The organism is Methylotenera oryzisoli, from assembly GCF_004661485.1.
Classification (GTDB): domain Bacteria; phylum Pseudomonadota; class Gammaproteobacteria; order Burkholderiales; family Methylophilaceae; genus Methylotenera; species Methylotenera oryzisoli.
The window spans coordinates 1-56638 of sequence record NZ_PQVH01000009.1; the positions used below are offsets into that span (position 1 = coordinate 1).

General features: G+C 45.3%; 60 protein-coding genes and 1 tRNA gene (1 of these 61 cut by a window edge). 25 read left to right on the forward strand and 36 right to left on the reverse strand.

Features of this window, described 5'->3' with window-relative positions; translation table 11 throughout:
• Window positions 1-48 precede the first annotated feature (48 nt).
• Both C3Y98_RS07425 and C3Y98_RS12940 read left to right on the forward strand, forming a co-directional pair.
• Window positions 49-405 carry a hypothetical protein gene (locus tag C3Y98_RS07425; RefSeq protein ID WP_135277790.1) on the forward strand — a complete coding sequence of 119 codons (357 nt, stop codon included), beginning with the start codon at window positions 49-51 and terminating at the stop codon, window positions 403-405.
• Window positions 406-528: 123 nt separating this feature from the next.
• On the forward strand, window positions 529-933 hold the full coding sequence (locus tag C3Y98_RS12940; protein WP_135277792.1) for a GFA family protein: 405 nt from the start codon (window positions 529-531) through the stop codon (window positions 931-933).
• 274 nt (window positions 934-1207) lie between these two features.
• Here the strand turns inward: C3Y98_RS12940 and C3Y98_RS07435 are convergent, their stop codons facing one another.
• Window positions 1208-1417 carry an MbcA/ParS/Xre antitoxin family protein gene (locus tag C3Y98_RS07435; RefSeq protein ID WP_135277794.1) on the reverse strand — a complete coding sequence of 70 codons (210 nt, stop codon included), beginning with the start codon at window positions 1415-1417 and terminating at the stop codon, window positions 1208-1210.
• A gap of 1012 nt (window positions 1418-2429) precedes the next feature.
• Between C3Y98_RS07435 and C3Y98_RS07440 the strand changes: the two genes are divergently transcribed.
• Together C3Y98_RS07440 and C3Y98_RS07445 are read left to right on the forward strand one after the other, a co-directional pair.
• Window positions 2430-4634 (forward strand): OsmC domain/YcaO domain-containing protein, encoded by a 2205-nt coding sequence (locus C3Y98_RS07440; protein WP_135278003.1) that lies wholly within the window; start codon window positions 2430-2432, stop codon window positions 4632-4634.
• A 31-nt stretch (window positions 4635-4665) separates the two neighbouring features.
• Complete coding sequence (locus C3Y98_RS07445; RefSeq protein WP_135277796.1) at window positions 4666-4989, forward strand: nucleoside triphosphate pyrophosphohydrolase family protein; 324 nt, start codon at window positions 4666-4668, stop codon at window positions 4987-4989.
• Window positions 4990-5292: 303 nt separating this feature from the next.
• Here C3Y98_RS07445 and C3Y98_RS07450 read toward each other — a convergent pair whose 3' ends face one another.
• Complete coding sequence (locus tag C3Y98_RS07450) at window positions 5293-5916, reverse strand: TetR/AcrR family transcriptional regulator (RefSeq protein WP_135277798.1); 624 nt, start codon at window positions 5914-5916, stop codon at window positions 5293-5295.
• A gap of 136 nt (window positions 5917-6052) precedes the next feature.
• On the opposite strand from C3Y98_RS07450, the gene C3Y98_RS07455 reads away from it, so the two are divergent.
• Window positions 6053-6850: an SDR family NAD(P)-dependent oxidoreductase gene (locus C3Y98_RS07455; protein ID WP_135277800.1), complete on the forward strand. Its 798-nt coding sequence runs from the start codon at window positions 6053-6055 to the stop codon at window positions 6848-6850.
• Between the two features lie 112 nt (window positions 6851-6962).
• Here the strand turns inward: C3Y98_RS07455 and C3Y98_RS07460 are convergent, their stop codons facing one another.
• Window positions 6963-8177 (reverse strand): MFS transporter, encoded by a 1215-nt coding sequence (locus C3Y98_RS07460; RefSeq protein WP_135277802.1) that lies wholly within the window; start codon window positions 8175-8177, stop codon window positions 6963-6965.
• 353 nt (window positions 8178-8530) lie between these two features.
• Complete coding sequence (locus C3Y98_RS07465; protein ID WP_135277804.1) at window positions 8531-9052, reverse strand: SRPBCC family protein; 522 nt, start codon at window positions 9050-9052, stop codon at window positions 8531-8533.
• 389 nt (window positions 9053-9441) lie between these two features.
• Between C3Y98_RS07465 and C3Y98_RS07470 the strand changes: the two genes are divergently transcribed.
• The 3 genes from C3Y98_RS07470 to C3Y98_RS07480 are packed head-to-tail and all read left to right on the forward strand — an operon-like array spanning window position 9442 to window position 12195.
• Window positions 9442-10029: a BLUF domain-containing protein gene (locus C3Y98_RS07470; RefSeq protein WP_135277806.1), complete on the forward strand. Its 588-nt coding sequence runs from the start codon at window positions 9442-9444 to the stop codon at window positions 10027-10029.
• Between the two features lie 41 nt (window positions 10030-10070).
• Complete coding sequence (locus C3Y98_RS07475) at window positions 10071-10838, forward strand: EAL domain-containing protein (protein WP_135277808.1); 768 nt, start codon at window positions 10071-10073, stop codon at window positions 10836-10838.
• Window positions 10839-10890: 52 nt separating this feature from the next.
• Window positions 10891-12195, forward strand: coding sequence for a sensor domain-containing diguanylate cyclase (locus tag C3Y98_RS07480; RefSeq protein WP_135277810.1), 1305 nt, complete (start codon window positions 10891-10893; stop codon window positions 12193-12195).
• A gap of 260 nt (window positions 12196-12455) precedes the next feature.
• Here C3Y98_RS07480 and C3Y98_RS07485 read toward each other — a convergent pair whose 3' ends face one another.
• From C3Y98_RS07485 to C3Y98_RS07495, 3 genes are read right to left on the reverse strand one after another with little or no spacing between them, the layout of a single operon-like run.
• Complete coding sequence (locus C3Y98_RS07485) at window positions 12456-13355, reverse strand: TorF family putative porin (RefSeq protein WP_135277812.1); 900 nt, start codon at window positions 13353-13355, stop codon at window positions 12456-12458.
• A 44-nt stretch (window positions 13356-13399) separates the two neighbouring features.
• A complete protein-coding gene (locus tag C3Y98_RS07490) occupies window positions 13400-14923 on the reverse strand; it encodes a hypothetical protein (protein ID WP_209308769.1) in 1524 nt (507 codons plus the stop codon).
• A gap of 53 nt (window positions 14924-14976) precedes the next feature.
• A complete protein-coding gene (locus C3Y98_RS07495; RefSeq protein ID WP_135277814.1) occupies window positions 14977-15423 on the reverse strand; it encodes a cupin domain-containing protein in 447 nt (148 codons plus the stop codon).
• A gap of 247 nt (window positions 15424-15670) precedes the next feature.
• Here C3Y98_RS07495 and C3Y98_RS07500 point away from each other — a divergent pair, with 247 nt between their 5' ends.
• Complete coding sequence (locus tag C3Y98_RS07500) at window positions 15671-16465, forward strand: sigma factor-like helix-turn-helix DNA-binding protein (RefSeq protein ID WP_135277816.1); 795 nt, start codon at window positions 15671-15673, stop codon at window positions 16463-16465.
• Here the strand turns inward: C3Y98_RS07500 and C3Y98_RS07505 are convergent.
• Window positions 16462-17361, reverse strand: a complete 900-nt coding sequence (locus C3Y98_RS07505) for a LysR family transcriptional regulator (protein WP_135277818.1) — start codon at window positions 17359-17361, stop codon at window positions 16462-16464. The two genes, C3Y98_RS07500 and C3Y98_RS07505, sit on opposite strands and share 4 nt — an antisense overlap.
• A 113-nt stretch (window positions 17362-17474) precedes the next feature.
• Between C3Y98_RS07505 and C3Y98_RS07510 the strand changes: the two genes are divergently transcribed.
• The 6 genes from C3Y98_RS07510 (at window position 17475) to C3Y98_RS07535 (ending at window position 21250) form a co-directional block, all read left to right on the forward strand.
• Window positions 17475-18338 (forward strand): pirin family protein, encoded by an 864-nt coding sequence (locus tag C3Y98_RS07510; protein ID WP_135277820.1) that lies wholly within the window; start codon window positions 17475-17477, stop codon window positions 18336-18338.
• 48 nt (window positions 18339-18386) lie between these two features.
• Entirely contained in the window at window positions 18387-19013 is a 627-nt protein-coding gene (ycaC, locus tag C3Y98_RS07515; protein WP_135277822.1) for an isochorismate family cysteine hydrolase YcaC, read from the forward strand.
• A gap of 76 nt (window positions 19014-19089) precedes the next feature.
• Entirely contained in the window at window positions 19090-19656 is a 567-nt protein-coding gene (locus C3Y98_RS07520; protein WP_135277824.1) for a putative antibiotic biosynthesis monooxygenase, read from the forward strand.
• Window positions 19657-19689: 33 nt separating this feature from the next.
• Entirely contained in the window at window positions 19690-20022 is a 333-nt protein-coding gene (locus C3Y98_RS07525) for a DUF4144 family protein (protein ID WP_135277826.1), read from the forward strand.
• A gap of 144 nt (window positions 20023-20166) precedes the next feature.
• Window positions 20167-20784, forward strand: a complete 618-nt coding sequence (locus C3Y98_RS07530; RefSeq protein ID WP_135277828.1) for a LexA family protein — start codon at window positions 20167-20169, stop codon at window positions 20782-20784.
• Between the two features lie 157 nt (window positions 20785-20941).
• Window positions 20942-21250: a thioredoxin family protein gene (locus C3Y98_RS07535; RefSeq protein ID WP_135277830.1), complete on the forward strand. Its 309-nt coding sequence runs from the start codon at window positions 20942-20944 to the stop codon at window positions 21248-21250.
• A 98-nt stretch (window positions 21251-21348) separates the two neighbouring features.
• Here the strand turns inward: C3Y98_RS07535 and C3Y98_RS12770 are convergent, their stop codons facing one another.
• The 3 genes from C3Y98_RS12770 to C3Y98_RS07545 all read right to left on the reverse strand — a co-directional run bounded on the left by C3Y98_RS12770 (window position 21349) and on the right by C3Y98_RS07545 (window position 22144).
• Window positions 21349-21495, reverse strand: coding sequence for a hypothetical protein (locus C3Y98_RS12770; protein WP_167759920.1), 147 nt, complete (start codon window positions 21493-21495; stop codon window positions 21349-21351).
• 187 nt (window positions 21496-21682) lie between these two features.
• Window positions 21683-21754, reverse strand: coding sequence for a pyrroloquinoline quinone precursor peptide PqqA (pqqA, locus tag C3Y98_RS12910; protein ID WP_012777389.1), 72 nt, complete (start codon window positions 21752-21754; stop codon window positions 21683-21685).
• 305 nt (window positions 21755-22059) lie between these two features.
• Window positions 22060-22144 (reverse strand) — tRNA-Leu (locus C3Y98_RS07545).
• 62 nt (window positions 22145-22206) lie between these two features.
• On the opposite strand from C3Y98_RS07545, the gene queA reads away from it, so the two are divergent.
• Window positions 22207-23241, forward strand: coding sequence for a tRNA preQ1(34) S-adenosylmethionine ribosyltransferase-isomerase QueA (gene queA / locus C3Y98_RS07550; RefSeq protein WP_135277832.1), 1035 nt, complete (start codon window positions 22207-22209; stop codon window positions 23239-23241).
• A gap of 94 nt (window positions 23242-23335) precedes the next feature.
• Window positions 23336-24205 (forward strand): hypothetical protein, encoded by an 870-nt coding sequence (locus C3Y98_RS07555; RefSeq protein WP_135277834.1) that lies wholly within the window; start codon window positions 23336-23338, stop codon window positions 24203-24205.
• 125 nt (window positions 24206-24330) lie between these two features.
• Here the strand turns inward: C3Y98_RS07555 and C3Y98_RS07560 are convergent, their stop codons facing one another.
• The 12 genes from C3Y98_RS07560 to yoaA form a co-directional block, all read right to left on the reverse strand.
• Window positions 24331-24930, reverse strand: coding sequence for a lytic transglycosylase domain-containing protein (locus C3Y98_RS07560; protein ID WP_135278005.1), 600 nt, complete (start codon window positions 24928-24930; stop codon window positions 24331-24333).
• 67 nt (window positions 24931-24997) lie between these two features.
• On the reverse strand, window positions 24998-26719 hold the full coding sequence (locus C3Y98_RS07565; protein ID WP_135277836.1) for a proline--tRNA ligase: 1722 nt from the start codon (window positions 26717-26719) through the stop codon (window positions 24998-25000).
• 95 nt (window positions 26720-26814) lie between these two features.
• Window positions 26815-27471, reverse strand: coding sequence for a hypothetical protein (locus C3Y98_RS07570; RefSeq protein ID WP_135277838.1), 657 nt, complete (start codon window positions 27469-27471; stop codon window positions 26815-26817).
• Complete coding sequence (locus C3Y98_RS07575) at window positions 27440-27946, reverse strand: TPM domain-containing protein (protein WP_135277840.1); 507 nt, start codon at window positions 27944-27946, stop codon at window positions 27440-27442. Before C3Y98_RS07575 ends, C3Y98_RS07570 begins: the two co-directional genes overlap by 32 nt.
• Window positions 27946-28746: a TPM domain-containing protein gene (locus C3Y98_RS07580; RefSeq protein ID WP_425339465.1), complete on the reverse strand. Its 801-nt coding sequence runs from the start codon at window positions 28744-28746 to the stop codon at window positions 27946-27948. Before C3Y98_RS07580 ends, C3Y98_RS07575 begins: the two co-directional genes overlap by 1 nt.
• A 68-nt stretch (window positions 28747-28814) precedes the next feature.
• Window positions 28815-29411, reverse strand: a complete 597-nt coding sequence (locus C3Y98_RS07585; RefSeq protein ID WP_135277842.1) for a LemA family protein — start codon at window positions 29409-29411, stop codon at window positions 28815-28817.
• Window positions 29412-29501: 90 nt separating this feature from the next.
• The gene (locus C3Y98_RS07590; RefSeq protein ID WP_135277844.1) at window positions 29502-30110 is read right to left on the reverse strand and encodes a uracil-DNA glycosylase family protein; all 609 of its coding nucleotides are present in this window, start codon (window positions 30108-30110) and stop codon (window positions 29502-29504) included.
• Entirely contained in the window at window positions 30107-30568 is a 462-nt protein-coding gene (rimI, locus tag C3Y98_RS07595) for a ribosomal protein S18-alanine N-acetyltransferase (RefSeq protein WP_135277846.1), read from the reverse strand. The genes C3Y98_RS07590 and rimI overlap by 4 nt, the downstream gene beginning before the upstream one ends.
• The gene (tsaB, locus tag C3Y98_RS07600; protein WP_135277848.1) at window positions 30565-31254 is read right to left on the reverse strand and encodes a tRNA (adenosine(37)-N6)-threonylcarbamoyltransferase complex dimerization subunit type 1 TsaB; all 690 of its coding nucleotides are present in this window, start codon (window positions 31252-31254) and stop codon (window positions 30565-30567) included. Before tsaB ends, rimI begins: the two co-directional genes overlap by 4 nt.
• Before the next feature lie 144 nt (window positions 31255-31398).
• Window positions 31399-31803: an alternative ribosome rescue aminoacyl-tRNA hydrolase ArfB gene (arfB, locus tag C3Y98_RS07605; RefSeq protein WP_135277850.1), complete on the reverse strand. Its 405-nt coding sequence runs from the start codon at window positions 31801-31803 to the stop codon at window positions 31399-31401.
• 198 nt (window positions 31804-32001) lie between these two features.
• Complete coding sequence (locus tag C3Y98_RS07610) at window positions 32002-32259, reverse strand: hypothetical protein (RefSeq protein WP_135277852.1); 258 nt, start codon at window positions 32257-32259, stop codon at window positions 32002-32004.
• A 184-nt stretch (window positions 32260-32443) separates the two neighbouring features.
• Complete coding sequence (gene yoaA, locus C3Y98_RS07615; RefSeq protein ID WP_135277854.1) at window positions 32444-34375, reverse strand: DNA repair helicase YoaA; 1932 nt, start codon at window positions 34373-34375, stop codon at window positions 32444-32446.
• Between the two features lie 99 nt (window positions 34376-34474).
• Between yoaA and C3Y98_RS07620 the strand changes: the two genes are divergently transcribed.
• The gene (locus C3Y98_RS07620) at window positions 34475-35023 is read left to right on the forward strand and encodes a C40 family peptidase (RefSeq protein WP_135277856.1); all 549 of its coding nucleotides are present in this window, start codon (window positions 34475-34477) and stop codon (window positions 35021-35023) included.
• 179 nt (window positions 35024-35202) lie between these two features.
• On the opposite strand, the gene C3Y98_RS07625 is transcribed toward C3Y98_RS07620, so the two are convergent.
• Both C3Y98_RS07625 and C3Y98_RS07630 read right to left on the reverse strand, forming a co-directional pair.
• Window positions 35203-35661: a ferritin-like domain-containing protein gene (locus C3Y98_RS07625; protein WP_135277858.1), complete on the reverse strand. Its 459-nt coding sequence runs from the start codon at window positions 35659-35661 to the stop codon at window positions 35203-35205.
• 80 nt (window positions 35662-35741) lie between these two features.
• Complete coding sequence (locus C3Y98_RS07630) at window positions 35742-36032, reverse strand: Rdx family protein (protein ID WP_135277859.1); 291 nt, start codon at window positions 36030-36032, stop codon at window positions 35742-35744.
• A 252-nt stretch (window positions 36033-36284) separates the two neighbouring features.
• Here C3Y98_RS07630 and C3Y98_RS07635 point away from each other — a divergent pair, with 252 nt between their 5' ends.
• The 4 genes from C3Y98_RS07635 (at window position 36285) to C3Y98_RS07650 (ending at window position 40103) form a co-directional block, all read left to right on the forward strand.
• A complete protein-coding gene (locus tag C3Y98_RS07635; RefSeq protein WP_135277861.1) occupies window positions 36285-37727 on the forward strand; it encodes a S41 family peptidase in 1443 nt (480 codons plus the stop codon).
• Window positions 37728-37777: 50 nt separating this feature from the next.
• Window positions 37778-39019 (forward strand): (Fe-S)-binding protein, encoded by a 1242-nt coding sequence (locus C3Y98_RS07640; RefSeq protein ID WP_245234343.1) that lies wholly within the window; start codon window positions 37778-37780, stop codon window positions 39017-39019.
• 110 nt (window positions 39020-39129) lie between these two features.
• On the forward strand, window positions 39130-39765 hold the full coding sequence (coq7, locus tag C3Y98_RS07645; protein ID WP_135277863.1) for a 2-polyprenyl-3-methyl-6-methoxy-1,4-benzoquinone monooxygenase: 636 nt from the start codon (window positions 39130-39132) through the stop codon (window positions 39763-39765).
• Between the two features lie 20 nt (window positions 39766-39785).
• Complete coding sequence (locus C3Y98_RS07650) at window positions 39786-40103, forward strand: DUF2322 family protein (protein ID WP_135277865.1); 318 nt, start codon at window positions 39786-39788, stop codon at window positions 40101-40103.
• Window positions 40104-40275: 172 nt separating this feature from the next.
• Here C3Y98_RS07650 and C3Y98_RS07655 read toward each other — a convergent pair whose 3' ends face one another.
• From C3Y98_RS07655 to bioA, 4 genes are all read right to left on the reverse strand, one after another.
• Window positions 40276-40704 carry an OsmC family protein gene (locus tag C3Y98_RS07655; protein WP_135277867.1) on the reverse strand — a complete coding sequence of 143 codons (429 nt, stop codon included), beginning with the start codon at window positions 40702-40704 and terminating at the stop codon, window positions 40276-40278.
• 110 nt (window positions 40705-40814) lie between these two features.
• Window positions 40815-41288, reverse strand: coding sequence for an FKBP-type peptidyl-prolyl cis-trans isomerase (locus C3Y98_RS07660; protein WP_209308770.1), 474 nt, complete (start codon window positions 41286-41288; stop codon window positions 40815-40817).
• Between the two features lie 77 nt (window positions 41289-41365).
• Complete coding sequence (gene dacB / locus C3Y98_RS07665; protein ID WP_135277872.1) at window positions 41366-42769, reverse strand: D-alanyl-D-alanine carboxypeptidase/D-alanyl-D-alanine endopeptidase; 1404 nt, start codon at window positions 42767-42769, stop codon at window positions 41366-41368.
• A complete protein-coding gene (bioA, locus tag C3Y98_RS07670; RefSeq protein ID WP_135277874.1) occupies window positions 42766-44091 on the reverse strand; it encodes an adenosylmethionine--8-amino-7-oxononanoate transaminase in 1326 nt (441 codons plus the stop codon). The genes dacB and bioA overlap by 4 nt, the downstream gene beginning before the upstream one ends.
• Before the next feature lie 121 nt (window positions 44092-44212).
• Here bioA and C3Y98_RS07675 point away from each other — a divergent pair, with 121 nt between their 5' ends.
• Window positions 44213-46132 (forward strand): peptidase U32 family protein, encoded by a 1920-nt coding sequence (locus tag C3Y98_RS07675; RefSeq protein ID WP_135277876.1) that lies wholly within the window; start codon window positions 44213-44215, stop codon window positions 46130-46132.
• On the opposite strand, the gene C3Y98_RS07680 is transcribed toward C3Y98_RS07675, so the two are convergent.
• The 6 genes from C3Y98_RS07680 to C3Y98_RS07705 form a co-directional block, all read right to left on the reverse strand.
• Window positions 46129-47757: a GGDEF domain-containing protein gene (locus tag C3Y98_RS07680; protein ID WP_135277878.1), complete on the reverse strand. Its 1629-nt coding sequence runs from the start codon at window positions 47755-47757 to the stop codon at window positions 46129-46131. The two genes, C3Y98_RS07675 and C3Y98_RS07680, sit on opposite strands and share 4 nt — an antisense overlap.
• A gap of 185 nt (window positions 47758-47942) precedes the next feature.
• Window positions 47943-48284, reverse strand: a complete 342-nt coding sequence (locus C3Y98_RS07685) for a zinc ribbon domain-containing protein YjdM (RefSeq protein WP_135277880.1) — start codon at window positions 48282-48284, stop codon at window positions 47943-47945.
• A 168-nt stretch (window positions 48285-48452) separates the two neighbouring features.
• Window positions 48453-49523, reverse strand: a complete 1071-nt coding sequence (locus C3Y98_RS07690) for an aldo/keto reductase (protein WP_135277882.1) — start codon at window positions 49521-49523, stop codon at window positions 48453-48455.
• Between the two features lie 94 nt (window positions 49524-49617).
• Window positions 49618-51069: an aminotransferase-like domain-containing protein gene (locus C3Y98_RS07695; protein ID WP_135277884.1), complete on the reverse strand. Its 1452-nt coding sequence runs from the start codon at window positions 51067-51069 to the stop codon at window positions 49618-49620.
• Between the two features lie 96 nt (window positions 51070-51165).
• Window positions 51166-51534 (reverse strand): hypothetical protein, encoded by a 369-nt coding sequence (locus C3Y98_RS07700; protein ID WP_135277886.1) that lies wholly within the window; start codon window positions 51532-51534, stop codon window positions 51166-51168.
• A complete protein-coding gene (locus tag C3Y98_RS07705) occupies window positions 51524-53848 on the reverse strand; it encodes an FdhF/YdeP family oxidoreductase (protein ID WP_135277888.1) in 2325 nt (774 codons plus the stop codon). Before C3Y98_RS07705 ends, C3Y98_RS07700 begins: the two co-directional genes overlap by 11 nt.
• Before the next feature lie 359 nt (window positions 53849-54207).
• Here C3Y98_RS07705 and C3Y98_RS07710 point away from each other — a divergent pair, with 359 nt between their 5' ends.
• Both C3Y98_RS07710 and groL read left to right on the forward strand, forming a co-directional pair.
• Window positions 54208-54495 (forward strand): co-chaperone GroES, encoded by a 288-nt coding sequence (locus C3Y98_RS07710; protein WP_015831377.1) that lies wholly within the window; start codon window positions 54208-54210, stop codon window positions 54493-54495.
• Between the two features lie 139 nt (window positions 54496-54634).
• On the forward strand, window positions 54635-56275 hold the full coding sequence (gene groL, locus C3Y98_RS07715; protein ID WP_135277890.1) for a chaperonin GroEL: 1641 nt from the start codon (window positions 54635-54637) through the stop codon (window positions 56273-56275).
• Window positions 56276-56539: 264 nt separating this feature from the next.
• On the opposite strand, the gene C3Y98_RS07720 is transcribed toward groL, so the two are convergent.
• Window positions 56540-56638, reverse strand: the final stretch of a protein-coding gene (locus tag C3Y98_RS07720; protein ID WP_167759922.1) for a hypothetical protein. The gene runs 567 nt beyond the window's last position; the window shows 99 of its 666 coding nt (coding positions 568-666); the start codon falls outside the window, past its right edge — the gene reads right to left on this strand; the stop codon is at window positions 56540-56542.

Consider the following 56638-nt stretch of genomic DNA (forward strand, 5'->3'; position numbering starts at 1 on the left):
CCTTACTTCAAACGTTAGGCTTCATAATAATTCGAGCATTTAATAAATATGAGCTACGCATCTTTTCTTTCAGTTATTTCACTAAACGTCATCTTAGGCTTATTAGCTTTATTTCTTTTACGAAAGAATGCATCCTACTTTTTAGGCTTTCAGTATTTTTACCAAATCCTGTTCTCTTTGTTAGCATCACTCATTTGCCCAACGTTTTTGCTGGCAGGTCACGGTGCAATCCCATTGCCCACATTAACTGCTATATCCATGCTGATATTAGGTAATGGCTCAGAGTATCAGTTTACATTTTCTGATCTTGGTCTCAAAAATAGCACTGGTTTGGTATGGCTAATGCCTGCTGCGGTTTGCTTTATTGCTGTATATTTAAGTTCTTGGTCAAAAATTAAAAAATAATGCCCATAGTCATGCATAACCCATCATTCAAGCGGGACGCCTAACGGCGCCCCTTAATTCAAACGTTGGACGTCAGATTTCGCGGCATCATTCAGATGTCAACACATGTAGGAGATGCAAATTATGAAACTAACTGGTGGTTGTCATTGCGGTGCCATTCGGCACGAAGTTGAAGGCGAGCCGCTGACTCATGCACTATGCCATTGCTCTGACTGTCGGCGGCACTCCGGAGCCCCGATGGTAGGATGGACCATGTATCCTCATGAGCCCATCAAGATTACGAAGGGCGGACCTAAGACTTACGAGTCATCGGAACACAGCAGACGGCAGTTTTGTCCAGACTGCGGGACAGGGCTTTTCTACTCGAATGCTTCTGTTCTACCGGGACTGATAGACGTTCAGAGCGCAACATACGATGAGCCAGATACCGTTCCAGTGCGAATTCATATTCAAGTTGCAGAGCGCATCAGTTGGATGGGGCATGCGCACGAATTGCCGAAGTGCGATCGCTATCCACCGATTGAATAGATAATATGACGCCAAAACTAGCAGTCAAGCGGACCTCTGCGAAAAACTCAGCAGCCTACTTTCACGTTAAACGACAGCTTTGTCCGCATAGCGGACGTTTGTAAGTAATCTTTCACTAGTTTCTCAACAAGAATTATTAAGTGTCTACTTTGAAATAATTCCAAGCAGCCATTTTGACTGGAGTACTCATGCAACAGACAAGCGCGAGTGTTTCGACCTACTTTAAGAGACAGTGATGAGCGTGAAAATTATCTGGCTTTGTCACCTTTAGTAGCTAAACCACCCCACCATAACTTATCGCGCTTAAAACTTTCTTAACTTCCTCTAGGCTAGATTCAGACTCAGCCATTGATATTGGAGTCGCACCTAAGGCAAAATTTTCTTTATGTAGCCATGCATCAGCCATAGTTTTAGTACCAAACGTTTCAATAGCAAGTATCTGCAATTCATCAATACGAAGTTCTAGCTCTGACTTTTTTGTCATCTCCAATCTCCTTAGAAATAAACTATAAAACAACTCATAATAAACTGTTCAATTATATTTTTAAAAACTGAAACCGATTTCATATATTAATAGCGTTTATGTCTCAGGATAGAGTTAGTTAATGCATTAGTTTAAAACTATCAATTAGTTGCTCACTAGATAATCCTTAAGTGGTTGAAGCTAATAATTGAAGCCTAGAAAGAACAATGACCGCATAAGCGGCCATTGCATGCAAGACTCTCTCAGTGCTTTCACACCTAGCCACTCCTGGTGACATCTAGTTTCATAGACGGCGCTACGTTTTTTCACTCGCTTTAACGTAGCCTTATAACGACAATAACATTTTATCAAAATATGTAAATATTTATTTTGTTTACATAGAACGAAGCGAACATTGAAATTAATACAATAGCTTTAAATCTTGAATAGTTTATGATTCCATCATTAACTTAGGCCTAAGTTATGATTCATTAGAACAACTCTACTAAGTTCAACGTAATTAAAAAATCAGCCATAGAAATATAAATTTATGTTTCCAAAATTAGTAGTAATAAGGTAATTCCTACACTCTTGTCAGTGGCAGCATAACTTTGTCACAAAGACAGCTTTATGCTTTCAAATCAATTATCCAAGTTTATGCTTGCAATAGATTTTTGAACAAAGATGGTCCGCTTTGGGGCTAAATTAGTCACGCCTATTTCATCGCTTCAAGAATAATTGAGGAAAATTCAGAAATCAGTGGCAACCGATCTAAATAAAAATTTGAAACATGAGGGATTACGACTCTTAAATTTCCCCTCCATGACAAAATACCCCTTCCCGTTCAGTCATAATTAGTTGGAACAATTAGTAGAAATTACGTCTCTCGGCAACATATTGGTTCAGTAAGATTCTGTGGCATTTATCTCTGATGCGTTAGTGTGTGAAAAGCATCGATGTATTACACGGCATCCGCGTTGTGAGAGATAATAGCGCCCACATCATTTTTGCACTATATTTTGGAAATATCACCATGGAAATTAAAGTCAACTTTCTCGATAAGCTACGTCTTGAAGCCAAGTTCGATGACTTCACGGTGATTGCTGATCAGCCTATTCGCTATAAAGGCGATGGCTCAGCTCCCGGGCCTTTTGATTATTTTTTGGCTTCATCAGCCTTATGTGCAGCTTATTTTGTGAAGTTATACTGCAGCACGCGTAATATCCCTACCGAAAATATCCGCCTTTCGCACAACAATATTGTTGACCCGGAAAACCGTTACCAGCAGATTTTCAAGATTCAAGTTGAGTTGCCAGCAGATATCTCTGACAAAGACCGCCAAGGGATTTTGCGCTCCATAGACCGTTGTACGGTGAAAAAAGTGGTGCAAGCTGGCCCTGAGTTTGTGATTGAAGAAGTCGCGAATCTGGACGAAGATGCGCAGGCGTTGCTGATGGTGAATCCATCTACTGATACACACACCTACATTACCGGCAAAGACTTACCTTTAGAACAAACCATCGCCAATATGTCGGGGCTGCTGGCGAACTTGGGCATTAAGATTGAAATCGCTTCTTGGCGCAATATCATTCCTAATGTGTGGTCATTGCATATCCGTGATGCGCACTCGCCTATGTGTTTTACCAATGGCAAAGGCGCCACCAAGGAAAGCGCCTTAGCGTCGGCATTGGGTGAATATATCGAGCGACTGAGCAACAACCATTTCTATGCTGGTTCATACTGGGGCGAAGATATCGCCAACGCGGCATTTGTACATTATCCCAACGAGCGCTGGTTTAAGCCGGGCCGCAAAGATGCACTGCCGAAAGAGATTCTGGATGAATACTGCTTGGAAATTTACAACCCTGATGGCGAGCTGCGCGGTTCGCATCTGGTCGACACCAACTCTGGCAATGCCGAGCGCGGTATCTGTTCGCTACCCTATGTGCGCCAGTCGGACGGCGAAATCGTCTACTTTCCATCCAACCTGATTGAAAACCTATATGTCAGCAACGGCATGAGTGCCGGTAATACACTAGCCGAAGCGCAGGTGCAATGCTTATCGGAGATTTTTGAACGGGCGGTCAAACGCGAAATTCTTGAAGGTGAAATCGCCTTGCCTGATGTCCCGCAGGAAGTGCTGGCGAAATACCCTAGTATTATGGCTGGCATTCAAGGCTTGGAAGAGCAAGGCTTTCCGGTGCTGGTAAAAGATGCGTCGCTGGGTGGGATCTACCCCGTGATGTGCGTCACTTTAATGAACCCGCGCACGGGCGGTGTGTTTGCCTCGTTCGGTGCGCACCCTTGTTTAGAAATAGCGCTGGAACGCAGCCTGACGGAATTATTACAGGGACGCAGTTTAGAAGGCCTGAACGACTTGCCGCAACCCACCTTTGCCAGTGAAGCCGTGACCGAGTCCAATAACTTTGTTGAACATTTTATTGATTCCAGCGGCATTGTTTCATGGCGCTTCTTCAGCGCAAAATCGGATTATGACTTTGTGGAGTGGGATTTCTCTGGCCAAGGTGAAAACTCGAATACTGATGAGGCTGCAACCTTGTTTGGCATTCTGGCAGAAATGGGCAAAGAAGCTTACGTGGCAGTTTATGACCAGTTAGGCGCGACGGCTTGTCGTATCTTGGTGCCAGGCTATTCGGAAGTGTATCCGGTAGAGGATTTGGTCTGGGACAACACCAATAAGGCGCTGTTGTTCCGTGCGGATATTCTGAATCTACATCAGTTAGACGATGCAAGCCTAGAAGTACTGCTTGAGCGTTTAGAAAATAACGAGCTGGATGATTACGGCGACATCGCCACCTTAATCGGCATCCAATTTGACGAGAATACGGACTGGGGCCAGCTCACAGTGCTGGAGTTGAAGCTACTCGTTAATCTCGCCTTGCAGCAATTTGAGGAGGCGCATGAATTGGTGGGTGCCTTCCTACAATACAACGACAACACGGTTGAGCGCGGATTGTTTTATCAGGCCTTGAATGTGGTGCTGGAGGTGTTGCTAGATGACGACCTGGAGTTGGATGACTACGTGGTTAACTTCCGCAGGATGTTTGGTCATGCCAGAATGGATGCCGCTATAGGCTCAACGGATGGCAGCGTACGATTCTACGGCCTGACGCCAACCAGTCTTAAATTAGAAGGGCTAGACAGACACCACCGCCTGATCGATAGCTACAGAAAATTGCATACAGCGCGCGCTAATATGGCTACTACAACCAGTTAGGCTATTATTAAATACACACGGAAATGAAAATATGCAATTAAATGAAATAGCTGAACTCGCGCTGAAAATTCGAGAAAAATACCATCTGTTGGAGAAAAAGCATCATGGGAGCGAATGGACTATTCAAGAAGATGCACTAGCTTTTCTAACTGATGCTAGCTTGGTCGGTCGTCTCACTATGTCACAGCAGGGACGTTGGCCATCTGGAGACGAAGACTTATCGCAACTCAAACACAAGCTTGGAGAAAGTGTCTGGTGGTTAATCGTTCTATCACAGCGAATGAACATTGACATTTGCGAGGTAGTGGAAACGTTTCTAAAGAATACAGAAGATAAGTTGAGTAATACTAAATAGTTTTTATGTTTATCAAAAGCCATGCGAATCAAAATTATTCCTAACCTATCATTCAAGCGGAACCTGTTAAAGCAGGCCCCTTAATTCAAACATTAGACACCAATCAAGGCATTGCTGCTAGACAAGCCTTACCCCAATGAAAAACGACTGATCAGTATTTATAACATTGGGAGCGACGCGGATCTTAATCGAAAGCGCTGCCACCACTACCGAAAACTGTTAAAGCAGCGTGCTGTGTGCTCAACTTAAATTTTAACGATAGCTAATTTGGTTGTTAGTTAGGCTTTGCAATTCTGTGCTTAATTATTTACTCAATTTATTTTTATTCTGCCAATTTTCAAGCGCTAATTCAGCAATTTCTAAAAGCTCATCTTTGCTGGTACCACTGGTTGCTTGTACTGACATGCCCTGATGTAATGTAGCCAAATACTTAGCTAGCGATTTAGGCTTTGCATCATCAGGTAAATCGCCATCGATTTTGGCTTTTTCAAAACGTAGCACTAATTGATGCTCGTAAGCATATCTATATTGAATCAATAAATCCTTCACCATATCAGCGCTTTCTCCACTGGATAATGCTGCCTGAACGATCATGCAACCTTTAGGATGATCTTTGGCAGTAAGGAATTCTGCGGCATTCAATAAAAAACGCTCAGCGACCTTGTAGGCTGTCGGTTCATTAATCACGTCTCGCACAAAGGCTACTGGACCTGACGTATATCTTGATAACGATTTCTTGAATAACTCTTCTTTGTTACCAAACGCGGCATATAAGCTAGGTTTATTTATCCCTAGCGTCTCAGTTAGCTCAGCCAGTGAGGCGCCTTCATAGCCTCTTTCCCAGAAAATGGCTAAAGCCTTATCAAGCGCTTCATCCATATCAAAAACTCTAGGCCGACCACGTAATTTTTTAACATTAATAGACATCGCTAAATTTCATAAATTAAATAACATACCAATTGTTACAAAAAAGTGTTGACAAAGCAAGTGGCGCTGTTTTATATTTATTTACCGATTGGTATTTAAATATAAATTTTATTCGTTTTTAATAAGTGAGGTTGTGATGAGTTCAATAGTAAATCAAGGTAAAGCATTAATTACTGGGGCATCAACTGGCATGGGTGCAGTGTATGCAGATAGACTTGCTAAGCGAGGATATGATCTGATTTTGGTATCTCGTGATGAGAACAAGTTAAATACCGTTGCTAGTAAAATAAAGTCTGATTACAAGGTCAATGTCACTGTCGTACCTGCTGATCTGACAATAAAATCAGAATTAGCACAGATAGAAAATCTGTTAAAGGCTGACAAAAGCATTACGCTGCTGGTCAACAATGCAGGGCTGGGTGCAGTAACTAAACTTGCGGAATCCAACATGGATGATATTGAGACGATGATTGCATTAAATGTCATCGCACTGACAAGACTTTCTGCCGCAATTGTGCCGGGGTTGATTGCAAATGCGCATGGTGCAATTATCAATATTGCCTCTATCGTTGCACTTGCTCCAGAGCTTTTAAATGGCGCGTACAGCGGCTCTAAGTCGTACGTCGTTAACTTCACACAATCAATGCACCATGAGCTTGCAGATAAAGGCATCAAAGTACAAGCCGTATTACCCGGTGCGATTGATACCCCATTCTGGGATAAAAGTGGATTACCAGTGAATAATCTACCTGCTCAAATAGTGATGAGCCCAGAAAATTTAGTGGATGCAGCACTGGCAGGATTTGATTTAGGCGAAGTGATTACCATCCCATCACTACCCAACATCGAAGAATGGTATGCATTAGATAATGCCCGCAAAGCACTTGGGCCAAACTTATCACACACTCAAGCAGCTAGTCGCTACCAAGCTTAGATATGCACTTTGCAGCACAGTTGATTACATCAACTGTGCTGTATTCATTAAATCAACCCGATTGACGGACTTTCTCAAAATGAAAGGCCATGACTTAGCAAACACTTAAGCACTAAGCTGAGGTCATCGACAACTTTGGATGCGCCTCACGAATGGGTAGATTTACCAACGCAGCAATGACAGCAAGTGCAATATCTGCGTACCACATCCATGCGTAACTACCGCTTTGCACGAATGTGACTCCCCCCAACCATGCTCCAAAAAAACCGCCAATCTGGTGGCTAAGTAGCGCAAATCCAAACAACGTAGCGAGATAGCGCGGGCCGAATAACTTTCCAATTAATCCAGCGGTAGGAGGCACCGTCGCCAACCAGGTGAACCCTAGTATGGCTGCAAAAATATAAAAGGTGAGTTCTGTTTTAGGTGCAATCAGGTAGATAGCGATGGCTAGAGCACGTGAAGCATACATCCAGAACAGTATCATTTTCATACGCTTAACTTGCCCTAGTAAGCCAGCGGCAATGCTACCGGCTACGTTTGATAAGCCAATAATGGCAAGTGACACAGCCCCCACCGATGCTGGCAAGCCGCATAGACTTACCTCACCAGGCAGATGTGTCACCAAAAAAGCAATGTGAAAGCCGCAGGTGAAGAACCCTACATTCAAGCAGAGGTAACTCACATCTTTAAAAGCAATCTGCAGTTGCTGTTTCAAGCCCATCCCATCGGCCTGTGCGGCTACACGTTTATCCGTGATATCTTTTTTTTCGCGTAGCGGCAGCGCTAATAGAATGGTGGTCAGCGATGTAGCTGCCAACACAAATATAGCGATAACCCAGTTAAATGAACTAATTAAAGCCTGCGTAAAGGGCGCAAATATAAATTGTCCGAATGAGCCACCGGCGTTGATAAATCCGGCGGCCTTAGAGCGGCCTTCTGCTGGCAATCGCTGCGCTGCGGCACCAATCAAAATCGAGAAGCTTCCGGCACCTGCACCCGCAGCGGTCAGGATGCCGATTGCGAACATCAAACCGAAACCGGAACGCATGAATGGCGTCAGCACCAAGCCCATAGCCAGCAGTAAAGTGCCTAATACGATAACTTTATAAGAGCCAACTTTATCGGCGAGCATACCAAAGAGTGGCTGCGCCAGACCCCATGTAAACTGGGCGACGGCCATTGCAAAACTTACCGTCACAATACCCAAGCCAGTAGCGGTGTTTAATGGTGATAAAAACAGCCCTAATGACTGTCGTATCCCCATCGTAACAGCCAGAATTGCGGCAGCTGATATTACTAGTGTCCAGAATGTACGTTGTGCGGTCATAAAAATATCATGAGTTTAATAAATGAGAGTTTACATCAGCTCTCCGCTTTCATTGATTGAGGTCTGTGATAAAGATTATGGTGCATAGCGATCTTCATAGAACTTGCTGAATGTTCATTACGACATGCAAACGATAATTCAGCCAGCTCACCTACCTGCCATTACGCTTTATTTCACTACTATGCTTGCTAAACCCAACCTGATTTTGGCTGCCAAAAACTACAAAGGCCTGCTTCTAATAAGAAGCAGGCCTTTCTTTTAATCCCAACACATAAAATAGCGACTAACCGTTACATGCTAACATCATGAAAGATGCATTTAACCAAAGCAGTCTATCGTTATTAACTGGATTATCACTCACTGATTTTCTTTAGATTATCTAAACCACCACGATATACGCCAGTAATAGTTTTAGTTGCGGTTTCATCATCTTGATCTTTTGCAGGATTAGTATTCAAATCTTTACGCTTAAAGTCACCACGCCATACTACGATTGATTTGTCAGCACCGTCTGCTTTCACGATAACGCTGGACACATAATTACTTACCGGTAAAACACCATCAATAATGGCATACTTAAAGGTCATATGCTTATCGCTAAACGCCAATAATTTTTCATTGATCTTCCCACCGTCTTGCAGTGTTAATTGGCGCACAGCTCCTTTTTTATTGTTTGCTCCTGAAGTAATTTCTGTTTTAGCAACGGCAGGGTGCCAAGCGCCCAGATCATTAAAGTTATGTACTTTCTCCCAAACTTTAGCTGCTGGTGCGTTAATTGTTACACTTTCAGTGACGGTAAGCTTTTTTGCATCCGCAGCAAAAGTATTGAAAGACATACCAAGTATTAAAGACGACACAACAAGACTTAATTTCATTTTTAACCCCTAAATTAATAATCGTTCACTGGTTTAACTTTAAAAGTAGCTTAACTACTTGCTGATATGAGCATTAATTTTCACTAAAGTTCACCATTTTTATACAGATCTGTATATACTTTTCATGTGTATAAAAAAACCGCCTGATTGTGAGTATCAGCAGTGGATATAAAATGCAGCTTTTACGAGTATAAATTACTTATTAAATCAGCCAATTACATGCATATAGATTTGCTGGCAATCCAATCCTGAGCCTTGTGTTTAAGCCACGATTTTTAACCAATTTGTGAAATGACAGAACAAGTCGTCAATTCAATTGTCAACTAAATGTAAATTTAATCACAGCTACTATTTAAACCGTTACGAATCAAAATATTACAAAGGGTAATATGGGAAAACTTGTTCAGATTATCTATATCAGCCGTTCAACTTTTGAAAGTGCAGATAAAGTAAATAAGATAGAACCAAGCGTGGTGAGAATTCTGGCGAAATCTAGAATTAATAACCGTAAAAATGGCTTAGTTGGTGTAATGTATTTTGGCGACGGTGCATTCTTTCAATGTCTGGAAGGCGATGAGGACGCAATTAATACGCTTTTTGCCAAAATCGAAAAAGACCCTCGTCATAAAGACCTTAAGTTGATTTCCAGAAAGCCTATTTCAAAACTGTCTTTTCCGGATTGGGCGATGAAATATGCGCCTCTTGATGAAAAAATGGGTAAATTCCTGAAAGAGAATGGATACCAGACTTTTGATCCTTACGCATTTGTTCCAGCAATGACAGAGAAAGTCTTGGGGCTGTTAATTGACGCATACGATCCGACCATAGCGCTAGAGTCAGACACCACAAGTGTGACCCAACCGGCGACATCGCAACTAAATGGTTATAAAAAGCTAATCATGTTAGCTTTATTCTTTTCTATAAGTGCATTTGCTTTCTCTGTGGTAGCACTGATGACTGTTCGTGGCACAATTTAAAAATATAAAAATTATATAGTTAGCATAGGGGATAAAATTTAATGATGGAAATTAAACCATTTGAGCCTGTTGGCTGCAAAGAATGTCGAGACCCAGAAAAACTAGGGATCCAGTTCACCATGGCTTTTCAACCAATAGTGAATGTGCGCGATAAAACTATCTTTGGGTATGAAGCGTTAGTGAGAGGCATCAATGGTGAAGGTGCAGAGTCTGTACTTTCACAGCTCAATGACAGCAACCGATATAAATTCGATCAGGCAATTCGCGTGAAGGCGCTGGATCTAGCAAAGAAACTAAACCTGCAAGGAATGCTGAGTATCAACTTTCTGCCTAATGCAGTCTATCGCCCAGAAACCTGTATTAGGGCAACCCTTGAAGCTGCCGCAGAATTAGACTTCCCCACTGACCGCATTATGTTTGAGGTCACCGAAGGAGAAAAAGTTAAAGACCATAATCATCTAAAAAATATCTTTATTGAATATAAAAAACAAAACTTCACGACGGCTATCGATGATTTTGGCGCAGGTTACGCGGGGCTGAACCTTCTCGCTGATTGGCAGCCTGATGTCATCAAATTGGATATGTCGTTAACAAGAAATATCCACAATGACCGAGTTCGCAGGTCTTTAGTGTTTGGCATTATTACGGTATGTAGAGAGTTATCGATCAAAATCATTGCCGAAGGCATTGAGTGTGAAGAGGAATGTAAAACCTTGTTTGAACAAGGGGTGGATTTATTTCAGGGCTATCATTTTGCCAGACCCGGTTTTGAATCGTTGCCTTCAATTAGAGAAGAGGCATGGTTATGATAGTCTCTATATTCATTAACACGATATTGCCTTGCTTTTGATTTAAACAGGTATGACTGATTTAAACAGCAATGCGCATCTAGGCTTGGCAATGCCAGTAGAAACCAAAACGCTACTTTTTCAGGTGGCGCTGGATCAGTCGTACAACTCTGTCGTGATTACCGATGCTAACACCAAAGGTGACGGCCCCCGCATCATTTATGCTAATCCTTCATTTGAAAAAATGACCGGCTATACCTTATGTGAACTCATTGGCAAGTCTCCTAAAATTCTGCAAGGCCCACTCACTGATCAACGAGTGATAGAAGAAATGCGGTTATGCATACAAAGTGGAACGTTTTTTGAAGGCTCTGCAATTAATTACAATAAAAATGGCGCCCCTTACAATGTAGAGTGGTCTATATCGCCAATTAAGGATCAATCTGGCGTCATACAAAATTTCATTTCTGTACAAAGAAACGTCACCACTTTAATCGCAGTTCAGCAAAAACGCAGTCTGCTTGCCAAAGCCCTCAATGACACACCAGATTGCGTCATGATTACGGATATACAAAATAGAATTATATTTGTGAACATCGGTTTTGAACAATTAACCGGCTATAAGCAAGATGAAGTACTCGGAAAAGAGCCATCCTTTTTATGGGGTAGCAAACCAGAGACTGCGCCTGACAATATAGAGTCACGACTATCTAACCTACACTTCCAATCGCATGCGCCTAATTTACGTAAAGATGGATCAAAATTTCATGTCGATCAAAGTATGGCCAACATTCAGGACGACGCTGGAAAAGTCACGCATTATGTAAGCTTCAGCAAAGACTCTACTGACAGACTGAAACAGGAGCTTGAGCTAAAAGATATGGCATCCACAGATGCTTTGACTGGCCTGCTCAACAGACGAGCTGGTGAGCAATTGCTCAAGCAGTATGATGATATGACACAACCGGCTAACAATATGCTTTGCTTGATTATGCTGGATATTGATAACTTTAAAAAAATAAATGACACTTTCGGACACGTTATCGGCGATCAGGCACTAAAGTCTTGCAGCCAATTGTTAAAAAGTGAAGCGAGAGCCACAGATAGTGTTATTCGCTGGGGTGGTGAGGAGTTTTTAATTGTCGTATCGAACTCAACCCTTAAGGCTACTTTAAACTTTGCAGAGCGAATCAGAAAAAGTTTTGAGCTAAATAATGAAAGTACTGTAGGTTTTGTAACAGCATCCTTTGGCGTCGCCCAAATGCTAACAGGAGAAAGCACCGCAAGCCTGCTTAACCGTGCAGACAAAGCTTTATACAAAGCTAAACTGGAGGGTAGAAATTGTGTTAAATGTGCCAAGCAGCCGATACTATTCTAGAGGCTAGCCTATCATTCTGCAGCACCTCTTTGCCCAACTTTGTGCGCACCAAAATAGATAACTGGCAGTGTGCGTAACGTTTAACAGTTAACCAATGACTTAATATTACAATACAGAGTAACACCATACATTATGGTGTTGGTTTAAGTGATGACGACTTCGCCATATTGGGTGTTTTTATATTTGGTACAAACTATAACCCACTGTTTTATACATGAGAGCACCTGCCCAACCATCAAGTGGGCAGGGTGTTTTGACAGTTAAAAGCTTCTGGATAGTGAAAATACGTAGCGTGAATCTACAATCTGATGGTTGGAAGAAAACCCATAAAAATCATGATGCCCCTCTTTGATATTGGTATCGTGATAACGCAAGTCTACGTTATAACCAAACATCTTACGGCTAACACCGATATTCCAGTGCACCCAATTTAGCTCCTCTTTGCCATTGCCGTTTGCATCCAAGTTAGGGCCATGGTTATTAAAGAACTGATACCCTACACCGCCAGAGACTACAAACTTATGTGGCAGTGCATAGCTTGGCAGAATGGCAACATTGTGAGACTGTAGCCCTTTAACGCCAAACCAGTCAGTAATCGTCGGTGAGTATTCAAACTTAAGATTCAAGTTACCAATTTGCGTATCTAGGTAGTTAAACATCTCAAGATAATTTGAATCTCTGGAGCCGGGGTAGATGTATTGAAAAAACATACCATTGTAGTTAATGCCGCTACCCGCAATATCCTTAACGCTGTAGCCAGCATAGGGGCCCCACAGCGCATTGATATGTGGATTATTATGGGCTGCATCATTGCCGGGGAATAAGTTATTTGCTCCGTAATACCCTAAATAAAAACCACTAGGATGTGACCAGGTGATCGCGGCTTTTAACGAAGGGATTTTGCCGTCATTGGTTTCAGACTCCCCACGAAACACATAATCGGAAGCAAACTCAACCCAAGTGGTGAATTTGCCGCCCAATAGTGTTTCATCATCTAAAAAATCATCAAATGCGTTGGACTCTTTTGCAGCTTTTACAGGGCCTGTTTCTACAGGTCCAGTTTCATCTTTTGGTCTATCTCCGCCTGCAGCTAAGGCATTTACAGATAAAACCATACTCACCATGAGCAAGCTCACGGTTTTTAATATACGTGTGTACATTATTCTCTCCTAAGTTGTGATGTGGCCTTACAGCTTTTTTATAGTTATTGCTGTACAGGTCGGCAGGTGGTGCCTTTTGTAGGAACCATGCGGTTAGCTAGGTCCAGTTTGGGTGGGTCAACATAAGTAACAGCAGACTGTACGGCCGGGTAAGTGATAGTTACTTGCTCAGGTACATTTCGCGCTTCAGCATTTTTGGTGCCACGCGTTGTGTTGTATGGGTCATCAAATGCGCCATATTCACCAGGCTGCATTTTGTAAGTAACGGTATTTTTACCTACACCAGCATTTGCCATATATTTGTTCGCATCATTCCAATCTCTGCCATCAAGATTGCTATAAAACTTAATGTCTACTAATACTGCATCGCAAAGTGGGGTCACTTCTTCATACTGGGTCGGCCAGCCTGAGCCACCGCTAGTTTTAGGGTAACGCCCCCAATCGCCGCCTTTGAATGGGCAAGCACCACCGCCACCAAATGCTGCGCGGTTTGGGTGATGTACACCATAGATAGGCAGGCCAACTGGCTGCCCGATTTCGCCATTCTCCAAGTGGAACCTAGGTTGTGCTGTCACCGTGGTTTTTAACTTTAAGCCCTCATTTTTTATACTGTCGTAATAAGGGCCATCAGGTCGCACATAACGTAAATCATTATTATCTTTATTGTCATATACCGCTGTCACAAAAAGATAAGGCTTATTAAAGAACGGGCGCTCCACCAAGTAGTATTCAACATTGGTTTTATTGGCATCAACAGCCTCCCACTTCACATGGAGATTGTCCTGTCCTTTTTTCCCAACATTAATCCAGGAGCGCGCATCCGATAATTGATTTAACCTAAGCACATTGGTGTAGTTTTCTTTTACGTCCAAGCCTGCGCGTTTACCAAGCGGGCCAATTTTGTTAGCCCCCGGTTGGTTAAACGCAAAATTCATCGCCTGTTTGGCATATGGATAGTCGTTTTCAGACATGGTGCAATAAAAGTTAGGCAGTTCAATAGGCTCGTGCTTTGCGTACTTACCTTTATATTTAGGATGGCTGATAGGTAAATCAATAAAGTTTAGCTGGCCATCTTTACCCAGTTTCTCATCCGGGTATTTATAGCCAGACCAGCTTTCCTCCGGCAAATAAGCGCTGTAGTCACTTTCGATTTTTGCTAAGTTTTCTTTAGCAGCTAAATCGGCAGTTGCGGGTAATCCGCTCGCACCTTTTTTAAGGTACTCACGGACTGTACCGTTTTCTTGCACACGCCACAGACCATGCTTACCTTCACCGATCATCGTCAGCACTTGCTCCGCCACCGTCACAAAGCGATAGGTATAGTTGGTACTCATATACCCTGTATAAAACGGCAGATGCGGAATCTGAGAATGGGTCTTGTTCGGGCGACCCGTTCCTAGTAAAGCCTTTTGCGCATCGTCATCTTTAATGTTCTGATCACTAGTATAAAAGAACGGGTCGCCCTGTGTCAGATCGGTAAGATTAATACTTTCATCTGCCTGGGTGCCAAATGATGCAATGTAGAGGGATGCAAACAATGGCATTGCATAAGTTGATAGTTTTTTCATTTCGCTCTCCTTGGAGCTTTCTGGTTCAACTGAAATTAATTAACTATTGAATATTAAGCGCCGTCAATTTCACGTTGACCACAGATAAATCCTAAACCTGAGCTTTCTGTGCTAAAAGTGATGGTTGAACCTTTAGGGAAGAACAACACATCACCAGGTACCGCTTTAACTTTGGTGGTACCATCATTTACCGTCATTTCACCTTTGATAATGATTTTAGCCTCATCGTAACCGTATGTGTAAGTTAATGAATTTCCTTTTTCAATCTTAAATAAACCGCATGCAATCGGTGCTTTCGGGTCGCTAGAGGCAACGATATCCTGCAAGTAGGCATTGGTGCCTTTAATGTCCATGGATTTAATTTTCATGCGTGAGGCATTTTTAAAATATTCCATTTTTTTGCTGCCCGCAGGTACCTCTACGCCGTGCGCCATTAATGCAGCACCATAAGAAACAGCTAAAGTTGCTATCAAACCACTTAATAAATATGACTTTTTCATGTCCATCTCCAATATTAAAAATTAATGTTTCAATTAAGAAAGATCGCTCTTTCATTGGAGATATCTTATTTGTTAATAGAGTGTACAAACATGACAAAAAACCCCTATAAAAATCAAAAAAACTAAATATTTTTGTAATAAAACTGTGAATCAATATTGTTTAATAGTTTGTCTAATCATTAAAAATTAGGAGTAAGATATAAATAGGCAGTCTACTGCTAACTAGAGTTCTTTAAGGCGTAAGTGATTGAACTTGTTCAATTATAAAGATGAGCCGCCATCTAAGCGGTTATTGAAACAGCACTTCATTGATGCTAACAGAGGCGCCTTTCCGCAAGATACGCTTAACTGTGTTGCGCACTTGATTTTGGTGATTGAAAGCCCGGATGAAATGATGTCGGTGGCGTTGGAATTTATCGTCAAAAAACTCGAAGCGTGCCGTGCAGATATTGGCTTTGTCAGGCCACAAGACAGTATTTACAGGCCTGCTTTTATTTATTACAACGCAAGCTCAAGTCCGCTGAACTGCACTGGAACAGTGTATTCCAACCAAGACAGAGTGTTCCAGAAAACCTGGCATCAGCGCCTGCCAGTTGCTTGTGACAATGTAACCTCGAGCCCGCTGCTACTCGATTCCAGGAAAAAATTCGAGTCGATTCAGAGCAAGTCTATTTTATTTCAAAGATTAGTGTGGGATAGAAGCCCGCTCGGCATGGCGTGTATTGATTTTACGCATGAGCCTCATTTTTGGACACAAACTGAAATCGAATTTGTCGCAGAATTCTGCGAAACTTTTTTAGGACCTTTACTAGGCATTAGCCATTTTTGGCACGACCCTAAAAAATACCAGCTCGTCAAAAAACCTACTGAGTCCGAGCTAATTGCAATCAAACTTGCAGCAAAAGGCATGAGCTATAAACAAATTGCAAATGAATTAGGTAAGTCTGTGCGCACCATTGAGAACCAACTCAGAAGCGCCCGAGATACGCTAAATGCAGCAAATCAAGCAGAGTTAATTACCAAATGCTCAATCTGGCTTTAGGCTAGCTCACTCAGAAACTGTGGTCTTAGTTCTGCTTGTGCCAGATCTAAAAATGCACGTAGCTTAGGCGGCATAAAGCGCTGCTTTGGGTACACCAGATGAACGGGGTCAGCTTTACCTTGCCAGTCAGGGAGAACCCTTAATAAATCCCCCCTATTCACTCCTTGTTTGCAGATAAAAGCAGGCAATAGTGCTATGCCCTGCCCATTTTCTGTCATCGATTTAACGACGCCAATACTGTTTGCCATGGTGCGTGCCTGTAATGGAATGGTCATGCTGCTGTACTCACTCCTCAAGGTCCAGGCATCGCGCCCCATGGGAGTAAACTGCAAGCAATGGTGTGCATGTATGTCTTGTGGCTCCTCTAATGGCGCTGCTTTTTTTAAATACTCATGACTGGCAAATAGCTCCCAATGTATCGTACCTAATGATTTTGCAATCAGGCTGGAGTCGCGTAAGTCACCTGTACGAATTGCAACATCGACCCCCTCCGCCACGAGATCTATATAGCGGTCGGTCAGTAGCAACTCCACCTCCAATTCAGGAAATTCTCGCTGTGTACGCTGTATCAGGTTAGCTAGCAGACTATCACCAAGGTCAGCAGGTGCTGTCACTTTCAGTTTGCCTTGAGGTTGCTTGCGCGCCTCGTCGACGGCAGCTTCTGCCTCCAGCAAATAGCTCAGCCCCTGCGAGGCATGATGATAATAAACAGTGCCAGCTTCAGTCAGGCTTAGCCTTCTGGTAGTACGTTGCAACAGCGTAATACCAAGCCGCTTTTCTAATCTGGATATTCTGGTACTTACGGTTGAGGTAGGCAGCCCAACCTGCCTAGCTGCCGCACTAAAACTGCCAGCCTGTACAACCTTTACAAACACCGCTGATTCGTTGAAATCCATAATTGTTCATTTAAATGAAAAGTAATTTCACATTTAACCATCTAGTGTTTGATTTGTCATGTGTTTATAGTGGTAATCATCGTAACGCAGTACAAAAATCAAGGAAAAACATCATGAAAAAACTAGCTTTTATTAAACGCAGCAACGGTAATCACTGGGTAGGTGATGGCTTCCCTGTGCAAAGCATTTTTTCTTACCGCGACATCTATGAAGAAATGTCACCGTTCCTACTGATGGATTACGCAGGCCCAACTAATTTTGAGCCAACAGAGCAACGCCGTGGTGTAGGCAAGCATCCACACCGCGGTTTCGAAACAGTCACCATCGTCTACGACGGTCAAGTGTCACACCATGACTCAACCAATGCAGGTGGCACTATCGGCGCAGGTGATGTGCAATGGATGACCGCCGGTTCCGGCATTATCCATGAGGAATATCACGGTGATGACTATGCCCACACTGGCGGACCTTTCGAAATGATACAACTCTGGGTCAACCTGCCAGCTAAACATAAGATGACCAGCCCTGGCTATCAAGGCATTACCAGCGCACAAATACCAGAAATTAAACTGGCTGGTGACGCAGGCAAAGTGCGCGTAATTGCAGGTGAGTTCGCAGGGCAAAAAGGACCAGCGCATACCTTCAGTAGCATGAATGTATGGGATATCAGATTGAATGCCGGCAGTACAACGACATTTAACTTGCCAGAAGGTCATACCACTGCCTTATTCGTATTGCATGGTGCGATAGGGACTGGGGATGTACACACTATCCAGCCATCTGAGCTTGCGGTCATGCAGCGTGAAGGCACAGAACTGGTGTTGGAAGCACAGCAAGACACAGTGCTGCTGTTATTAAACGGGGCACCGCTGAATGAACCAGTGGTTGGCCATGGCCCTTTTGTCATGAACACCTGGGAGGAAATCAATCAGGCTGTTGATGACTACAACAATGGTCGCTTTGCAGTAGCGGCATAAAAACAATACAAAACTTTAATTTCAAATTATTTATTGAGGAGTAATACCATGAACAAACCATACGTACGTCTAGACCGCGATAACGCAGTAGTGTTACTAGTAGATCACCAAGCAGGCCTGTTATCTTTAGTGCGTGATATTGAGCCAGACCGCTTTAAGAACAATGTGTTGGCACTAGCAGATGCTGCTAAGTACTTTAAGTTACCAACCATCTTAACCACGAGCTTTGAGAATGGCCCGAACGGTCCGTTGATGCCAGAGTTGAAAGCGATGTTCCCAGATGCACCATTCATTCCACGTCCAGGTCAAATCAATGCGTGGGATAACGAAGATTTTGTGAAAGCGATTAAAGCCACAGGTAAGAAGCAATTGATTATTGCTGGTGTGGTGACTGAGGTATGCGTGGCGTTCCCGGCATTGGCTGCGATTGAAGAGGGGTTTGAGGTGTTTGTGGTGGCGGATGCTTCCGGTACGTTTAATGAAATGACACGTGATGCGGCATGGCAACGCATGGCAGCAGCTGGTGCGCAATTTATGACATGGTTCGGTGTGGCTTGTGAGTTACATCGTGACTGGCGTAATGATGTGGAAGGTTTGGCAACTTTGTTATCTAACCATATCCCGGATTACCGTAATCTGATTACTTCTTTTAACGCGCAAAGCGGTAGTAAATAACTGCAATAAATAATTATAAATATCCCCAGGACGCTACTTTGAATCTTGGGGATAACATTTACCAGGGATAATAAGCATGACTTTCACATTAGACACCGAACAAACTGCTACCGTTGTCATTTCGCACCATGTAAGAGATGACGTTAAGCTCGATTATGAAGCGTGGTTAAACGAGATTATTCCAGTTTCTAAAAGTTACCCTGGACACTTAGGTGTTAGCATCGTACATCCTGTAGCTGGAGCCACAGTCACCTATACGATAATTATTCGTTTTGATACGCGCAAAAACCTGCTGACATGGATGAAGTCAGGCGATAGAAAAAATCTGATTAAAAAAGTACAGCCGTACCTGGTAGAAGATGATAAATTTTTTGTGCGTAGTGGTCTGGATTTTTGGTTCACGCCAGAAGAGGCGAAAGCCAAGCTACCAACAAAGTGGAAGCAATTGCTAATGACCTGGTCAGCAATTTTCCCATTAGTGTTAGCGATGTCTGCAGTTATCGATTGGCTAGCAACTAGCGCCCACATTCCCCTGGGTCATGAGTTAAAAGTATTGAGCACGACGTTTCTGGTGGTATTGATGATGGTGTATGTAGTCATGCCGCGCTACACTAAGTTGGTACATAAATGGCTATTTAGCTAGCACTCAGAGCCAATCTGTATACAATAAACAGCCATGAATTCATCTAATATAAATCTAGTGCACTTCCCTGCTGTCATTAAACTGTATGCAGATGATGAGTTGCTATTCATAGCCAATAGCTCAGATTTTGAGAACAATGCAGCCCTCAACAACATGTACTTCCAAGTGCAGGATATGCTGATTGATAAGCTCGGCCATGTGTTCAAACTCCACAAAACTGAGCGGCTCGCATTATCAACCACCAACGATGTCATGCAACTTGATGAGGTGATTCAATTGATTCAACTGCATCTATCAAATCATGGTGCATGCTGCGTATCCAAATTTTCAGCGCATTCGATTGAAGACGCGTTTAACTGCCTTTAATCCGGCACCACAGTGAACATACTAGGTAAGACAAATACCCTGTTTTTAAAACTTTATCTGGTCGTTAAATTTAATTGAACTATAAAGTTGATCGCACGGTAAGTTTGGTTGCACTATTGTTTTGATTAACGTAACATTAATTACATGAATGATTTACCTAAAATCAATAAAGCAGGTGGCAAGCGCGAGGGTGCGGGCCGCAAGATTGGTTCTGGGAAATTTCGTGAACAAACCTCCGTGCTTAGAATCCCCACAAGCCAAGCAACTGTTATTAAAGACTTCCTGGCTGCTTACCAACGAAAAAGAATGATGACCGATTTAGACGTAGTAACACAATTTGAATTACCCGCCTTAGTAACGCAATCAATGAAATTGCCATTATTTAGCTCTAAAGTATCCGCAGGATTACCCAGCCCGGCTGAAGACCATTTAGAACAAAGGCTAGACCCTAATGACTTCTTGATTGATAAGAAAGACAGTACATTTTTTGTAACGATTCAAGGTTACTCCATGGTCGACATAGGCTTATTACCAGGCGATAAAGCCGTGGTTGACCGCGCTAAAATTGCCTCTATCGGCGATATTGTCTTAGCGGTAATTGACGGTGAATTTACCATCAAAACATTAAGCCGCACCAAAGAAGGTAATATCCGCCTACTTCCCGCAAACTCATCTGCGGACTATGCGCCTATTAATATCACAGAGGAAATGAACTTCGAGGTTTGGGGGGTGGTAACAGGCTCTTTCCGGCGCTTTAAATAAAGCAACGACCAAACATAACCCAGTAAAACCAACTGACGATTACCTTGCTTTGATTACTCCACAATTTCTGTGGGTAAAGTTGTGGGATGGATGGGCACAGCGTGATTAAGTCACTGCTTTCAATCACCTTATTTATTTAGAGGCATTATTAGACAGCATGCACCCCAATACTCCTATTAATCGTGAATTTCTCGACCAGCGCGCAGGTGCGACCTTGGTGGAGTTTGGCGCAACGTGGTGCGGCCATTGCCAAGCAGCTCAAGCAAACATCGGGGCAGCCATCAACGCTTACCCGAATATCCACCATATTAAGATTGAAGATGGCAAAGGTCAGCGCTTGGGCCGAACTTACGCGGTGAAGCTTTGGCCGACACTCATATTGTTACAAGACGGTGTAGAAATTGAACGACTAGTGCGTCCACTCAGTAAAACATCCATTACCGCAGCCTTAGCTAAGCTTAAATAACACGCACGCACCAACTTGCATTCCGGACAACGGATAGCAAACCAGAACGCACCACATTTAAGCACTTAGCCATCAAGGCTTTAGGCAACAAAACTTGGTTAAACCATAAAGAACTGTATGGCGACAGCAGTGGGAACGACAAACACCGCAACGACAAACACTGCAGTGAAGATAAAGCGTATGACTTGGTCGGCATCTAGCACTACATCGAGCGCGACATCATCATATTGTTGGTATGTGTACATTTAAATCTCCTTAAGAAACTTTTGGTTTCCTGTTTATTACAAGTGAAGTAGGTAACTTCAATAACTTGCTTTATATAGTGGGTAACTATAGGCAAGTATTATGTCATATAAATGACAAAGGGAGCCTAAGCTCCCTCAATCTATTGCAAATACTGCTAGTACTAAAATAATTAAGTGCAAACAATAATTATTTGTTCATAACGTACATAGTAACTTCAAAGCCAAAACGCATTTCAGTAGCTGCTGGTGTTGTCCACATAATTATTCTCCTAAGTGTTTGTTTGAACTGACGATCTGTCTTGTTCGAATGGTTCCATTATGCACCAGTGCAGAGAAATAACACTGTCACTGTTCATGAATAACAGCTACGTAAAATCATGAACAACTAAAACTATATAGAAAACTGCCTATGCTTACGATGCACCAACGTAAAAAAACAAGCTAATCATATAATAATCAACGAGTTAATTGTAAATCAACAACGAGTTACGATGCGCAGATACGGCACATATCAAATTTTAAGATAAAAAAAGACCTCTCTTACGAGAGGTCTTTTTAATGTTTTGGTGCCCAGGGCCGGAATCGAACCGGCACGCCTCGCGGCGCGGGATTTTGAGTCCCGTGCGTCTACCAATTCCGCCACCTGGGCCTCTTGGAATTATACATTCCTGTATAATTGCGATTTCGCTATTATAGCAAGCTATGAGCCATATGAAAACCCAAGATTTCGATTTTTATTTACCTTCTTCATTAATTGCACAACATCCCTCCTCAGAACGCACTGCCAGCCGCATGTTATACCTCAATAGCGCAAGCAGTGAATTAACGGATAAACAGTTTTTAGACTTTCCTGATTTCTTCAAGGCCGGCGATTTACTCATTTTTAATGACACCCGCGTGATTAAGGCTCGCCTGTTCGGAAATAAACACTCTGGCGGCAGTGTTGAAGTATTGATTGAACGGGTGATTAATCAAAATACTGCCTATGCACATGTACGTGCATCGCGTGCGCCTAAAGTTGGTAGCCGCATCACGCTTAGCGAAGCATTTGATGTGGAAGTCACTGCTCGCCACGACGATTTATTCGAGCTGCATTTTTTAAGCGAAGATTCAGTGTTTGAATTACTTGAGCAACATGGTGCATTGCCTTTACCACCTTATATTACCCACGGCGCCACAGACCATGATGAGGAGCGCTATCAAACCGTATACGCAAAACACTTGGGGGCCGTGGCTGCGCCTACCGCAGGTTTACACTTTAGCACCGAGATTCTAGAGCAGCTTCAGGCAAAAGGTGTGAATATCGCTTACGTAACGCTGCACGTAGGCGCTGGTACGTTCCAGCCTGTGCGGGTAGATAACGTGGCAGACCATAAAATGCACAGCGAGTTATTTCATGTACCTCAAGAGACAGTGGCACTCATTGAAACAACCAAAGCGAATGGTGGCATCGTCACTGCAATTGGCACCACCGCAATGCGCGCCTTGGAGAGCGCCGCAAGAAGTGGAAAATTGGCCGCAGGCGAAGGCGACACCGATATTTTCATTACACCAGGGTACCGCTTTAACGTGGTTGACCGCCTGCTGACCAACTTTCATCTACCTAAAAGCACCTTACTCATGCTAGTCTCTGCATTTGCAGGCACCGACAACATCAGGAAGGCTTATGCTCATGCTGTAGAGGGAGAGTATCGTTTCTTTAGTTATGGCGATGCCATGCTGATAGAGAAACTACAAGCAGCATAAAAAAACATAAGCATGATTGCTTGAACTATATTGAACAAAAACCAGCATCACTTGGACTAATTGACACTTAACCGTTTGAAGAAATAGAGAAAAAATGCGCGCACTCACCCTACTCATTCCGATTGCCCTAATCACGCTAGCATCCACCGCTAATGCGGAGATCTTACCTGAGGCAGAAGTTGGCATTAAAATTCCGATGGTAAAAAAGCCAACCACGCGCCCATTTACCGTAGCGCATATCCCGGGTTTTAAGCGCTATTACATTGCAGATGGCGGCTTAGCGCCTATGGGCAGCGAAACAGAAGCGCCTTATTCAAAATCACAGATCCATGCTTATGACGAAGATGGCAAATATGTAAACTCTTCACGCCCAGGCTACGATAACCGCTCAATTTATTACAACAGCAACACGCACCAACTGGAAACCATTACCTACAACATCTCCAGTGATTTAGGCTTTGCGCCTAACTCGGGCATCTTCTCGATTCATTTAACCGAGGCTGGTGACCTGAAAGACTCATCTGATGAGATTTCACAATTCAACCCTGCTTTTGGTGATTCAGCCACCATCCCAAGCTACGATGCTGAGCATAAACGCTACTATGCAAAACAAGCGCATGGTAACAATGTCTTTATTGTGGACCCAAACAGCAGAGAAAAAACTGGGGTGATCACATTAGAGCTGGACAAAGCCGGTGCCGCACATGATGACGTGAGTGACTCATTTATTGCTTACACTGCAGTAAAAGGGGAAGAGTTTGCTTTGCTCGATGTAGACCATAAAACTGTATTAATGTTTGATATTACAGGTAAATTCGTAGGTAAATCCGCACTACCTAAAACACTCAAATTACGTGCTAACAACCACTACACCGGTTTGGGTTACGCCAACCAAATGTTATTTTTGTTCCATGAGCCAGAAGGTGAGTTTGGCACCTACTATGGCTTTAAAATACAAAAATAATAGGTAATATTTGCAACAAAGCCTAGCAAATACCCATTAAAAAACCGCCTGAAGGCGGTTTTTTAATTAATCACTGCTGGTTAATTAGTGGCAGTACCAGTTAAATATTTATAAGCGCTGTTAACTTAAATATTTTTGGGTGTCACTGACCAGCGGTTAGGCGTGTAATCCCAGTTTTTACGCCAAGCACCAAGGATTAAATTTGGATACTCAGGCTTACCCAAACTACCATTGTAACGCCCCAAAGCTCGGTATAAATCCCCGCGTTCAATATCTACATAGTGCCTTAAAATTGTGCAGCCATAACGTAGGTTAGTACGCAGCAAAAACAAGTTATGGTCGTTAGCACCTATGCTACGCACCCAAAATGGCATCACTTGCATAAAACCACGTGCACCGACCGAGGAAACTGCATATTTTTTAAAACCACTCTCCACTTGAATCAGGCCCAATACCATTTGCGGGTCTAAACCCGCGCGGCTGGCTTCATAATGCACTGTGCGCAAGAAGTCTTCTCGATACTGTTGGTCTGGCATGCGCTTTTGCAGACGCTGCGACATTTCACTCAACCAGGCTTGGCCTTCTTCTTTAGTAGCAAAGGTCAGCGTAGGGACAGCGCGGTCACTTACACTACGCTGCATCAGTGCTTTCACGCTATTAGAAAGCGGCTCTTCGATCTGCGAGCCAGCGTAACTCATGTGAGGCACTAGAGCACCTAACAACATCAGCAAGCTAATTCGTAGTTTTTTGAGCACGCAAACTCCCTAATGCAATCACTGCAACACCTTGATACTAAGCCAAATTCTGCACAAACTCAACCACTGACGCCAGCGCTACAGATTGCGCATCTGCCTGTGTTCTGGCTTTGTACTCTACATTACCTTCATTAAGACCACGCTCACCAATCACCAAGCGATGCGGAATACCCATCAAGTCGGCTTCGGCAAACATCACGCCTGGGCGTTCGCCTCTATCATCTAACAACACATCAACACCAGCGGCTAGCAACTCATCATGCAGTTTGTTCGCAGCAGTTTTTACTGCCTCAGACTTATCATAGCCAATTGCACAAATCACCACCTCAAACGGTGCCATGCTCTTAGGGAAGATAATGCCACGTTCATCGTTACCTTGCTCGATGGCCGCGCCCACAATACGTGATACGCCAATTCCGTAACAGCCCATCTCCATTACTTGGGTTTGTCCATTTTCATCTAAGTAGGTTGCGCTCATGGCTTCTGAATATTTAGTACGCAGTTGGAAAATGTGACCAACCTCAATACCGCGACATAATGACAACACGCCTTTACCGTCAGGACTGGCATCACCTGCCATCACGTTACGGATATCTGCAACCAACACCGGCTCAGGCAGGTCACGACCAAAATTCACGCCGGCCAAGTGAAATTTAGGTTTATTCGCACCACAAACAAAATCGCTCATCAATGCCACCGTTTTATCAGCAACTACCTTGACATTAGCACCCACACCTACTGGGCCAATAAAGCCTGGTGGGCAATTAAGGTTAGCGCGGATTTCTTCTTCGGTGGCAAATCTAAAATCGGCCAACCCTGCCAGCTTACCTAGCTTCACTTCATTTAGGTGATGGTCACCACGTAACAATGCCAAGTAAAATTGATCGTTGCCGGCTTCATCTTTAGCAATTAAAGCAATCGCTTTCACTGTGCGCTCTATGCTGATTTCTAGTAGTTTCGCTACATCTTCGCATGCGGTTTGCTTTGGCGTATCTACCTCGCGCATGGTTTCGGCAGCGTCACTGCGACTCGTGCTGTGCGGAATCGCCTCGGCTAACTCCACATTGGCTGCAAAGTCTGATGTCTCGCAATAAGCTAAGCCATCTTCACCAGAGTCTGCCAATACGTGGAACTCGTGCGAACCATCACCACCAATTGCGCCAGTATCAGCTTTTACCGCACGGAATTTCAAACCTAAGCGGGTAAATACATTACTGTACGCCTGATACATGGTGTCATAAGTTTGTTCTAACGATGCAAAATTAGTATGGAACGAGTATGCATCTTTCATCATAAACTCACGCGCGCGCATCACACCGAAACGTGGGCGAATCTCGTCACGAAACTTAGTCTGTATCTGATAAAAATTGAGTGGCAACTGCTTATAGCTGCGGATCTCTTTACGCGCAATATCGGTAATCACCTCTTCATGCGTAGGACCAAAACAGAACTCGCGTTCGTGTCTATCTTGAATTTTTAGCATTTGTGGGCCAAACACCGCCCAGCGGCCTGTTTCTTCCCATAGCTCTTTAGGCTGCACTGCCGGCATTAACAGCTCTAACGCACCCGCGTTGTTCATTTCCTCACGCACCACGCGCTCCACCTTACGTAGCACACGTAGGCCTAGTGGCATCCAGCTATACAGCCCTGAGCCTAGACGTTTAATCAGGCCGGCACGCACCATTAAAATATGGCTTTGCAGTTCAGCTTCGTTAGGGGCTTCTTTTTGAGTATTAAAGAAAAATTGAGAGGCGCGCATAGTAATTAAGATCAGTGCTAAATAAAAATGCGAATTTTACAGATAATCAGTGTGTTAGTCAGTAATACTTATTACACTAGGCCTGCGAGCTTGCATTATTTAACGTCAGAGCGACTCTTTAGGATGGGACTATCGGCTGGAAAGTAGCCAGATTTCCACGTTGCAAACGGCACGATGGTGGCTGGATAGCCGTTATCGTAAAACCAGCTATCCACGGCATAGCGCTCACCGGTGGTAAGTTCATGAATCACAGCAGTGCTATGCGGCCAGCCGAAAAGAAAATAACTACGCGTACGCATATCTTCAATCACGTGCAATTTAATTAAGCCATGTTGGTACATTAAGCGCATATACGTCGTGCTATTAATGGCTTCATCGTTGCAATCCAGCTGTCCGGGGTAACGAGAGTTATCAAACGTGCCTGCACGGTCAGTACTGGTGCCTGTTTTGGCACCCACTATTTTTTCCAAAGCGCCAATCGCCTCTGCAATATGCTTGCGTTCTAATACTGCGTCTTTGGTTGGGCTAGCATCCTCAAATATATCGGCAATCACTTTCCATTCATCACCGGTCACAGCAACCTGCTTAATCTCTGCACAGCCACCGCCAGTGCAGATTTCAAAAGCTTCTAATTTTGGCGTTTGTTTGTAAATACGGGTAATGTCGGCAATAGATGCCTGTGTGCTGAACGGTATCAGTAAACTGACCCCCAGCAGTAATTTATAAAATAACCGGGACGTCGGGTAGCTCATTTTGATTCTTACCGTGGGCTGGATAATATTGGATCAGATGTTCACTGATTTTTGCGATGCCTTCAATCACGCCGGCCTCAAATTTCCCCTGCTTGAACATCTGCTCCATATGGCGGCTAATCTGTTCCCAGCCTTGGCTCTCCACATGCCGATGTATGCCGCGATCCGCCAAAATCTCGAAATCATGATCTGCCAATAGCAGGTAAATCAACACACCGTTATTTTGTTCTGTATCCCATACCTTTAATGACGAGAAGATTTCCAGCGCTCTATGTTTAGCCGTTTTCTTGGCGAGCAGCGCGGATAATGGCAATCTGGCCTCTACCGCAAAACGAATCTCACCTAAATGCTGCGACTCACTGGCGGCGATTGCCGCCTCAATACGCTGTATCGCACCATAACAAAAATGCTGCTTTACCGCACTTGGTAAAGTACAAAAATGCCTGCATAAGCGTCGTATCAGTTTAGCTGTCATTACCAATCTCCTGATGCACCGCCGCCGCCAAAACCGCCACCACCACCGCCACTCCAGCTATCGGAGTGTCCACCGCTGCCGCCATAGCTGCCTCCGCCTAGCTGCCCCAGCCCAGATGGGCCAATCAGGGTGAGAATAAAAGCAACAATGCCCAATAGCAGCGCAATTAATAAAGCGATGCCAAAAAACCAAGCCAGCACGGCGATAATGCCACCATTTAACACGCCACCGAAGAAGTCGCCAAATACCGCCCGTAATATGCTGCCGAGAATCAAGCCACCCACCAGCAACAAAGGTAGCAGATCACTAAAACCGCTCTGGTTATTTTGCTTCACTGGGACAGGCAACTGCTCGCCCGCTATCAAACCTATCAATGCATCAACTGCTTTGGTGATACCTCCATAGAAATCACCTTGTTTAAAACTTGGCGCCATGATTTCTGTAATCACGCGTTTGGCAATTAAATCAGGGATTGCCCCCTCCAAGCCATAACCAACTTCTATGCGCATTTTGCGGTCGTCTTTTGCCACCAACAGCAAGACACCATCATCCTCTTTCTCACGCCCTAGCTTCCAAGCCTGTACCACGCGGATGCTGTATTGCTCAATCACTTCGGGCTGAGTCGTGGCGACAATCAATACTGCAATCTGACTGCCTTTTTCCCGCTCAAATGCAGCAATTTTTTGCTCAAGTGCAGATTGCTGCTCAGGGCTGAGAGTTTGAGTTAAATCGGTAACACGGTGCTGCAAAGTTGGAATAGGCGCAAGCTCGGCATGCACATTCAACGATGCAAACAGCATCATACAAAGTGCAAACAAGCTTGCTCTAAAAAAAGAAAACACGCTAATCACGCCAGTATTTAGGCTAGTTATTTACTTTCAAAATTAACCGTAGGTGCAACAGAAATTGCCTTTTCGTTTTCTACAGTAAATGATGGCTTAGCTTTGTACCCTAGCATCATGGCAGTTAGGTTATTAGGAAAGCTACGCACGGCAACATTGTAGTTCTTAATGGTTTCGATATAGCGATTACGTGCAACTGTAATACGGTTTTCGGTACCTTCTAACTGCGCCTGTAAATCTCTAAAGCCTTGGTCTGCCTTTAAATTTGGATAGTTTTCAGATACTGCCAGCAAACGTGACAGTGCAGAGGTTAACTGCCCTTGTGCAGCCTGAAACTTCGCAAAAGCTTCAGGGTCGTTTAGTAGTTCAGGCGTCACTTGCATACTACCGACTTTTGATCGCGCATCAGCAACTTGCGTCAGCACTTCTTTTTCATGCGAAGCGTAGCCTTTTACTACATTCACCAAATTAGGGACTAAGTCCGCCCTGCGTTGATATTGATTCAGCACCTCAGACCAGCTCGCCTTCGACTCTTCATCTAGCGATTGGAAAGTATTGTAGCCACAGCCAGTTAAGCTTAATACAAACAACACGGCTAAAAATCTCAAAACTAAATGTTTCATTTTGATTCCTCTAAAATTGATTAATTACTGACTTCAATATTACCGGTCTTAATATAGTGCTGAATCTTTTAATTACAAGTCTTGTGTTAGTCACAACCCTTGTAACATACGTTTTGCCGTGCATAAATCAACCCATGCTTTTGCCTTATAAACGGTATTTTTAAGCAAAAATGCAGGATGGTAAGTCACCACCACGGGTAAACTCTGATAATAAACTGGGGTGGCTGACTGGGCGCTACGCCAATCGTCTATGGTTTGCAATTGCCCCATCAAACTGTGGGCGGCCACCTCTCCCATCACCACTACGACCTTAACGCCATGTTCAGCGAGCATCGCTGTAGTTGCTTCTGCAATATCAATACTGCAGTTTATGTTAATCGCTTTGAGCATATTGCTCAATAGCGTTTCCACATCCTGCGCATCGCCAGAGTTACTATCCAACGCAAACGCCATGCTAGCATTATCGCTAATCAGTAAACGGAAAGGGGGTGTAGCAGTCGCGGTGACTTCTACATCCGTGTTATCCAGTGGCGCCGGCTCAATCACTGAACTTGGTAAGGGTGGTGCCTTTTCAATCACGCTGGTATCGACTGGCGTTAGCGCAGGCATTTGCGGCACGTTCGGCAGTGGTGCTTTTAATTGCCACACAGGTAGCAACTCTAGCTCTCGCAGCACATCCTCACGCGTCATCAAACTCATATCGCTAATCCCATTAAAATTGCGTCTTCACGTCCATGATGCGCTGGGTAATACCCACGGCGAACCGCCATTTCATTAAACCCGATGTTCTCATATAAAGCAATGGCAGAAATATTACTGGCTCTTACTTCAAGAAACATATTGGCAGCATTTAATGTTTGCGCAATGCTAATCATGTGCTCCAACAACAGGCGCCCCAAGCCCTGCTTCTGGTAGGCTTTACTGATACTTAAATTTAACAAGTGCGCCTCATCCAGCACCATCATCATCAACGCATAACCGATGATTTCTTCATTATGCAACAGCACCCATGCGTTATGGGCAGACTTCAGCGAGTCTGCAAAATTTCCGCGCGTCCAGGGGTGCGAATATATGTGCGGCTCAATCTCCATGATTGCATCTAAATCGTCAGCAGTCATGGGGCGGAATTGATATTGTGGCTTTGGTACTGCACTCATAAGCGCATACCCTGCTCACGCTCAGCAGTTTTGAGTGCTACCCGATTACGTATATAAATTGGTATGGCATGTTCTGCTGTTTTAGCTTCACCTGCTTCAAATATCGGTTGCGCTAAGATAATCACTGCGCTTGCCATAGGCAGTAAAGCTGGCTGCGTAGATTGCACCTGCCCATGATACGCCGCGGCCAACATCTCACCATAAGTTTGCCAGCCACTGCCCACACCCACCCAATCAGCGCCATCAACTGCTGGTACAGCATCCGGCTTATATAAACCAGGTGCAATCACTGCCTGCCAACCTGCAGCATCTTTCACATACGCCGCGTGATAAATCTCGCCCATGCGTGCGTCCAAACAGGCAATCACCTTAGATGCACCGCTGGCCTCTGCCAACGCCATCAAAGTACACACCCCGACCACAGGCAGATTCGCCCCAAAGCCCAGGCCTTGCGCTACACCAGCCGCAATACGCACCCCCGTAAAGGAGCCCGGACCAGCGCCAAACGCTAAGCCGGTTAAGTCCTGCAACTGCAACTCGGCTTGATTCAACAAATGCTGAATCTGCGGCAAAATAATTTGCGAATGGGTTTGTCCGGCCAGCACGTCATAATTAAATACCGTGTTATCACGCATAATGGCGAGTGATAAAAACTCGGTTGAAGTATCAAAAGCTAATAGATTCATTGGTTAAATTTTCAGACTACATTTTCTAAATTACACTAGAGTAAGGCGCCTCCTGCGTGGTTTTGACAGCAAGCTTAGTGACTATTTCAATCCCTCACAACCAGTTAAGGCCGCAATAAAATAATGAGGCAAACAGACGGAGATTTAGTCCCCCGCTATTTTGCCACGCAATTGCTTTAAATGCCCGCGTTGTGATTTAGTTTCTAATCGGCGCAGCTTAGCGCCATAAGTAGGCCGCGTGGCATAACGGGTTGGTTTGACTTGATTTGCCGCGTTGATAATCTCATGCAGGCGTTGGACGGCGTCTTTTTTATTCGCCTCTTGCGTACGATACTGCTGTGCCTTGATAACCAACACCCCATCATCATTGATACGGTTATCTTTAAGGTGGAGCAAACGCTCTTTCAGCCAATCACTCAGACTTGAGGCCTGAATATCAAACCGCAAATGGATCGCACTGGAGACCTTGTTTACATTTTGACCACCAGCCCCCTGGGCTCGGATGGCCGTCAGCTCGTACTCACTTTCCGGAATCTGAATGATATGCATCGCAATAAGTTTGGGGATTCAATTAAAAAGACAACTATAGCGCCAATTACTTTATCAAATGAACAAAATTAAAAAAGCTGACCATGACGTCAGCTTCTTTAATTTTATTGACCGTACAAATTGCAGCAATATGCCCATGCTGCATGCCTGACAATGGCGCGCTTACTCAGCCCAGCACCTAATCAAATGGGATCCAAGCTAAATTTGTGGCTTCTGGTTAGCTGCTGTGCTCATTTTCACATTTTTTGGTACGACTGCTTCTTTTACTGCGGCCTCTTTTACTTTGGCGACCGCTGGTTTAACCACAGGCTGGCTACGCATATGGGCAGCAACGCCGGCACCTGCCTCTAACGTACAGCCGCCACCCATCACTGTTTTATTACAATCACCTGCAAAACTAAGTGTTGAAGCAGAAAAAAGTACGGTTGCAGAAAGCGCTGATAAAAAACGAATCATGATGAATTCCAAAAGTTTAAAACGTATGCGAAATTTTTAGCGTGATATGGTCAATGCCGCTAAAACATAAAGGACGCGCATTCTAAACTAATTAGGAAATCAAAAACACTGGATTTACTCCGCCAACATCATTTTTGCGTAGCTAAGCACTGAGAAACACCCGCCTGCAATCTTTGTGCAAGTACTAATGGTCAGCAAAGAACGCCTGCACATCGCTCAGCACACGCGTGCGCTTGAACGGTGGCAAACTTTGCCAAATGCGCTTGCCGTAAGCTTTGGTGATCAAGCGCGGATCACAAATCATCAACACACCACGGTCATTCTCATCACGAATCAAGCGTCCAGCGCCTTGCTTTAAGGTAATCACCGAATACGGGAGCTGGTACTCCATAAATGCATTTTTACCCTCTGCATTCAGCTTATCCACACGTGCAGACAACACCGGGTCATCGGGTGGTGCAAATGGCAATTTATCAATAATCACCACACTTAACGCCTCGCCGCGCACATCTACACCTTCCCAAAAGCTCTGACTCCCCACCAGTACCGCATTGCCTAGTTTGCGAAAACGCTCCAGCAGCTCGGTACGTGAGGTGTCACCTTGCAACAACAGCGGGCATTCAATGCCGTTTTCTGCAAAAGCATCTTTAAGCAGAGCATGTATTTCGCGCATCGCGCGCAAGCTGGTCGACAGCACAAAGGCGCGCCCACCGCTCGCCTGCAACACCGGCAACGCAGCTGCAACCACACAAGCCGTATAAGAAGGATGGTTCGGATCTGGCATTTCAGGTGGCACATAAAACAAGGCCTGCTCCTGATAGTTAAACGGACTTTGCCACGAGGCTGTAACCGCAGCCTGCAGACCCATTTGCGCCAAATAGTGGCTAAAGTCATTTTTAACTGCCAAAGTAGCTGAAGTGAATATCCATGCGCGTGGCTGTGCATTTAACTGCTTACCAAAGCCCTCGGCAACGCTGAGCGGAGTGGCATGCAACTGCACTGACTGCGTAAACACCTCCACCCAGCGCACTAAATTGTTGTTTTTAGCAGCATGCCAGCGGCTGAGCAAATCATGCAACGCCATACTGCGCTGCCAGCATTTTTCTAGCAGCGGATCGCGCGCGGCTTGCGTTTCCAGCACCTTAGCTAAGGCCTGCAACTGCGCCTGCATGTGCTCAAATGTAGCGTCGAAATTTTTCAATGCCAGCGCTTTTTGCACTGACATACGTGAGCCCTCATAGGAAAAAATCAACCTAAAATCTTTACAAGCTTTTTCCAGTACGGGAATCACCTCACCTAGCTGCACACAGTCTTTAGCTAAGCTTAAATGTGCAGCGGTACAATCGCGCGCCAACTCCATTAATTGGCTGGTGGATACATCCTCGCCAAAAAACAAACCTGCCACTTCCGGCAATTGGTGCGCTTCGTCAAATATCACGGTGTTCGCACTAGGCAATAGTTCGGCTACACCCTCATCACGCAACATGACATCAGCAAAAAATAAATGGTGATTCACGACGACAACGTCTGCAGCCAGCGCCTGTTTACGCGCCTCCATCACAAAACACTCTTTGTAAAAGTTGCAATCCCCGCCTAGGCAGTTATCACGGGTTGAGGTGACATTAGTCCATATCGTGGCATTTTCAGGGACAGTGTTCAGCTCACCTTTGTCACCGGTTTTACTGTTCTCTGCAAAAGCTTTGATGACATGCACATACTTGGCATCATCTTTCGCCAAAAAGCGCCCTTCGTTAGCTGCGCGCTCTAAATGGTAATGACAAACATAATTGGAGCGGCCTTTCAGCATGGCGACCGTCACGGGCACTTTCAGTGCATCACGCACGTTGGGCAGGTCGCGGCTAAATAACTGGTCTTGTAGATTTTTGGTACCGGTAGAAATAATGACTTTACCGCCAGTCAGTAATGCAGGCACTAAATAGGCAAATGTCTTGCCCGTGCCCGTACCAGCTTCTGCAACTAATTGGGTATTATGCTCAATCGCATCGGCAATCGCCAACGCCATTTCCAATTGCTGGGTGCGCTCGTGGTAGCCAGCAATGTGAGAAGCTAAAATGCCATCTTTTTCAAAAACTTGGCGGATATTGTATTCACTCATAGAACGGTAATTATCCCATGAGTTAACACGCTCATGTTTGTTTTAACCTGAGTTATCGTCACATTTGGTACTTTTGGGTAAGTTGAATATAATGAGTCCGTGGCAAAATTCACTTACTACAATTATTTAGTGTGTTTAGTGCTTGCACTCACCAGTGCCTCCTGCGCAGCTACCCCCAACGGGCTGACCAGCACAAACACCCTTACAGAGAAATCTACGCCCGCCGAGCCTGTAGAGGCTCATCACGCTTGGCCGGAGCGTGCGCGTGAAGTATTAGTGAGCGCGCTCAGCCTCACCGGCATTACATACAAATATGGCGGCACCTCACCAGAAACCGGCTTTGATTGCAGTGGTTTTGTGCGCTATGTATACCAGCAAGCCACTAATTTAAGCCTGCCACATGGCGCAAAAGCCATCAGCCAGCTTGGAAAATCCGTGTCTAAAAGTGATTTGCAGCCAGGGGACTTGGTGTTTTTCAACACGCTTAAATCGACCTTCTCACATGTAGGTATTTATGTAGGGAACAACCGTTTTATTCACTCACCAAGCAGTGGTGGCGGTGTGCGGGTAGATGATATGCAAACTAGCTATTGGAGCAAACGCTTTAATGGCGCCCAGCGCATAGAACCTGAGCAAGACAAAAACTAAACCTAGCTCAAACGCAAACAAACACTTCCAACCATAGGCTTCGTCGTTTTTTAAACTGACAATCTGCTTAACCCGTCATCTAAATTTCTGTTTTACTCTCTTAACGTCTGCTTTAATTCACACATCTGAATTAACTGGCGAGCAAGTGCCGCCAGTTAATATCAAACGTAACGCTTAGCTTAAGCGTGAAACTTAGCTAAATCACCAGGTTTACGTAGCATTTTATCTACTTCACCCAAATGCAGTTCTTCTTGGTAAATCATTTCTCTGGCGTACTCTTCCAACATTACCGAGTCGCCTTCTACTAGTTTTAACAATGCTTTATAGGCATTCAAAGCTGCAGTTTCGTGCGCTAAAGACTCACGTAAAATATCACCAATGTCGTGATTATGAGTTTCTAACAATGGGCCGATCGACAATGACGGGTGCCCACCTAAATGCGTAATAATTTCACCGGCTTTGTTTGCATGATCTAAAGACTCTGTCGCTTGACTACGCAGCCAAGACACAATAGGAATACGGTTGTAACCAAACACCATCAACGAATAGTGGGTGTATCTTACAACCCCGGCTAATTCAAACTCTAAAATCGTGTTGAGCGCGTCCACAATTGGACTGTTATCGTGATGATCTGCCATTTTGTAATCCTTTCTTATCAAAAAATATATCGCCCGACTCTGGATCGGTAACGTTTAATACTGACGCATGCGATAGACGACTAGTTCTCAGTAGTCGTTTTATCACTATGCCCCAAATGACGGTCTGGGTCTACTTTATCACGCACCAACTGCTTAATCTCTTTTGCCTCGGGGAACCTGCCCGCCTCTTTTCTGGAGAAAATCAGCTCATCATTTAAGCGCACCTCAAAAATGCCGCCAGTACCTGGCCTTAATGCAACACTGTATAAATCTTGCTCAAACGTTGTTAATAGCTCTTGCGCAAGCCATGCCGCACGCAATAGCCAACGGCACTGCGTGCAATAGGTGATTTCAACAATATATCTACTCAATTTGTATGTCCCGACTGATATAGTTTAATATGCGTAGAACGCAATATAATGATTAAACGCTGAAACTAAAAAATATTTGGCAACTCATAGTTATCGCTAGGCTGTTATTTAGCCCGTTAAATCTAGCGCGATGTATGCGCAATGTATTAATGCAAGAAACCCTAATCTGGCTTTATTTGAACCATATAAAGCGAGTTGAGATATTAAAGCATAAATCAGTTACTGTTACTTTTGTTAGGACACCTTACATTCATGCAAGTAAATAATAAACATCACCGGCTTACAAAAATTGGGCTAGTTGGCTCAGGTTTGATACTTGGCCTCATGCTGAGCCTAACCTATTCTGCCGTTGCAGAAAAAATGGTTAAACCGCAGCTGCCGCTAGATGACCTGCGTGCTTTTGCTGAAGTGTTTGGCAAAATCAAGACCGACTACGTAGAGCCGGTTGAAGACAAAAAACTCATTTCAGAAGCCATCAGTGGCATGCTTACTGGCTTGGACCCTCACTCCACCTACATGGACCCAGATGCATTTAAAGACATGCAAGTTGCCACACAAGGTGAGTTCGGCGGTTTGGGCATAGAGGTTGGCATGGAAGATGGCTTAGTGAAAGTTATCTCACCGATTGAAGATTCTCCAGCTTATACCGCCGGCCTAAAAAGCGGCGACTTAATCGTTAAGCTTGATGACACTCCAGTTAAAGGTTTGACACTGAATGATGCGGTTAAACGCATGCGTGGTAAGCCAGATACTAAAATCGTACTTACGGTGATCCGTAAAACTGAAACTAAACCTCTCAAGTTCACGCTGACCCGCGCAATCATTAAGAGCAAGAGTGTTAAATACAAATTAACCGAGCCAGGTTATGCCTACGTACGTGTAACGCAGTTCCAAGAACGTACTGGTGAAGATTTAGCCAAAGCCATTAAAACCATGCACACTGAGAACAAAGGTGCATTTAAGGGCTTAGTGTTAGACCTGCGTAACGATCCAGGCGGTTTGCTAAACGGTGCAGTTGGCGTCTCTGCTGCTTTCTTGCCTAAAGGTGAGTTAGTGGTTTACACAGAAGGCCGTGCACCTGACTCTAAAATGCAGCTCACCGCCACACCAGAAAACTATGTGCGTGGTGGCGCAGCAAATGACTACATCCGTGATTTGCCAGCCGATATCAAAACAGTACCGATGGTAGTATTAATTAACAGCGGCTCTGCCTCTGCGTCTGAAATTGTAGCGGGCGCCCTGCAAGACCATAAACGCGCGGCAGTATTGGGTACGCAAAGTTTTGGTAAAGGCTCAGTGCAAACCATTATGCCGATGAATAACGGTGCGGCAATTAAGCTAACTACTGCACGTTACTTTACGCCAAAAGGTCGCTCCATTCAGGCTAAAGGCATTGTGCCTGATTACTTGGTAGAAGATGGCACAGACCAATCTGGCGCAATTCATGAAGCGGATTTATCTCGTCACTTGTCTAATCCGAAAGATGCTGAGGCAAATAAACCTGCAGATAGCGCTACACGCAATGATGCCGCCAAAGCAAAATTGAATGAGAAGAAATATGCAGAACCTAGCGCACCGATTGAGCCTGCAAGTAAAGATGATATTCAATTTACGCAAGCCATGAACCTGCTAAAAGGTCTGCCGGTTGTTCAGTCCACACCTACGGTAAAAGCAGAAACACCAAAAACTGAATAAGACATTGCCGCAACAAATTAAACCGCCTTAATTATTAAGGCGGTTTTTTTATGCCTGCCGCCATGACTTCACGTTGTTTAAGAAATGTTGAGATTGAAAACGATTATAATGTGACCATGACGTTATCACTTAAAGAACTCACTGCTGAAGCTGACCGCTGCGTTGCATGCGGCCTGTGCTTGCCGCACTGCCCCACCTATAGAAAGACGGGCTCAGAGGCAGACTCTCCACGTGGACGCATTCAGCTTATCCGTGCGGTGTCGCAAGACATTCTGCCTAACAGCGCACGCTTTAAAGAGCATATTGATCTATGCTTAAGCTGCCGCAGCTGCGAATCGGCATGCCCGAACAGTGTGAGCTATGGCACGTTGGTAGATACAACACGTGCGCTTTATATCAAGAAAGAAAGCCTTTGGTTAACTGTGGCAAAACCATTCATCCGTCACCGTGCATTAAGCTATATATGCACATGGCCACTTTGGTTACTATCTAAAGCCAAACTACTGGGTGCGTTAAAGCGTATCGTACCAGCCGCAAAACTTTTGCCAGCCATCTCCAAACCCATTGCATGGAAAGCTTTGTACCCGGCGACCAAACCCAAGCACGGTGCCGTGAGTTTATTTTTAGGATGCGCGACTAACGCCTTTGACAACCAGACATTAAGCGCCAGCATTTACGTACTAAACGCACTGGGTTACGATGTGCATGTCCCTACTGCACAAACTTGCTGCGGCAGCATTGCACGCCAGGCAGGTGACGCGGTAGAAGCCGATGCCTTGCTTGCCAAAAATGGTGCGAGCTTTGACCGCACTATGCCCATACTCTCCACGGCAAGCGGTTGTGGCGCCGGCCTGCAAGATTACCTCACCACACATCAAGTACAGGATATCAGTACCTTTTTAATCAATTGCGACTGGTCTGTAGCCGAGATTACGCCGCTTCAACAGCGTATTTTCGTACAGGACCCTTGCTCACTGCGCAATGGACTGAAAGCGCAAAAAGCGGTGTATGACTTACTAAAAAAAATCCCGACTGCCGATATACAAGCACTGCCGGGTAACGGTCAATGCTGTGGCGGTGCTGGTGCTTATTCCATTACACAGCCTGAAATGGCAAACACGCTACGCGATGATAAACTGACCGCTATGCAGTCCAATCAGGTATCAATACTGGCCACCTCCAATATTGGCTGTAGTTTGCATATCACTAAGGGATTAGAGAACGCGGGCATGGATATTGATGTGCTGCACCCTGTACAAATCATTGCGAAGCAAATGGGGTTTAGGGCATAAGCCAGCATTATTGCGTAAACCCCATACTAGCAGCATAGCCTTGCATTGGCGCTCAAAACAAACAACGGAACACTAGCTTAGCCAAGATAATTAAGCGTAGAATAACTTTCATGAACAGACTACTCACTACAGACAAATTAATTTGTGCGTTTGACACTGGGTTGCGTACCCTGTTTGCAAAACCACACAGCGAGCGCGAACATCCGGATGCGGCCATTGACGAATCGCCAATGGATAACCAAGAGAAAAAACATGTAAGTGCGCTCATGCGTGTCAATCATACCGGTGAGGTCTGTGCACAGGCGCTCTACAGCGGCCAGGCACTTACTGCACAGAGCGCGGCCACCAGCATCAGCATGCAACAAGCCGCACGAGAAGAAACCGAACATCTAGCATGGTGTGAAGCCCGTATTGCAGCATTAGGCGGGCACACCAGCGTACTTAACCCATTGTTCTATGCTGGCTCATTTGCGATTGGCGCAGTCGCCGGTGCCTTAGGCGACAAGTGGAGCCTAGGCTTTTTGGAAGAAACCGAAAAGCAGGTGGGTGCACACTTAGCCAGCCATCTTCATCAGTTACCAGCTACGGATGAAAAATCACGCCGTATTATTGAACAAATGCAAATAGATGAAGCCAAACACGCAAATGATGCAAAACAACAAGGTGCAGCCGAACTGCCGGCGCCGATTAAGTTCTGCATGACAAAAATGTCGCAACTCATGACTAGCACGACCTATCATATCTAATTACTTTTTAAGGCAATACCATGCAAAAATTTAGTGACATACTACAAACTCTCGATGACGCTTCCAATGTCGAACGTATCGAGCTTTACAATAAAGACGGCAGCTCAGCAGGCGTGATTGAAAACAAACCGGGCAGCCAAGGCTCAATCAAGGTTTACAGCCATTTAGCGCGTATGTATGGAGAGATCTCTTTAGATGCAGCGGTTGAGGGCTTAAGCTTATACGCAGAGCATACTGAAGATGCTGAAAACTGCCCTGGCAAACATCCGAACGTAGATAGATTACTAAACATTCTGGAAGATGAACAACCGCTCACAGTGAAAGTGATTGAAGCATAAGCGGATATCCGTTTATTAAGATAGCCGGCGAACAAACTCACCCGATGCATTTGTGATTGAGTGCTCAAAAAAAGATAAAAAAAGGGGATGAACATATCATCCCCTTTTTTATTGTAGTGATTTTAGGCAGTACTTAACTTCAACTCAGCACAAACCAAACAACCACGCAATCTTAGGCCTGTGCAGTCAATGGTTTTATTTCAAAGTCATGTGTGATTTCTACACTTTTACTCAACATAATAGAAGCTGAGCAATATTTTTCGGCAGATAATTTAACCGCACGCTCCACCTGTACCGGGTTTAAATTGTCACCGGTAATCACAAAATGCACATGAATCTTGGTAAAGACTTTTGGAATCTCATCAGCACGCACCGCGTCAATCTCGGCAACACAATCAAAAATTGGCTGACGTGCTTTTTTCAAAATAGCCACCACATCAAACGAAGTGCAAGCGCCCATACCGATTAACAGCATCTCCATCGGGCGCATGCCAATATTACGGCCGCCGTTTTCGGGCGCACCATCTAGCACAACTGCATGACCAGTCTCTGACTCGCCGACAAAACTTACACCGTCAATCCACTTTATACTAACTTTCATGTTTCATCTCTCGTACCGTTAGGTCTAATCAATAACCAGTTTAAACAGGCTGATAGCACTCAAGATAAACGCTATCAGATGTCAGCCATAGTCAATAAACTGCTGATGAATTATTTAACGCCCAATAATTCCACATCAAAAATCAAGTCAGCATTCGGTGGGATCGCGCCACCTGCACCACGTGCGCCATAACCCATTTCTGATGGGATAATCAAGGTACGTTTACCGCCAATCTTCATGCCAGCAAAACCCTCATCCCAACCCTGAATCACTTGGCCAGCGCCCAAGAAGAACACGAAAGGTTGCTTGCGGTCTAGGCTACTATCGAACTTTTTGCCTTTACCATCTTTAGCAGATGGGTCATACAGCCAGCCAGTGTAATGTACAGTGACATTAAAACCAGGCTCTGCTTCGCGCCCTTCACCCACTAAGGTATCAATCTTTTGTAACTCTTTAACTTGTTCTGACATCGCTGTTACTTCCTTTACTGTTGACTTATCTGATGTTGATTTATTTGACTCGGCTTGACATGCACCTAAGCTTAACAAGCAAACGATTGCGAGTAATGATCCTAATAATTTCATTGTGTGTCCTGTAGCGTTGTATCTAAATGAAGGGGTTTAATCCGTAATCATACTTTAAAATCAGTGTTACCGTTAACTCAAGGCAGGTGATATACCCACTCCACTAACGCATCCTGCGCATCTCTACTACCCCCCGCATTCGGGTGGTTCACCAACATCACCATCGCGTAGCGATGCCCGCTTGCACTCAACACGTAGCCGGCAATACTACTTACCCCATTGATAGAGCCAGTTTTAAGATGTGCCCGGCCGTTCGCAGCACTGTCTTGCAATCTATGTTTCACCGTACCATCTAACGACAATATCGGCATAGATGCCATGTATTCTGGCATCACCGGGCTTGAGTAAGCACGCACTAACATTCTGCCCAAGTGCTCAGCACTAATCCGTTCCACACGCGACAATCCCGAGCCGTTCTCAATCACCAGTTCTTTAAAATTAAACCCGCTCGCGGCCAGCCAATCGTTGATCGCCGTCGCGCCTTTTTGCATGGTCGCAGGCGCACCCATTTTTTCTGCGCCTAGTGTTAGCAGCAACTGCCGCGCCATCAGGTTATTACTCCATTTATTAATATCGCGCACGTTACTGCCTAAAGGCTCCGAGACCTGCTCAAGTAATTTTTTGGCAGTATTCGGCACGGGCTGTAGCTGCAACTTGCCATCAAACGTACCGCCTAACTCACGCCATAATTTTTTAAACGTAAAGTAGGCATATTGCGTATCGTCAAACAAACTTAGCTCTAAGTAGCGTTCGCCGCAATCAGCGGCATAAGCCCCCTTAAAGCTCACCACAGCCTTTGCCGCCTTCGTCTGAATGTCGTAACTCATTCTGCCGCGCCAGTTACCGCAATCACCCTCAACCAGCTTCATGTTATTGACTACGATTACCTCAGGTAATTCAAACTCCTGATTCACGCTGATTACATCATCGTTGGCAAAAAAGCGGAAGCTGGTACTACGGCCATTGACTGAAAAGGCGCTAGGTTTTGCATTGTAAGCACGCCATTTTTCATCATCAAAACTAATGCCATTATCAATATCATCGGAAAAATAACTTTTATCAATCAGCAAGTCACCCTTGATTTTTTTAACACCGGCCTGTTTTAAGCTCATCAGTAAGCGCCAAAAATCCTGCACTTTAAAACTAGGGTCGCCATAGCCTTTAATGATTAAATTACCATGCAATACACCGTCTTTAATTTGGCCATCATGGTAGAGCTCGGTTTTCCAGCGGTAAGCCGGTGTGAGCATATCTAATGCGGCGTTGGTCGTCACCATTTTCATCACAGACGCAGGGTTCATGCCTTTATCTGCGTTATGGCTTAGGGTTGGCGCCTGATTATCCACCGCCTGCACATAGACAGACACACCATTTAGCGGCACATCAGCTTGCATCAGCTCCGTTGCCACGGTTTTGGGTAACTCAGCCTGCACTTGTGCACAGAGCAACATCAGGCTAACCAACAATGCGAGTTTTTTCATAGAATCTGCTTAATGACCTGATGCGTGTTCTGCACCATCAATGCAATTTCATCTGCATCAATGGTATACGGCGGCATGTAGTACACCGTGTTGCCAATCGGGCGCAACAATAAACCATGCTGCATGGCCAATTGGTAGCATTGCTTTGCAAACTGATGGTTACCTGTGACCACATCAAACGCAAAGATCATGCCCTGATGGCGCATATGTTGAATCGGCAGGTCAGTGAGCACTTGCATCTCCTGCACAATCAATGCAGACTGTGCCAAGTTTTTTTGCACCACATGGTCTGATTTAAAAATTGCCAAGGTAGCTAATGCGGCACTGCATGCTAATGGATTACCCGTATAACTATGGCTGTGTAAAAAACCGCGCGCAGTGCTCTGGTCATAAAAGGCTTGGTAAATATTATCGGTTGTGAGCACTGCAGACAAAGGCAAATAACCGCCAGTAATCCCTTTAGACAAGCAGACAAAATCTGCAATATCACTGACTTTACATCCCTCACTTGCTGCTTGCTCTGTGGCAAACATGGAGCCAGTGCGACCAAAGCCCACCGCAATTTCGTCGGCAATCAAATGTACTTGATACTTGCTGCAAGTTTCACGCGCCTTTGCCAGATAAACCGGGTGATACATCGCCATGCCTGCGGCACACTGCACCAGCGGCTCTATAATAAAAGCGGCTAGCTCAGTATGATGTTGCGCGACATATTGCTCCAATTGCAGAGCGCAGCGTAAGGCATAGTCTGCCGCACTTTCACCCGCCTCTGCCAACCTGAAGTCTGGGCTAGGCATTTGTGCAGACTGCATTAAGAGCGGTGCATAGGTATCTTTAAAAATGGCTACATCCGTCACGGCCAGCGCGCCTAAGGTCTCGCCGTGGTAGCTATTCTGCAAGCTAATAAATTTGGTTTTATTGGGTAAACCGACATTACGCCAATAATGAAAGCTCATTTTGAGCGCAATCTCGGTGGCACTGGCGCCGTCACTGGCGTAAAACGCATGACCAAGGCCAGTAAGCGTTGCGAGTTGCTCAGACAGCGCTACCACTGGCTCATGGGTAAAGCCAGCCAGCATCACATGTTCTAAAGTATCTAACTGCTGCTTAATGGCATCTTTAATACGTGGGTTATTATGCCCAAACAAGTTCACCCACCAGGAGCTGACGGTGTCTAAATATTTTTTACCATCTGCATCATATAGCCAGACCCCTTCCCCACGTTGTATCGGCGTTAAGGGAAAAGACTCATGCTGCTTCATCTGCGTGCATGGGTGCCACACCGATTGCATGCTGCGTTTTAATAGTTCTTGATTATTCATGGGTGAATTGTACGATAATTGTGTGAGGTTTTTCACCTGAACAAAAATCAAATGTCGTCATAAGCTGTTGTTTAGTCTAAAATTCAACCTTGAACACATATCACCTAAGCAAATAAGTCCCATGCAAAAAACTCGCCGCCATTTAGAACTGCTCGCTCCTGCAAAAAATGCTGATTTCGGCATTGAGGCCATTAATCACGGCGCAGACGCGGTATATATCGGCGGCCCGGCCTTCGGTGCGCGCGCAAAAGCGCCTAACACTATTGCTGATATTGCTCGCTTGGTGAAACACGCGCATCGCTACCATGCAGAAGTGTTTGTGGCACTAAACACCATTTTCCATGATAACGAGCTAGAAGGCGCGCGTGAGCTGGTACACCAACTTTACGAGGCTGAAGTAGATGCACTCATCGTGCAAGACATGGGTCTGCTGGAAATGGACTTACCGCCGATTCAGCTACATGCCAGCACGCAGACGGATATCCGCACTGTAGAAAAAGCCGTGTTTTTAGATCAGGTTGGCTTTTCACAAATTGTATTAGCGCGTGAACTGGATTTAAAAAGAATCAAACAGATTGCGGACGCTACTTCATGCAATTTAGAGTTCTTTATCCATGGTGCATTGTGTGTAGCGTTCAGCGGTCAATGTTTTATCAGCCACGCACACACAGGCCGTAGCGCTAACCGTGGTGAGTGCTCACAAGAGTGCCGCCTGCCCTTTACGTTAGAAGACCAAAAGGGCCGCATCATCGGTAAGGATAAGCACTTTTTATCCATGAAGGATAACGACCAAAGCGCCAACTTACGCGCTTTGATTGAGGCCGGTGTCAGCTCCTTTAAAATTGAAGGCCGCTACAAAGATTTACCCTATGTAAAAAATGCCACTGCGCATTACCGTGAATTGATTGATGAAATCCTGAACGACAGGCCAGAGCTGGCAAAGTCGTCATCAGGCCACGCAACTTACACCTTCACACCACAGCCGGAAAAAACCTTTAACCGTAGCGCGACCGACTACTTTGTAAACGGACGCCAAGCCGACATTGGCGCGTTTGATACGCCAAAGTTCTCTGGTGAGGCCTTAGGTAAAGTCACTAAAATTGGTAACGATTACTTTGAAGTGGAAACCAGTATCGAGCTACATAACGGCGACGGCGTATGCTTCTTTGATGTGCATAAAGAACTGGTCGGTTTACGTGTCAATACGGTAGAGGGCAAGCGACTCTACCCTAACGAAATGCCAACTGGCCTAACGCGCAACATGACCGTTTACCGCAATCGCGACCATGCCTTTATGCGCCTGCTGGAAAAAGATTCAGCACAGCGCAAAATTGCAGTCAACATGAACTTTTACGAAACTGCCAATGGTTTTGCTTTAACTATTACCGATGAAAATGGGTTTAGCGCAACCGCCACCTGCGAAGCAGAAAAACAAAACGCACAAAATCTGGAAAAAGCAGAAACTAGCCTGCGTGAGAACCTGAGTAAACTAGGCGGTACTGATTTCAGCACACAAGGGATTGAAGCCAGCACCACGCAAACTTGGTTTATCCCCGCCTCAATTATTAATAATTTACGCCGTGACGCTATCGAACAGTTGCAGCAAACTCGTGATTTAGGCTACCAACGTCCGCCACGCCGTGAGGCAGCGCAACCACCAGCCATCTTCCCTGAAGATACACTCAGTTACCTTGCCAATGTCTACAACAAAAAAGCACGTCAATTTTATGAAAAACATGGCGTGAAAATGATTGCGGCGGCGTATGAAGCTAACAAAGAGCTAGATGAAGTACCGCTGATGATTACCAAGCACTGCCTGCGTTTCAGCCACGGCCTATGCCCTAAGGAGGCTAAAGGCGTGATTGGTGTGCAAGGCACGGTCACCGCTGAGCCAATGACATTGATTAACGGTAATGACCGTTACACACTGAAGTTTGATTGCAAACCATGCGAGATGCATGTGATGGGTAAAATTCGCAAAAATATTCTGCAAATACCAGAGCCGCAGCCAGTTAATTTTTTCCCTAAGGCTTTCCGCTAATAAAACTGCTCGTTTTGAGCGCGCTTATGGGCGCGCTTATTCTCATACATGCGTAGGTCAGCAATATGCATGACCACGCTGCAATTATCTAACTCCTCATAGATAAATGCCGTACCTGCGCTCACGCCCACCAAATCAAAACCATTGGCGCGCAGATGTGCTACCGTTTCATCCAGCAGTGTTTGAATCAGCGCTTCATCTGCATTATGTGCAGTAATTGCAAACTCATCACCACCTAAACGATGCAGCGTTGCGACTCCCTCTAATTTACCCTGTAGAAAACGGCTAAAATCACACAGCAGTTTATCGCCATAGGCGTGTCCAAAATTATCGTTATAGTATTTGAGGCGATCTAAATCCAGTATGGTAATACTGCCGTTCTTAGGCAATTCCTGAATAGTGGCTTCCAGTGCCATGCGATTAGGTAGGCCGGTTAATTTATCGGTTTTAACGCGAGCCTCACTGATGCCTAGCGCTGTCAGCACTTGCTCTTTCTCTTTAAATAATTCACTAAATTGGTAGCTGAGCACAAACGACAGCAACAGTGCCTCAACGGTTACCGCTATCAAACCCAAATGCTCAACATAAAGCGTATAGCCAGTGAAATTTTGGGCAGTAATGGTTAAGCCGCCTAAAACAAAAAAGGTCAGAATCGCAATTAAGTAATAACGCGCAGTCATGTTCTTTTTACTGCTAAGGTAAATACCACAAGCCAAGCCAAGGCTCAGGAAAACACCAACACCATAACGCGCCATTTCCATCATCCAGTGAGGAGAATAAATACCCCACACCGCAAATAGCACTAATATCGCCACTGCATATTGAATCCAGCGATAGAGCTTAGGGTTATATTGCTGGCGGATATTCAGCAAGCCTTTAACAAAGAAAACATAAGCGATATTTGAAAACAGGATAGGCAGCGCACTTAAGTAAAAGTAATGGACGCCAAACGTGTCAGAGAACACCAATAGCGATGTTCCTTGCAAAAATAGGTTACCCAAAATAAACAGCGCATACATGCCATGCACCATTTGCCCTCTAATTAGGCCCAGCACAATGTAATAGGCCATTAATCCAGCCAGTACACCCAAGCAAAGCAGTGAGATAAAATTACCAAGCTTAATCGCTTGCTGGTAATGTGCTTTTGAGTCTAAGTATGGCTGAGGCTGTGCAATCAGGTAAGGCGTTTTAAGCGAAGTTACTAACGTGTAGCTCCCTGCCTCCAAATACAAAAGCCGCGCATGCCTTAAAGTAAAGGGGTTGCTTTCCGTGCTGCTGATTCCGCCTTCTAGCTCAGCAACCACCACATTGCGGCTATCTAATACCTTATGTCTGAACATCGCAAACGTACTAGTGTTTTTGAAATCAATGACATAGTCACCGGTCGTGGCGATATGCAAGGTGCCATTAAATACAAAATCACCACCAGTTAATGGTAGGGTTTTAATTGGCACAGCAGGCTGGTGCGCAGCAGTCCAATGCCCCTCAATCAAACTGGGCTTCAGTTCAGGGCTGGCATGCGCCGGTGCTACAAAGAAAAGAAAAAGGCTGAACAACACGCCCGCATAAAAAGCTAGGCAAGCAAAACACGTGCGTAATTGTTGTGGGCTAAACCATGACATCATTAACTGTCAAACTTGGTGTGATTAATGTATGTCTCACAATATACAGATTAATGTCCTTTTGTTGAAGTGCTAGTTGGGGTGAAAATAAAGCACGCACAGCTGACGCTTCAACCCCTGCTCAAAACAAGCTTAAAAAAGGACAGCGCTGTATAGCTAAAAACAGCAAGCTTTATACCAAGCTTTTATTACGCTTTTTTTACAAACTCTGATTTTAGCTTCATTGCGCCAATGCCATCGATTTTGCAGTCAATGTCATGGTCGCCATCTACCAAGCGAATATTTTTGACCTTAGTACCCACTTTTACCACTAATGAAGAACCTTTTACTTTCAGGTCCTTAATCACGGTAATCGTATCGCCATCTTGCAGCACATTACCGTTTGCATCTCGAATCACGCGCAGTTCGTCCACATGCTCTGCGCCGCCATCAATTAACCACTCGTGCGCACATTCTGGACAAACGTACCTATCACCATCTTCATAAGTATATTCAGATTGACATTGCGGACATGATGGGAGCTGAGACATGGAGAACTTTCTAAACGATTAAACAATGCTGTTAAAACAATACCGTGATTGTAATGCAGGCAGCACCTTAATAGAAAGACATTATTTTTAATGTGGGTATATAAGCATGGTTTATTTAGCACAAGTTCACGGCAATCAATGCAACTTGTGCAATAACCACCAACACCACTAGGGTGCTGGGTTCATCATCGTTAAATGCAAATGCTCAATCTCTTGCAGCACTTCTGGCGCTAGCTTGGTATCCCACGCATCGATATTTTCTTTTAATTGCTGCATCGTGGTGGCACCAATAATCGTGCTAGTCACAAACCAGCGATGGTATACAAAGCTTAATGCCAATTGCGTAGGCGTCAGCCCATGTGCTCTAGCCAGCTTGGCATAGGCAGCGCTTGCGGGAAATACACCAGGTTTTTTGTAGCGTTGCGCGTAACCTAAAAACATAGTGACGCGCCCTTTTGCCTCAGGGTTATCAATGTACTTTGCAGTGAGGTGCCCAAATGCCAGCGGTGAATACGCAAGCAAGCCCACTTGCTCGCGATATAACACTTCAGCCATGCCAAACTCCATGCCGCGGTTAATCAGGTTATAGCAGTTTTGCACGCTGGCAATATGCGGCAGATTATATGCCTTAGCGATACGCACAAACTCCATCACTCCCCACGGCTGCTCATTAGACAAACCGACATAACGCACTTTGCCTTCTTGCACTAATTCAGCCAGCGTTTCCAGCTGGTTCTGTATCGACACCCATGCTCTTTCTTCGCCTTGCTGGTAAACGCCAGACTCAAACTCACCCGCAGGGTCAAACTGATATTGCCCAAACATCGGTACATTGCGCTCAGGCCAGTGCAATTGGTATAAATCGATATAATCTGTCTGCAAGCGCTGTAATGAGCCCTCAATCGCCGCACGAATATTGGCACGGTCTAGCGATGGCGGACCACCGCGAATCCAATCCAAGCCACGGCGCGGTCCAGAAACTTTACCTGCTAAAACAATTTGATCACGCGGCTGTTTTTTTAGCCATGTCCCCACCATAGACTCGGTACGCGTATAAGTATCGGCCTTGGGCGGCACTGGGTACATTTCAGCCGTATCAATAAAATTAATGCCGCGCGCCATCGCATAATCTAATTGCGCGTGCGCCTCCTCCTCTGTGTTTTGGTCGCCATAGGTCATGGTGCCTAAACATACCTTGGAAACGTTTAAATTGGTGTGGGCAAGCTTGGTGTATTGCATACTTTGATCCTGATGTTGATTACTGTCGTCGTAAATTTAGACACCCTATAAGTTTAGTCCTACTCAATGCCTTTTGCTAAACGCTATGCTTATGCTAGACACTGGTGTTGTTATCCAGGTTTGGCCTGGCTGACGCCAGCATCTCGCAGGCAAGGGCGCCCACATCACGCACGGCTTGCTCAATAGCGAGTGTCCACAGGTGGCTAAAATTAAGGCGTATATAGTGGGTGAGTTCTTTTTTGCGCGAAAAGATGGTACCAGGCGCTACGGTGATGCCGTTGTCGATTGCAGCACGATAAAGCTGGAGTGCATCTAGTGCCGGCGGGAGCTTTACCCATAACACATAGCCCCCCTTGGGGATGGAAAGCTGTGTACCGGCAGGAAAACTTTGCTCTATCACATTGCGAATCAACACATAATTTGAGCGTAACGTATGCCGCAGCTGCTTGAGATGCTGCTCAAAGCTGTCACGCTGCATAAACTTGGCAATCGCAATCTGCGGCGCCGAAGTTAGCGACAGACTGTTAAGAAACATCAGTCGCTCTACCTCTTGGCGATAGCGTCCTGCACTAGTCCATCCAACGCGGTAACCAGGTGCCAGCGACTTAGAAAATGACGAACAGTGCAGCACCATGCCCGAGCGGTCATAGGCCTTGGCAGGCAAAGGCGGCTCATTGCTAAAGTACAGTTCGCTATAGACATCATCCTCAATCAGCGGAATATTCTGCTCAGCAAGTAATTCTACTAAGGCCTGCTTTTTTGCCTCGGGCATGACAAAGCCTAGCGGATTCTGAAAATTGGTCGTCAGAATCACCGCCGCAATAGGCATATCAGCTGTCGCCGCCCGCAACGCATCGAGATCGATGCCGGATTCCGGATCGGTACGAATTTCAGCGACTTTCATACCCAATCGCTCCACGGTATGTGCCAGCGCATAATAGCCGGGAGACTCCAGCGCAATGGTATCTCCCGCCTTGGCCACGGCCTGCAGGCAGAGGGTGATAGCCTCGGTGGCACCATGCGTGATGACAATATCATCCGGTGATACATCGATGCCGCTGGCGAGATAGCGACGCGCAATCTGCTGACGCAACATTTCGTTGCCGGGTGGCAGGTCGCTCAACACGCCCCACTCCCCCTCGTCATCGGTTAGGGCTTTTTCATATTGATGGATTTTCTTGAGTGGGAACAGCTGAGGGTCTGGAAATGGTGAACCTAACGGCACGGTGCCGAATTCGCGGATGGATTTAAGCGTAGTGAGCACTAGCTTACTCGCATCGACTTCGGAAAGATTAATGTCTTTGGCGAGCGGGGATGCATAGCGCTGCTGCAGGCGCTTACGCGGTGTGACATAGTAGCCTGACTGTGGGTGACTACTGATAACACCTTCCTGCTCCAACAGCAGATAAGCGCGCAATACGGTGCTGATGCTAAGCCCATATTTCTGGCTAGCCTGCCGCACCGAAAAAACCTTGTCCGCTGGCCGTAAAACGCCTTCATCGATCATTGCGCGTATGCGAGCGGCAAACGAGACATAAAGCTTCATGGTGGCCAAGTGGGAGGGTTCTTGTTGCTGGCAATTATACTACAGCCTAGCCCTGCACAGCTTAAGTCACCACTTGAGTGGGTTGTTGGTGTCGGCTTAGGCCGCTTGTAATGCGAGAGAAATATCCTCACCGCTAGCGGTCAGGGCAGCAACCAGCCGTTCCTTCTGCGTGGAAACATCCACCAGCAATTGCTCGCTTAATGCAGTCATCAGCCGTTGTAGTGTACTCATGCGGATCTCCAGACGCTTGCAGATGACAGCCAGCGAGACATGTGCGCGGCCTGCTTCATGCTCCGTATGTAGTAGCTCCAGTATGCTTAACATCAGCACGGCGCTATGGTCTAGCTGAAACGGGTCTGGCTGAGCAGGTTCCAGTGGAACTGTGGCTCGTTCTAGAACATCAAGCTGCCCATAAGCAAAGTCCGCTCGCACCTGCACTTCATGATGATCGCACTCAAGCAGCATTAGCCACCTCAGGCGCTGTGGTTTTCTCGATAATCACAGGGATGGATTTCGAGGTTGGTGTCCGTGAGTGATCAGCCACACTTTCCAGTGGTACTAAGTTATTGGTTTCCGGATAGTAACCACTCAAGCAACCCTGCGGAATATCGTAAGATACGACTAAAAACTTGTCCGCACGGCGCGTAATACCATCCTGCCAGACGCTGGTCAGGTTAATCCAGTCACCTGCCACTAGCCCCATGCGCGTGATGTCGGCTGGGTTCATGAAAATAACGCGGCGTTGACCAAACACACCGCGATAACGGTCATCCATACCATAGATGGTAGTGTTGTACTGATCGTGTGAGCGCGTAGTCATCAGCACGAACAGCTGGTCGCCATATTGCTCGCGCGCTTGATGGATAGGCGAGCGAGACGGGATCTCCTGCACAGTGAACTCAGCCTTGCCTGATGGCGTGTTCCAAATACGCTCACTAGAAGGTACCGGCATACGGAAACCGCCAGGCTGCCTGATACGTTGGTTATAGTCTTTAAATGCTTCCGGCATGGTCTGCTCTATCACGTCGCGGATTTTACTGTAATCCTTGATGTATTCCAGCCACGGTGTTTTACTGTGCTTGAGTGTGGCATGCGCAAAGCGCGCCACGATGGCAGGCTCAGAAAGCAGCTGCGGTGACGCTGGCTTATTCATCCCGTAGGAGACGTGCACCATACTCATGGAGTCTTCCACCGTGACACCTTGGGCGCCAGTTTCCTGCGTATCGATTTCAGTACGGCCCAGGCATGGCAGAATAAGTGCCTCTTTGCCATGCACCAGATGACTGCGGTTAAGCTTGGTTGTGACATGGGCAGTCAGCTCACAATTACGCATACCCTGCCATGTACGATCCGTATCCGGTGTAGAAATTGAGAAGTTGCCGCCTAAGCCAAAAAAGAATTTAGCTTTGCCATCAATCATGGCCTGAATAGCAGCTACTGCATCGTAACCCGGCTCTTTTGGCACATTGAGATCAAATACACGATCTAGACTTTCAAGAAATGCCAATGGCATCTTTTCATAAATGCCCACAGTACGGTTGCCTTGCACATTGCTATGTCCACGCACTGGACACAAGCCCGCACCTTCCTTGCCGATATTGCCACGCAACAGCATCAGGTTGACCAGCGTCTTGATGGTGGCCACGCCGTGCTTGTGCTGGGTGATACCCATCCCCCAAGTTGAGATCACGCGATCACCCGTCGCATAAATACGGGCGATTTCTTCAATCTGCGCTAATGGCACACCGGATTCCTCCAGAATCAGATCCCAGCCTTCCTGACGCGCATCTTCGGCAATCGCTTCGAAATTACTAGTGTGCTGCTGAATAAACGCCAAATCTACGACACGCTCTGTCCCGTGTTTGATTGCTTCATCATCCCACTGAATCACAAACTTGATCATACCTTTAATCAGCGCCAAGTCTCCGCCCAGCTTAGGCTGGATAAACAAGCCGCTAATCTTGCTGCCCTTGAAAGACAACATATCGAATGGGCTTTGCGGGTCGGCAAAACGCTCCAAACCACGCTCTTTCAATGGGTTAATGGCAACGATGCGTGCGCCGCGCTTAGCGGCCTCACGTAGTTCACCCAGCATACGTGGGTGATTGGTCGCAGGGTTTTGGCCAAAAATCAGTAAAGTGTCCGCATGCTCAAAATCATGCAGGGTCACCGAACCCTTACCTATGCCCACAGTAGGCGGTAAGGCCATGCTGGTAGATTCGTGGCAGAGATTGGAACAGTCTGGAAAGTTATTGGTGCCGAACTCACGTACAAACAGCTGATAAAGAAAAGCCGCTTCATTACTGGCGCGACCAGACGTGTAGAAGATAGCCTCATTCGGGTCAGCTAAGCCATTTAAATGCGACGCCATCAGCCCAAATGCACCATCCCAGGAAACCTCTTCATACTTGTCCGTTGCTGGGTTATAACGCATAGGATGGGTGAGGCGACCTTCATTTTCCAGGTCAAAATCGCTCCACTCCATTAATTCAGTGACAGTGTGTTTTGCAAAGAACTCAGGCGGCACACGCTTAGCGGTTGCTTCAGCGGCAACGGCTTTCACGCCATTTTCACAGAACTCAAAAGTAGAAGTGTGCTCTTTATCAGGCCATGCACAGCCCGGGCAATCAAAACCATCAGGCTGGTTCTGAGCAAGCAGGGTCATGACGCCCTTGACAGGAATTTTCTGTAGCGCAAGCTGCGCGGCAACTTGCTTTAACGCGCCCCAACCGGCAGCAGGATGGTGGTATGGCTTAATAACGGCTTTTGGCTGTGACATAAATCTTTACTTAAAATTTGCAAATGTAGGCTGGCTTTGGTGAAAGCTTGCCACACGCATGAATACGGAATAACGATTAAAGCAATCGTAAGGGAGATCACAGATGCAAACCAGACACAGAAACGGAGAGTTTTTAGAGTACAGTTGGAATAGCCTGCACCAACAGGTGCACACTACATGCCCGCGCTACCTAAACTTTAGATAGCAGCGACAATTGCGAATATTTTAATTATAGCTCTTGAAATCACTTAATTGGCCCCCAAATTAGCAATCGAGGTACGGGAGTGCTAAAATGCGGCATTACCCATACAATTTTGTATTTAACTAATTTATCAGCATAACTCATCAGGAGAAATTGAATGAAAATTCGTCCATTACACGACCGCGTGATTGTAAAACGTTCAGAAGAAGAGCGTACAACCGCGTCTGGCATTGTAATCCCAGATAGCGCAACAGAAAAACCAGATCAAGGCGTTATTCAAGCTGTTGGTTCAGGCAAACGTGATGAAAGCGGCAAAGTGATTGCCCTTGACGTTAAAGTTGGTGACAAAGTGCTTTTCGGCAAATACGCAGGCCAAACTGTTAAGGTTGACGGTGAAGAGCTATTGGTAATGCGCGAAGAAGACATCATGGCTATCGTCGAGTAAATCTGACGGCTTGCAACGGGCGATTGCTGCGTTGCAGCACGTCATATTCGATGACTGTAAGCGCTTTCCAGATTTTTATTGATTAAATTAATCTCGCAAACATTCAACTGGATGTTTTGCTAAATTTAAGGAGTTTCAAATGGCAGCAAAAGACGTAAGATTCGGCGATGACGTTCGCCAAAAAATGGTAGCAGGCGTAAACGTACTTGCAAACGCAGTGCGCGTAACTTTAGGCCCTAAAGGCCGTAACGTAGTGTTAGAGCGTTCTTTCGGCGCACCTACTATCACTAAAGATGGTGTTTCAGTGGCTAAAGAAATCGAATTAAAAGACAAATTCGAAAACATGGGCGCACAAATGGTGAAAGAAGTTGCTTCTAAAACCAATGACATCGCTGGTGACGGTACAACAACGGCAACAGTATTAGCACAAGCGATCATCCGTGAAGGGATGAAATCTGTTGCTGCTGGTATGAACCCAATGGATTTAAAACGCGGTATCGACAAAGCAGTTGAAGCAGCAGTTGCTGATTTAAAAGCACAATCAAAACCATGTACAACTAGCAAAGAAATCGCGCAAGTTGGCTCTATCTCAGCTAACTCAGATACATCAGTTGGCCAAATCATTGCTGATGCAATGGACAAAGTAGGTAAAGAAGGCGTGATCACGGTTGAAGACGGTTCAGGTCTTTCAAACGAGTTAGACGTAGTGGAAGGTATGCAGTTTGACCGTGGCTACCTATCACCATACTTCATCAACAACCAAGAGCGTCAAATCGCTTTGATGGACAACCCATTCGTGTTGTTGCATGACAAAAAAATCTCAAACATCCGTGACTTGTTACCAACTTTAGAGCAAGTTGCTAAAGCTGGCCGTCCATTGTTAATCATCGCAGAAGATGTAGATGGCGAAGCATTGGCAACATTGGTTGTGAACAACATCCGCGGCATTTTGAAAACTGTTGCTGTTAAAGCACCTGGCTTCGGTGACCGTCGTAAAGCAATGCTAGAAGATATCGCTATCTTAACTGGCGGTACAGTGATTGCTGAAGAAGTTGGCCTAAAACTTGAAAACGTAACGCTAGAAGACTTAGGTCAAGCTAAACGCATTGAAGTAGGTAAAGAAAACACCATCATCATTGACGGCGCTGGCGTTGAAGCAAACATCAAAGCACGCATCACACAAATCAAAACACAAATCGAAGAAGCAACTAGCGACTACGACCGTGAAAAACTACAAGAACGCGTCGCTAAATTAGCTGGCGGTGTTGCAGTGATCAAGGTTGGCGCGACAACTGAAATCGAAATGAAAGAGAAAAAAGCACGCGTTGAAGATGCATTGCACGCAACACGCGCAGCAGTTGAAGAAGGTATCGTAGCTGGTGGTGGCGTAGCGTTGATTCGTGCACGTGACGCTATCGCTAAAGTGAAAGGTGACAACCTTGACCAAGAAGCTGGTATCAAAATCGTATTGCGCGCTGTTGAAGAGCCATTACGCCAAATCACACAAAACGCTGGTGTTGAACCATCAGTAGTGGTGAACAACGTTGCAGCAGGTAAAGGTAACTACGGTTACAACGCTGCTAACGAAACATACGGCGACATGGTTGAAATGGGCGTGCTAGACCCAACTAAAGTAACCCGTTCTGCATTGCAAAACGCTGCTTCAGTAGCTGGCTTAATGCTAACAACTGATTGCATGGTTGCTGAACTACCTAAAGATGACGCTCCAGCAATGGGTGGGGATATGGGTGGTATGGGCGGCATGGGCGGCATGATGTAAATCTGACTTTCATTTCATCGGTGATGCGTTGTTGGTTTCATCATTTACACCTTGCCGTACTTAACGTACTGTCTGCGGCGTAAATAATTTCACCGCCTAGCATCACCTTCGAACTGAAGCCAGATTGCAGCTTTCGTCTGACTGCAAGTTAAATAAAAAAAGCCTCGCAATTGCGAGGCTTTTTTTATTTATAAAGATTTTGAAAATATGCTACCTCCCTCCTCGAATGGCTCTTCCCAGATAAAATCTTAACAGAGTGCACTATTACTTACTGGCAATGTCTTGCTGCTTTAAGATGCTCTCGTACCCTAAGAGATACGCACGACGCTGTTCACAATCCTTCATAACTAAGAGTTGCATGGC

Bases quoted from the DNA above. Each gene is read 5' to 3' on its own strand.
- C3Y98_RS07610 (WP_135277852.1), bottom strand. From the start codon at position 32,259: ATGATTCGTTTTTTATCAGCGCTTTCTGCAACCGTACTTTTTTCTGCT.
- C3Y98_RS07470 (WP_135277806.1), top strand. From the start codon at position 9,442: ATGGGAAAACTTGTTCAGATTATCTATATCAGCCGTTCAACTTTTGAA.
- C3Y98_RS07520 (WP_135277824.1), top strand. From the start codon at position 19,090: ATGACTTTCACATTAGACACCGAACAAACTGCTACCGTTGTCATTTCG.
- C3Y98_RS07705 (WP_135277888.1), bottom strand. From the start codon at position 53,848: ATGTCACAGCCAAAAGCCGTTATTAAGCCATACCACCATCCTGCTGCC.
- C3Y98_RS07650 (WP_135277865.1), top strand. From the start codon at position 39,786: ATGCAAAAATTTAGTGACATACTACAAACTCTCGATGACGCTTCCAAT.
- dacB (WP_135277872.1), bottom strand. From the start codon at position 42,769: ATGAAAAAACTCGCATTGTTGGTTAGCCTGATGTTGCTCTGTGCACAA.
- queA (WP_135277832.1), top strand. From the start codon at position 22,207: ATGAAAACCCAAGATTTCGATTTTTATTTACCTTCTTCATTAATTGCA.
- C3Y98_RS07455 (WP_135277800.1), top strand. From the start codon at position 6,053: ATGAGTTCAATAGTAAATCAAGGTAAAGCATTAATTACTGGGGCATCA.
- C3Y98_RS07505 (WP_135277818.1), bottom strand. From the start codon at position 17,361: ATGGATTTCAACGAATCAGCGGTGTTTGTAAAGGTTGTACAGGCTGGC.
- C3Y98_RS07425 (WP_135277790.1), top strand. From the start codon at position 49: ATGAGCTACGCATCTTTTCTTTCAGTTATTTCACTAAACGTCATCTTA.
- C3Y98_RS07485 (WP_135277812.1), bottom strand. From the start codon at position 13,355: ATGTACACACGTATATTAAAAACCGTGAGCTTGCTCATGGTGAGTATG.
- C3Y98_RS07690 (WP_135277882.1), bottom strand. From the start codon at position 49,523: ATGCAATACACCAAGCTTGCCCACACCAATTTAAACGTTTCCAAGGTA.
- C3Y98_RS07635 (WP_135277861.1), top strand. From the start codon at position 36,285: ATGCAAGTAAATAATAAACATCACCGGCTTACAAAAATTGGGCTAGTT.
- C3Y98_RS07700 (WP_135277886.1), bottom strand. From the start codon at position 51,534: ATGCTGCTTGAGTGCGATCATCATGAAGTGCAGGTGCGAGCGGACTTT.
- rimI (WP_135277846.1), bottom strand. From the start codon at position 30,568: ATGAGTGCAGTACCAAAGCCACAATATCAATTCCGCCCCATGACTGCT.
- C3Y98_RS07465 (WP_135277804.1), bottom strand. From the start codon at position 9,052: ATGAAATTAAGTCTTGTTGTGTCGTCTTTAATACTTGGTATGTCTTTC.
- C3Y98_RS07585 (WP_135277842.1), bottom strand. From the start codon at position 29,411: ATGAAACATTTAGTTTTGAGATTTTTAGCCGTGTTGTTTGTATTAAGC.
- C3Y98_RS07445 (WP_135277796.1), top strand. From the start codon at position 4,666: ATGCAATTAAATGAAATAGCTGAACTCGCGCTGAAAATTCGAGAAAAA.
- coq7 (WP_135277863.1), top strand. From the start codon at position 39,130: ATGAACAGACTACTCACTACAGACAAATTAATTTGTGCGTTTGACACT.
- C3Y98_RS07575 (WP_135277840.1), bottom strand. From the start codon at position 27,946: ATGACAGCTAAACTGATACGACGCTTATGCAGGCATTTTTGTACTTTA.
- C3Y98_RS07555 (WP_135277834.1), top strand. From the start codon at position 23,336: ATGCGCGCACTCACCCTACTCATTCCGATTGCCCTAATCACGCTAGCA.
- C3Y98_RS07560 (WP_135278005.1), bottom strand. From the start codon at position 24,930: ATGTTGTTAGGTGCTCTAGTGCCTCACATGAGTTACGCTGGCTCGCAG.
- C3Y98_RS07525 (WP_135277826.1), top strand. From the start codon at position 19,690: ATGAATTCATCTAATATAAATCTAGTGCACTTCCCTGCTGTCATTAAA.
- C3Y98_RS07535 (WP_135277830.1), top strand. From the start codon at position 20,942: ATGCACCCCAATACTCCTATTAATCGTGAATTTCTCGACCAGCGCGCA.
- bioA (WP_135277874.1), bottom strand. From the start codon at position 44,091: ATGAATAATCAAGAACTATTAAAACGCAGCATGCAATCGGTGTGGCAC.
- C3Y98_RS07475 (WP_135277808.1), top strand. From the start codon at position 10,071: ATGATGGAAATTAAACCATTTGAGCCTGTTGGCTGCAAAGAATGTCGA.
- C3Y98_RS07695 (WP_135277884.1), bottom strand. From the start codon at position 51,069: ATGAAGCTTTATGTCTCGTTTGCCGCTCGCATACGCGCAATGATCGAT.
- C3Y98_RS07565 (WP_135277836.1), bottom strand. From the start codon at position 26,719: ATGCGCGCCTCTCAATTTTTCTTTAATACTCAAAAAGAAGCCCCTAAC.
- C3Y98_RS07710 (WP_015831377.1), top strand. From the start codon at position 54,208: ATGAAAATTCGTCCATTACACGACCGCGTGATTGTAAAACGTTCAGAA.
- C3Y98_RS07450 (WP_135277798.1), bottom strand. From the start codon at position 5,916: ATGTCTATTAATGTTAAAAAATTACGTGGTCGGCCTAGAGTTTTTGAT.
- C3Y98_RS07495 (WP_135277814.1), bottom strand. From the start codon at position 15,423: ATGAAAAAGTCATATTTATTAAGTGGTTTGATAGCAACTTTAGCTGTT.
- C3Y98_RS07530 (WP_135277828.1), top strand. From the start codon at position 20,167: ATGAATGATTTACCTAAAATCAATAAAGCAGGTGGCAAGCGCGAGGGT.
- C3Y98_RS07590 (WP_135277844.1), bottom strand. From the start codon at position 30,110: ATGAGTTTGATGACGCGTGAGGATGTGCTGCGAGAGCTAGAGTTGCTA.
- C3Y98_RS07460 (WP_135277802.1), bottom strand. From the start codon at position 8,177: ATGACCGCACAACGTACATTCTGGACACTAGTAATATCAGCTGCCGCA.
- ycaC (WP_135277822.1), top strand. From the start codon at position 18,387: ATGAACAAACCATACGTACGTCTAGACCGCGATAACGCAGTAGTGTTA.
- C3Y98_RS12770 (WP_167759920.1), bottom strand. From the start codon at position 21,495: ATGTACACATACCAACAATATGATGATGTCGCGCTCGATGTAGTGCTA.
- C3Y98_RS07685 (WP_135277880.1), bottom strand. From the start codon at position 48,284: ATGTCTCAGCTCCCATCATGTCCGCAATGTCAATCTGAATATACTTAT.
- C3Y98_RS12940 (WP_135277792.1), top strand. From the start codon at position 529: ATGAAACTAACTGGTGGTTGTCATTGCGGTGCCATTCGGCACGAAGTT.
- C3Y98_RS07510 (WP_135277820.1), top strand. From the start codon at position 17,475: ATGAAAAAACTAGCTTTTATTAAACGCAGCAACGGTAATCACTGGGTA.
- C3Y98_RS07490 (WP_209308769.1), bottom strand. From the start codon at position 14,923: ATGAAAAAACTATCAACTTATGCAATGCCATTGTTTGCATCCCTCTAC.
- arfB (WP_135277850.1), bottom strand. From the start codon at position 31,803: ATGCATATCATTCAGATTCCGGAAAGTGAGTACGAGCTGACGGCCATC.
- C3Y98_RS07440 (WP_135278003.1), top strand. From the start codon at position 2,430: ATGGAAATTAAAGTCAACTTTCTCGATAAGCTACGTCTTGAAGCCAAG.
- groL (WP_135277890.1), top strand. From the start codon at position 54,635: ATGGCAGCAAAAGACGTAAGATTCGGCGATGACGTTCGCCAAAAAATG.
- C3Y98_RS07625 (WP_135277858.1), bottom strand. From the start codon at position 35,661: ATGGCAGATCATCACGATAACAGTCCAATTGTGGACGCGCTCAACACG.
- C3Y98_RS07660 (WP_209308770.1), bottom strand. From the start codon at position 41,288: ATGAAATTATTAGGATCATTACTCGCAATCGTTTGCTTGTTAAGCTTA.
- C3Y98_RS07680 (WP_135277878.1), bottom strand. From the start codon at position 47,757: ATGATGTCATGGTTTAGCCCACAACAATTACGCACGTGTTTTGCTTGC.
- C3Y98_RS07435 (WP_135277794.1), bottom strand. From the start codon at position 1,417: ATGACAAAAAAGTCAGAGCTAGAACTTCGTATTGATGAATTGCAGATA.
- C3Y98_RS07655 (WP_135277867.1), bottom strand. From the start codon at position 40,704: ATGAAAGTTAGTATAAAGTGGATTGACGGTGTAAGTTTTGTCGGCGAG.
- C3Y98_RS07675 (WP_135277876.1), top strand. From the start codon at position 44,213: ATGCAAAAAACTCGCCGCCATTTAGAACTGCTCGCTCCTGCAAAAAAT.
- C3Y98_RS07570 (WP_135277838.1), bottom strand. From the start codon at position 27,471: ATGAGCTACCCGACGTCCCGGTTATTTTATAAATTACTGCTGGGGGTC.
- tsaB (WP_135277848.1), bottom strand. From the start codon at position 31,254: ATGAATCTATTAGCTTTTGATACTTCAACCGAGTTTTTATCACTCGCC.
- C3Y98_RS07480 (WP_135277810.1), top strand. From the start codon at position 10,891: ATGACTGATTTAAACAGCAATGCGCATCTAGGCTTGGCAATGCCAGTA.
- yoaA (WP_135277854.1), bottom strand. From the start codon at position 34,375: ATGAGTGAATACAATATCCGCCAAGTTTTTGAAAAAGATGGCATTTTA.
- C3Y98_RS07580 (WP_425339465.1), bottom strand. From the start codon at position 28,746: ATGCTGTTTGCATCGTTGAATGTGCATGCCGAGCTTGCGCCTATTCCA.
- C3Y98_RS07640 (WP_245234343.1), top strand. From the start codon at position 37,778: ATGCCTGCCGCCATGACTTCACGTTGTTTAAGAAATGTTGAGATTGAA.